The 56,770-nt window shown below is 42.2% G+C and carries 57 protein-coding genes, 11 tRNA genes, 1 riboswitch and 1 other annotated feature (1 of these 70 cut by a window edge); of the genes, 51 read left to right on the top strand and 17 right to left on the bottom strand.

Features of this window, described 5'->3' with window-relative positions; genetic code table 11:
* The 4 genes from ACIFOD_RS04235 to ACIFOD_RS04220 all read left to right on the top strand — a co-directional run.
* Positions 1-1,381, top strand: the 3' portion of a protein-coding gene (locus tag ACIFOD_RS04235; RefSeq protein ID WP_430313556.1) for an ABC transporter permease subunit. Its footprint begins 599 nt before the window's first position; only the last 1,381 of its 1,980 coding nucleotides appear in the window; its start codon lies beyond the left edge, outside the window; its stop codon occupies positions 1,379-1,381.
* A 15-nt stretch (positions 1,382-1,396) separates the two neighbouring features.
* Positions 1,397-1,870, top strand: coding sequence for a helix-hairpin-helix domain-containing protein (locus ACIFOD_RS04230; protein ID WP_430313555.1), 474 nt, complete (start codon positions 1,397-1,399; stop codon positions 1,868-1,870).
* A 120-nt stretch (positions 1,871-1,990) separates the two neighbouring features.
* Positions 1,991-2,776, top strand: coding sequence for a divergent polysaccharide deacetylase family protein (locus ACIFOD_RS04225; protein WP_430313554.1), 786 nt, complete (start codon positions 1,991-1,993; stop codon positions 2,774-2,776).
* A gap of 125 nt (positions 2,777-2,901) precedes the next feature.
* A complete protein-coding gene (locus ACIFOD_RS04220; protein WP_430313553.1) occupies positions 2,902-3,657 on the top strand; it encodes a (S)-benzoin forming benzil reductase in 756 nt (251 codons plus the stop codon).
* A gap of 91 nt (positions 3,658-3,748) precedes the next feature.
* Here ACIFOD_RS04220 and ACIFOD_RS04215 read toward each other — a convergent pair whose 3' ends face one another.
* Positions 3,749-5,065, bottom strand: coding sequence for a Na+/H+ antiporter NhaC family protein (locus tag ACIFOD_RS04215; RefSeq protein WP_430313552.1), 1,317 nt, complete (start codon positions 5,063-5,065; stop codon positions 3,749-3,751).
* Between the two features lie 86 nt (positions 5,066-5,151).
* Positions 5,152-5,256: riboswitch (SAM riboswitch) on the bottom strand.
* Between the two features lie 463 nt (positions 5,257-5,719).
* Between ACIFOD_RS04215 and ACIFOD_RS04210 the strand changes: the two genes are divergently transcribed.
* Both ACIFOD_RS04210 and ACIFOD_RS04205 read left to right on the top strand, forming a co-directional pair.
* Positions 5,720-6,892 (top strand): MFS transporter, encoded by a 1,173-nt coding sequence (locus tag ACIFOD_RS04210; protein WP_430313551.1) that lies wholly within the window; start codon positions 5,720-5,722, stop codon positions 6,890-6,892.
* A gap of 698 nt (positions 6,893-7,590) precedes the next feature.
* A complete protein-coding gene (locus tag ACIFOD_RS04205; protein ID WP_113970213.1) occupies positions 7,591-7,863 on the top strand; it encodes a DUF2187 family protein in 273 nt (90 codons plus the stop codon).
* A gap of 104 nt (positions 7,864-7,967) precedes the next feature.
* On the opposite strand, the gene ACIFOD_RS04200 is transcribed toward ACIFOD_RS04205, so the two are convergent.
* From ACIFOD_RS04200 to safA, 7 genes are all read right to left on the bottom strand, one after another.
* On the bottom strand, positions 7,968-8,240 hold the full coding sequence (locus tag ACIFOD_RS04200) for a YpbS family protein (RefSeq protein WP_430313550.1): 273 nt from the start codon (positions 8,238-8,240) through the stop codon (positions 7,968-7,970).
* Positions 8,241-8,328: 88 nt separating this feature from the next.
* Positions 8,329-9,777 carry a cardiolipin synthase gene (cls, locus tag ACIFOD_RS04195; protein WP_430313549.1) on the bottom strand — a complete coding sequence of 483 codons (1,449 nt, stop codon included), beginning with the start codon at positions 9,775-9,777 and terminating at the stop codon, positions 8,329-8,331.
* A 117-nt stretch (positions 9,778-9,894) separates the two neighbouring features.
* Positions 9,895-11,328 carry an alanine/glycine:cation symporter family protein gene (locus ACIFOD_RS04190; RefSeq protein ID WP_397554415.1) on the bottom strand — a complete coding sequence of 478 codons (1,434 nt, stop codon included), beginning with the start codon at positions 11,326-11,328 and terminating at the stop codon, positions 9,895-9,897.
* A 310-nt stretch (positions 11,329-11,638) separates the two neighbouring features.
* Positions 11,639-12,841: a DUF819 domain-containing protein gene (locus ACIFOD_RS04185; RefSeq protein ID WP_397554414.1), complete on the bottom strand. Its 1,203-nt coding sequence runs from the start codon at positions 12,839-12,841 to the stop codon at positions 11,639-11,641.
* A gap of 263 nt (positions 12,842-13,104) precedes the next feature.
* Positions 13,105-13,272, bottom strand: a complete 168-nt coding sequence (locus tag ACIFOD_RS04180; RefSeq protein ID WP_181778162.1) for a hypothetical protein — start codon at positions 13,270-13,272, stop codon at positions 13,105-13,107.
* Between the two features lie 219 nt (positions 13,273-13,491).
* Positions 13,492-13,905, bottom strand: coding sequence for a CBS domain-containing protein (locus ACIFOD_RS04175; protein ID WP_430313548.1), 414 nt, complete (start codon positions 13,903-13,905; stop codon positions 13,492-13,494).
* 129 nt (positions 13,906-14,034) lie between these two features.
* Positions 14,035-14,655 carry a SafA/ExsA family spore coat assembly protein gene (gene safA, locus ACIFOD_RS04170; protein ID WP_430313547.1) on the bottom strand — a complete coding sequence of 207 codons (621 nt, stop codon included), beginning with the start codon at positions 14,653-14,655 and terminating at the stop codon, positions 14,035-14,037.
* 157 nt (positions 14,656-14,812) lie between these two features.
* Here safA and ACIFOD_RS04165 point away from each other — a divergent pair, with 157 nt between their 5' ends.
* From ACIFOD_RS04165 to ACIFOD_RS04155, 3 genes are all read left to right on the top strand, one after another.
* Positions 14,813-14,971 carry an Lmo0850 family protein gene (locus tag ACIFOD_RS04165; protein ID WP_430313546.1) on the top strand — a complete coding sequence of 53 codons (159 nt, stop codon included), beginning with the start codon at positions 14,813-14,815 and terminating at the stop codon, positions 14,969-14,971.
* A gap of 83 nt (positions 14,972-15,054) precedes the next feature.
* Entirely contained in the window at positions 15,055-15,336 is a 282-nt protein-coding gene (locus tag ACIFOD_RS04160) for a hypothetical protein (protein WP_397554412.1), read from the top strand.
* A gap of 166 nt (positions 15,337-15,502) precedes the next feature.
* Positions 15,503-16,402, top strand: a complete 900-nt coding sequence (locus tag ACIFOD_RS04155; RefSeq protein ID WP_430313545.1) for a diacylglycerol/lipid kinase family protein — start codon at positions 15,503-15,505, stop codon at positions 16,400-16,402.
* Positions 16,403-16,450: 48 nt separating this feature from the next.
* Here the strand turns inward: ACIFOD_RS04155 and ACIFOD_RS04150 are convergent, their stop codons facing one another.
* From ACIFOD_RS04150 to ACIFOD_RS04140, 3 genes are all read right to left on the bottom strand, one after another.
* A complete protein-coding gene (locus ACIFOD_RS04150) occupies positions 16,451-17,032 on the bottom strand; it encodes a YqaA family protein (protein WP_397554410.1) in 582 nt (193 codons plus the stop codon).
* Positions 17,033-17,262: 230 nt separating this feature from the next.
* Entirely contained in the window at positions 17,263-18,945 is a 1,683-nt protein-coding gene (argS, locus tag ACIFOD_RS04145; protein ID WP_430313544.1) for an arginine--tRNA ligase, read from the bottom strand.
* Positions 18,946-18,996: 51 nt separating this feature from the next.
* Positions 18,997-19,200: a binding site (T-box leader), on the bottom strand.
* A 51-nt stretch (positions 19,201-19,251) separates the two neighbouring features.
* Positions 19,252-20,427 (bottom strand): FtsW/RodA/SpoVE family cell cycle protein, encoded by a 1,176-nt coding sequence (locus ACIFOD_RS04140; protein WP_397554408.1) that lies wholly within the window; start codon positions 20,425-20,427, stop codon positions 19,252-19,254.
* 465 nt (positions 20,428-20,892) lie between these two features.
* Here ACIFOD_RS04140 and ACIFOD_RS04135 point away from each other — a divergent pair, with 465 nt between their 5' ends.
* Together ACIFOD_RS04135 and sfsA are read left to right on the top strand one after the other, a co-directional pair.
* A complete protein-coding gene (locus tag ACIFOD_RS04135; protein WP_430313543.1) occupies positions 20,893-21,666 on the top strand; it encodes a hypothetical protein in 774 nt (257 codons plus the stop codon).
* A 24-nt stretch (positions 21,667-21,690) separates the two neighbouring features.
* On the top strand, positions 21,691-22,416 hold the full coding sequence (gene sfsA, locus ACIFOD_RS04130) for a DNA/RNA nuclease SfsA (protein WP_430313542.1): 726 nt from the start codon (positions 21,691-21,693) through the stop codon (positions 22,414-22,416).
* 43 nt (positions 22,417-22,459) lie between these two features.
* On the opposite strand, the gene ACIFOD_RS04125 is transcribed toward sfsA, so the two are convergent.
* Complete coding sequence (locus ACIFOD_RS04125) at positions 22,460-22,951, bottom strand: BsuPI-related putative proteinase inhibitor (RefSeq protein ID WP_397554405.1); 492 nt, start codon at positions 22,949-22,951, stop codon at positions 22,460-22,462.
* 214 nt (positions 22,952-23,165) lie between these two features.
* On the opposite strand from ACIFOD_RS04125, the gene ACIFOD_RS04120 reads away from it, so the two are divergent.
* The 7 genes from ACIFOD_RS04120 (at position 23,166) to ACIFOD_RS04090 (ending at position 29,717) form a co-directional block, all read left to right on the top strand.
* The gene (locus tag ACIFOD_RS04120; protein ID WP_430313541.1) at positions 23,166-24,398 is read left to right on the top strand and encodes an ABC transporter substrate-binding protein; all 1,233 of its coding nucleotides are present in this window, start codon (positions 23,166-23,168) and stop codon (positions 24,396-24,398) included.
* Entirely contained in the window at positions 24,376-25,239 is an 864-nt protein-coding gene (locus tag ACIFOD_RS04115; protein WP_430313540.1) for an ABC transporter permease, read from the top strand. The genes ACIFOD_RS04120 and ACIFOD_RS04115 overlap by 23 nt, the downstream gene beginning before the upstream one ends.
* Positions 25,240-25,411: 172 nt before the next feature.
* Positions 25,412-26,047, top strand: coding sequence for an ABC transporter permease (locus tag ACIFOD_RS04110; RefSeq protein WP_430313539.1), 636 nt, complete (start codon positions 25,412-25,414; stop codon positions 26,045-26,047).
* Positions 26,044-27,012, top strand: a complete 969-nt coding sequence (locus ACIFOD_RS04105; RefSeq protein WP_430313538.1) for an ABC transporter ATP-binding protein — start codon at positions 26,044-26,046, stop codon at positions 27,010-27,012. Before ACIFOD_RS04110 ends, ACIFOD_RS04105 begins: the two co-directional genes overlap by 4 nt.
* A gap of 12 nt (positions 27,013-27,024) precedes the next feature.
* On the top strand, positions 27,025-27,684 hold the full coding sequence (locus tag ACIFOD_RS04100) for a TVP38/TMEM64 family protein (RefSeq protein ID WP_430313537.1): 660 nt from the start codon (positions 27,025-27,027) through the stop codon (positions 27,682-27,684).
* Positions 27,685-27,698: 14 nt separating this feature from the next.
* Positions 27,699-28,280 (top strand): CDP-alcohol phosphatidyltransferase family protein, encoded by a 582-nt coding sequence (locus ACIFOD_RS04095; protein WP_430313536.1) that lies wholly within the window; start codon positions 27,699-27,701, stop codon positions 28,278-28,280.
* 12 nt (positions 28,281-28,292) lie between these two features.
* Positions 28,293-29,717 (top strand): dihydrolipoyl dehydrogenase family protein, encoded by a 1,425-nt coding sequence (locus tag ACIFOD_RS04090; RefSeq protein WP_430313535.1) that lies wholly within the window; start codon positions 28,293-28,295, stop codon positions 29,715-29,717.
* A 102-nt stretch (positions 29,718-29,819) separates the two neighbouring features.
* On the opposite strand, the gene ACIFOD_RS04085 is transcribed toward ACIFOD_RS04090, so the two are convergent.
* The 3 genes from ACIFOD_RS04085 to ACIFOD_RS04075 form a co-directional block, all read right to left on the bottom strand.
* Positions 29,820-30,908: an NAD(P)/FAD-dependent oxidoreductase gene (locus ACIFOD_RS04085; RefSeq protein ID WP_430313534.1), complete on the bottom strand. Its 1,089-nt coding sequence runs from the start codon at positions 30,906-30,908 to the stop codon at positions 29,820-29,822.
* A 12-nt stretch (positions 30,909-30,920) separates the two neighbouring features.
* Positions 30,921-31,472: a GNAT family N-acetyltransferase gene (locus ACIFOD_RS04080; protein ID WP_430313533.1), complete on the bottom strand. Its 552-nt coding sequence runs from the start codon at positions 31,470-31,472 to the stop codon at positions 30,921-30,923.
* A 263-nt stretch (positions 31,473-31,735) separates the two neighbouring features.
* Positions 31,736-32,923, bottom strand: coding sequence for a dicarboxylate/amino acid:cation symporter (locus tag ACIFOD_RS04075; RefSeq protein WP_148971281.1), 1,188 nt, complete (start codon positions 32,921-32,923; stop codon positions 31,736-31,738).
* Positions 32,924-33,222: 299 nt separating this feature from the next.
* On the opposite strand from ACIFOD_RS04075, the gene ACIFOD_RS04070 reads away from it, so the two are divergent.
* From ACIFOD_RS04070 to ACIFOD_RS04040, 7 genes are all read left to right on the top strand, one after another.
* A complete protein-coding gene (locus ACIFOD_RS04070) occupies positions 33,223-34,293 on the top strand; it encodes a D-alanine--D-alanine ligase (protein WP_430313532.1) in 1,071 nt (356 codons plus the stop codon).
* Between the two features lie 89 nt (positions 34,294-34,382).
* Positions 34,383-35,759, top strand: coding sequence for a UDP-N-acetylmuramoyl-tripeptide--D-alanyl-D-alanine ligase (locus ACIFOD_RS04065; protein ID WP_430313531.1), 1,377 nt, complete (start codon positions 34,383-34,385; stop codon positions 35,757-35,759).
* 108 nt (positions 35,760-35,867) lie between these two features.
* Positions 35,868-36,557 (top strand): alpha/beta hydrolase, encoded by a 690-nt coding sequence (locus ACIFOD_RS04060; protein WP_430313530.1) that lies wholly within the window; start codon positions 35,868-35,870, stop codon positions 36,555-36,557.
* A 262-nt stretch (positions 36,558-36,819) separates the two neighbouring features.
* Positions 36,820-38,331 (top strand): DEAD/DEAH box helicase, encoded by a 1,512-nt coding sequence (locus tag ACIFOD_RS04055; protein ID WP_397554391.1) that lies wholly within the window; start codon positions 36,820-36,822, stop codon positions 38,329-38,331.
* A gap of 615 nt (positions 38,332-38,946) precedes the next feature.
* Entirely contained in the window at positions 38,947-39,909 is a 963-nt protein-coding gene (gene uvsE, locus ACIFOD_RS04050) for a UV DNA damage repair endonuclease UvsE (protein ID WP_430313529.1), read from the top strand.
* A gap of 100 nt (positions 39,910-40,009) precedes the next feature.
* Entirely contained in the window at positions 40,010-40,489 is a 480-nt protein-coding gene (locus ACIFOD_RS04045; protein ID WP_430313528.1) for a PH domain-containing protein, read from the top strand.
* On the top strand, positions 40,482-41,939 hold the full coding sequence (locus ACIFOD_RS04040; RefSeq protein WP_430313527.1) for a PH domain-containing protein: 1,458 nt from the start codon (positions 40,482-40,484) through the stop codon (positions 41,937-41,939). The genes ACIFOD_RS04045 and ACIFOD_RS04040 overlap by 8 nt, the downstream gene beginning before the upstream one ends.
* Positions 41,940-41,984: 45 nt before the next feature.
* Here the strand turns inward: ACIFOD_RS04040 and ACIFOD_RS04035 are convergent, their stop codons facing one another.
* Complete coding sequence (locus ACIFOD_RS04035; protein WP_397554387.1) at positions 41,985-42,569, bottom strand: rhomboid family intramembrane serine protease; 585 nt, start codon at positions 42,567-42,569, stop codon at positions 41,985-41,987.
* 160 nt (positions 42,570-42,729) lie between these two features.
* Between ACIFOD_RS04035 and acpS the strand changes: the two genes are divergently transcribed.
* The 14 genes from acpS to ACIFOD_RS03965 all read left to right on the top strand — a co-directional run bounded on the left by acpS (position 42,730) and on the right by ACIFOD_RS03965 (position 54,460).
* Complete coding sequence (gene acpS, locus ACIFOD_RS04030) at positions 42,730-43,080, top strand: holo-ACP synthase (RefSeq protein WP_430313526.1); 351 nt, start codon at positions 42,730-42,732, stop codon at positions 43,078-43,080.
* Positions 43,081-43,304: 224 nt separating this feature from the next.
* Positions 43,305-44,318 (top strand): LolA family protein, encoded by a 1,014-nt coding sequence (locus ACIFOD_RS04025; RefSeq protein ID WP_113970245.1) that lies wholly within the window; start codon positions 43,305-43,307, stop codon positions 44,316-44,318.
* Positions 44,319-44,587: 269 nt separating this feature from the next.
* On the top strand, positions 44,588-45,802 hold the full coding sequence (gene alr, locus ACIFOD_RS04020; RefSeq protein WP_430313525.1) for an alanine racemase: 1,215 nt from the start codon (positions 44,588-44,590) through the stop codon (positions 45,800-45,802).
* Between the two features lie 126 nt (positions 45,803-45,928).
* On the top strand, positions 45,929-46,210 hold the full coding sequence (locus ACIFOD_RS04015; RefSeq protein WP_032085355.1) for a CopG family ribbon-helix-helix protein: 282 nt from the start codon (positions 45,929-45,931) through the stop codon (positions 46,208-46,210).
* Positions 46,211-46,214: 4 nt separating this feature from the next.
* On the top strand, positions 46,215-46,565 hold the full coding sequence (gene ndoA / locus ACIFOD_RS04010; RefSeq protein WP_034763063.1) for a type II toxin-antitoxin system endoribonuclease NdoA: 351 nt from the start codon (positions 46,215-46,217) through the stop codon (positions 46,563-46,565).
* A gap of 404 nt (positions 46,566-46,969) precedes the next feature.
* Complete coding sequence (locus tag ACIFOD_RS04005) at positions 46,970-47,800, top strand: RsbT co-antagonist protein RsbRA (RefSeq protein ID WP_397554385.1); 831 nt, start codon at positions 46,970-46,972, stop codon at positions 47,798-47,800.
* Complete coding sequence (locus ACIFOD_RS04000) at positions 47,797-48,153, top strand: STAS domain-containing protein (protein ID WP_034763058.1); 357 nt, start codon at positions 47,797-47,799, stop codon at positions 48,151-48,153. The genes ACIFOD_RS04005 and ACIFOD_RS04000 overlap by 4 nt, the downstream gene beginning before the upstream one ends.
* A 2-nt stretch (positions 48,154-48,155) precedes the next feature.
* On the top strand, positions 48,156-48,557 hold the full coding sequence (locus ACIFOD_RS03995) for an anti-sigma regulatory factor (protein ID WP_044340428.1): 402 nt from the start codon (positions 48,156-48,158) through the stop codon (positions 48,555-48,557).
* Positions 48,558-48,567: 10 nt separating this feature from the next.
* Positions 48,568-49,578 (top strand): PP2C family protein-serine/threonine phosphatase, encoded by a 1,011-nt coding sequence (locus ACIFOD_RS03990; protein ID WP_430313524.1) that lies wholly within the window; start codon positions 48,568-48,570, stop codon positions 49,576-49,578.
* A 79-nt stretch (positions 49,579-49,657) separates the two neighbouring features.
* Positions 49,658-49,990: an anti-sigma factor antagonist gene (locus ACIFOD_RS03985; protein WP_397554383.1), complete on the top strand. Its 333-nt coding sequence runs from the start codon at positions 49,658-49,660 to the stop codon at positions 49,988-49,990.
* Complete coding sequence (gene rsbW / locus ACIFOD_RS03980) at positions 49,990-50,457, top strand: anti-sigma B factor RsbW (protein WP_430313601.1); 468 nt, start codon at positions 49,990-49,992, stop codon at positions 50,455-50,457. The genes ACIFOD_RS03985 and rsbW overlap by 1 nt, the downstream gene beginning before the upstream one ends.
* Complete coding sequence (gene sigB / locus ACIFOD_RS03975; protein WP_113970251.1) at positions 50,435-51,232, top strand: RNA polymerase sigma factor SigB; 798 nt, start codon at positions 50,435-50,437, stop codon at positions 51,230-51,232. Before rsbW ends, sigB begins: the two co-directional genes overlap by 23 nt.
* Complete coding sequence (locus ACIFOD_RS03970) at positions 51,232-51,828, top strand: PP2C family serine/threonine-protein phosphatase (RefSeq protein WP_430313523.1); 597 nt, start codon at positions 51,232-51,234, stop codon at positions 51,826-51,828. The genes sigB and ACIFOD_RS03970 overlap by 1 nt, the downstream gene beginning before the upstream one ends.
* A 448-nt stretch (positions 51,829-52,276) precedes the next feature.
* Positions 52,277-54,460, top strand: coding sequence for a Tex family protein (locus ACIFOD_RS03965; protein WP_430313522.1), 2,184 nt, complete (start codon positions 52,277-52,279; stop codon positions 54,458-54,460).
* An 88-nt stretch (positions 54,461-54,548) separates the two neighbouring features.
* Here ACIFOD_RS03965 and cmpA read toward each other — a convergent pair whose 3' ends face one another.
* Positions 54,549-54,662 (bottom strand): cortex morphogenetic protein CmpA, encoded by a 114-nt coding sequence (gene cmpA, locus ACIFOD_RS03960; RefSeq protein ID WP_113970254.1) that lies wholly within the window; start codon positions 54,660-54,662, stop codon positions 54,549-54,551.
* Positions 54,663-54,811: 149 nt separating this feature from the next.
* On the opposite strand from cmpA, the gene ACIFOD_RS03955 reads away from it, so the two are divergent.
* The 12 genes from ACIFOD_RS03955 (at position 54,812) to ACIFOD_RS03900 (ending at position 56,737) form a co-directional block, all read left to right on the top strand.
* Positions 54,812-55,288: a SprT family protein gene (locus ACIFOD_RS03955; RefSeq protein WP_397554380.1), complete on the top strand. Its 477-nt coding sequence runs from the start codon at positions 54,812-54,814 to the stop codon at positions 55,286-55,288.
* 129 nt (positions 55,289-55,417) lie between these two features.
* A tRNA-Asn gene (locus ACIFOD_RS03950) sits at positions 55,418-55,492 on the top strand.
* Positions 55,493-55,499: 7 nt separating this feature from the next.
* A tRNA-Ser gene (locus tag ACIFOD_RS03945) sits at positions 55,500-55,590 on the top strand.
* Between the two features lie 15 nt (positions 55,591-55,605).
* Positions 55,606-55,677: transfer RNA gene (locus ACIFOD_RS03940), tRNA-Glu, on the top strand.
* A 142-nt stretch (positions 55,678-55,819) separates the two neighbouring features.
* Positions 55,820-55,896: transfer RNA gene (locus ACIFOD_RS03935), tRNA-Asp, on the top strand.
* Between the two features lie 80 nt (positions 55,897-55,976).
* A tRNA-Gln gene (locus ACIFOD_RS03930) sits at positions 55,977-56,051 on the top strand.
* Between the two features lie 5 nt (positions 56,052-56,056).
* Positions 56,057-56,132: transfer RNA gene (locus ACIFOD_RS03925), tRNA-Lys, on the top strand.
* A gap of 37 nt (positions 56,133-56,169) precedes the next feature.
* Positions 56,170-56,251, top strand: a tRNA-Leu gene (locus ACIFOD_RS03920).
* Positions 56,252-56,335: 84 nt separating this feature from the next.
* Positions 56,336-56,421 (top strand) — tRNA-Leu (locus tag ACIFOD_RS03915).
* A gap of 19 nt (positions 56,422-56,440) precedes the next feature.
* A tRNA-Arg gene (locus ACIFOD_RS03910) sits at positions 56,441-56,517 on the top strand.
* Between the two features lie 55 nt (positions 56,518-56,572).
* Positions 56,573-56,649, top strand: a tRNA-Pro gene (locus ACIFOD_RS03905).
* A gap of 14 nt (positions 56,650-56,663) precedes the next feature.
* Positions 56,664-56,737: transfer RNA gene (locus ACIFOD_RS03900), tRNA-Gly, on the top strand.
* The last annotated feature ends 33 nt before the right edge of the window (positions 56,738-56,770 follow it).

Here is a 56,770-nt window from a genome sequence, read left to right as displayed (position 1 = left end):
GTCGAAAGGCAGAATCCTATTTGCCCACATATTGAAAAATATTTCTCCCAGTCTGTTTTATCATGGAAAGCTGATCATATGGGGGATGCTTTCGAGCTTATTCATCATTGAAACGATTTTCAATATGAGGGGAATCACGTATTATATCGTCCAAGACTTCAGACCAATGGTCATAGCCATCTCACTGATTATGATATACACGCCTTTTTTTGTCGTGTATCAAGGGGTATATCTATGGATTAATCGGGAGGGAAGCGTCGATCACACCAAATATAATAAGGATAAAACGAAGTGGAAAGAATGGAAGATATGGAGCTGGCTTTCTACTATTAGACGGCTTTGGTGGCAGCATATGCATAATGGGAAGTTTGCCGCAGGGTTTAGTGTCATCTTTCTCTTGATTGCTGTCAGTTTCTTTTATCCAATGATGAAAGAAGATCCGATTAAACAAATTCAGTTTATGAAAAATGATGAGGGACGTATCATCAGTGCACCTCCACATAAGCCATTTGGAGAGATGATACTGGGGTCTGATTTCTTCGGTTATAGCATCCTCGACCAACTGATTGTTGGGGCAAAGTATACCCTACTCTTTGCACTGGTTGTCGCTTCTCTAAGGGTGATAGGTGGATTCTATCTTGGAATAGTCTATCATTTTCATTTAAAAGAAAACAGAAAAAAGTGGCTTGATCGCATGGTGGATTCCATTCATTTCCTTCCTTTAAGTCTCATTGCGTATCTTCTATTAAGACCAGTACTTTGGGGATTGCCCGTGTTAGGATGGGATCACTCCATCTTTGAAAGACTCGTTTTCGAAGCTGTCGTGTTAACGATACTTGTGCTCCCGTTAACGACGGTTTTAATAGGAAATGAACTGAAGATATTAGGAAAACAGGATTTTGTTCTGTCGGCGAAGCTCTTAGGGGGAAGTAATCGTCATTTGCTATGGACGCATCTATTCCCTCACTTGGCACCAAGATTATTCATTATATGGGGGCAGCAGTTTATCCAAACGCTTCTCATTCTTGTGCATCTGGGATTGTTTCATCTGTTTTTGGGAGGAACGATCATCACAGGAGGACTGGTACCCGATCCTCCGAAATCAGGAACATTTGAATGGTCAGGTCTGATCAGTTCCACTAAAGATTCCCTTATGACAGGAAAGTACTGGATTGTCATTGCTCCGTTAGCGGCCTTTATGATTGCCATCATCGCCATGCAGTTGATTGTGCAAGGTGTGAAGGAACTCCAGCAAACAAAGGTAGGGGTACTGGCGAACAACACTCCAATTAAGAACAAACATAAGCTGGTGAAGAAGAAAACCTACCATCCAGTAGTGGAAGACTTTCATTTAGTTCGACAACAATCCTTTAAGGGATAGAGGAGGGAACAAAGATTGAATAGAAAAAGTCCTAAATTGCCACTGACTGATGAAGAGAGAGCATCGCTTCGTAAAGAGAAAATCAGATTGGGAGACATCTTCGAATGGTCTCCCGATGCATTAAGTGAAAAACTTAATATCTCCCTGGATAGAGCCCGATACTTAGTCGGCATGTCCATATTTCAACGAATTCCGTCAATCGGACCGAATATGGCGCATAACGTCGTTGAAGATCTTGGTTTCTATTCTTATGAGGCCATTAAGAACGAAAAGGGAGAAGACCTGATTATAGAATTGGAAAAGAAATACGGCGTCTGGATGGACCCCTGCGTAGAAGACTCCCTCAGGTGTGTCGTCCATCACGCCAACCACCCATCCTCCACCAAAAACTGGTGGGACTTTACCACCCAAAGAAAAACGTACCGCCAAACCCACGGCTACCCCAGCGACCGCCCCACCAAAGGCTGGGATGAGGGACGGACCTCATAAACTAAGAAGGCAGGAAGCGAGAATAAGCTTCCTGCCTTTATTTACGCTCTCATCAGGGACGGACCTCTTTCGTATATACTCCTCAAAATGGACATGATAAAGAAAAAGGAGTGATGAAAGATGAGAATCCTGTTCTTCTGTTTACTATTGACGTTCTTTTTTCATGCTTCATCTTCTGCAAGAAACATCCTGCCCCTTCCAGCCCATCATAATGAACTCGCGATCGTTATTGATGATTTAGGAAACGACATGAAGGGAACAGAAGAAATTCTGAACTTACCGGTTACCTTGACAATTGCAGTTATGCCCTTTCTGCCAACAACACTGGAAGATGCGGAAAAGGCACATGGTCGGGGCCATGAGGTCATCGTACACCTTCCAATGGAACCGATGTCCGGGAAAGCAAGCTGGCTTGGACCCGGGGCAATTACCACTTCGCTTTCAAATGACGAAATCCGTAAAAGAGTAGAAAAGGCGATCAAAGAGGTTCCCTATGCAGTAGGAGTCAATCACCATATGGGCTCAAGGGCCACTGCCAATGAGAGGGTCATGAGAATCGTTTTAGAGGTATGCAAGGAAAAGGGGTTATTTTATCTTGATAGTAAAACAACAGGAAAGAGTGTCATTCCGAAGCTTGCGAAGGAATTGGATGTGCCCTATCTTGAGAACGAATTATTCTTTGATGATGTCTATACCATCCAGCATATCGGAAAGCAAGCCAAGCTCCTTTCTAAAGAATTAGATAGTGACACTTCAACCATTGCCATAGGTCATGTCGGGGTCACAGGAATCAAGGTTGCCACCATGCTTGAAGAGTTTCTTCCTCTTTATGAGAAAAAAGCTTCCATTGTCCCACTGTCAGATTTAATCCCTGAATATCATTTGATTGATGAGAGTATGCCTTGATGGTGTGCCTTTTCACTTAGCTGGGCAACCGCCACTTTGTAAATCTTCCGTTAATTCAATGCTTATTTATTTGTTATAAGAAGACTCTCCCTTATAATCAGAAGGTAAGAAGGAGATGATTCCATATGGATTATGCAATTGTGACGGGAGCAACAAGAGGATTAGGTGAATCGATTGCCAAGCTATTTATTGAAAAAGGCATAGGTTTGATCAATGTTTCCAGGTCAGATAATGAAAGACTGCAAAAGCTTGCCGGGGAAAAAGAGGTATCTTATGACTTCCTATCGTGTGATCTTGCACAATCAGGAGAAACAGAAGCGGTCTTTCGTGAAGTGGGAGCAAAAGTATTTGGATATAAACCTACCAGAGTCTATGTTGTCCAAAACGCCGGTGTGGTGACACCAATCAATCCGTCGGGTGAAGTAGAAAATCAAGCTCTTGAAACGAGTGTGCATGTGAATTTACTATCTCCCATGATCGCTACCAATGAGATGATAAAAGCAGCCCGGGGTTCTGACTCGAAGATGATCATGATCAATATCAGCTCAGGAGCTGGAAGTCGCCCTGTATATGGCTGGAGTACTTACTGCGCAACCAAAGCCGGAGTGAATATGCTGACAGAAACCGTAAGCTTAGAGCTTTCTAAAAAGCATAGCCGACATCAAGTGATTGCCTTCAGCCCTGGTGTCATGGATACAGATATGCAAGGTGAAATCCGTTCCTCCTCTAAAGAAGCCTTTGCCGATGTCGAATCCTTCCAGCGCTATAAAGAGGAAGGAATGCTTCGTGAAACCGATACGGTCGCAAGTGCACTGGTTAAACTTGTAACAGAAAGCGAAATTGAAAGTGGTAAGCTGTATCATGTAAATGATTTGTTATAAAAAGAAAGCAGGTTACCGGAAACGGAATCTGCTTTTTTCTTATCAAAAAAAGAGACAAACCCCAAAGGATTTGTCTCTCTAAATTCATCTATTAAGATCGAACCGGGTTTGCTTCCGGTGCAGATTTGCGTGTGAATTTCGGTAGTGCAAATCGAATGGCAATCAGACCGCAAACAGCAATCAAGATCGGGTAGAAGGCATATGGGATGATGCTGATTGGTGAAATGCCTGCGACTTCAGCCACTAACAGGGCCTGTGCTCCGTAAGGGATTAATCCTTGAATCGAACAAGAGAAAATATCAAGGATACTGGCTGATTTACGGGCATCCACCCCATAGTTTTCACTAATCGATTTAGCAAGCGGGCCGGCAATAATGATTGAAATTGTGTTGTTTGCTGTGCACAGGTTAGTAGAACTCACTAATCCTGCAGTAGCAAGCTGTGCTCCCTGAGGAGACTTGATTTTGCGAGTGGCGTGATAAAGTAAAGCCTGAATCCCGCCGTTATGACGGATAAGTTCGACAACCCCGCCGATCAGCACGGAAAGGATCACAATCTCTGCCATTCCTGTCATTCCATCGGCCACGCTACCGAAATAACTGGCTGGAGTAAAGCTTCCATCGATGAATCCAATGATTCCAGCTAAAACAATTCCGCCTAACAAAACGACAAACACATTTAATCCTGCAAGAGCACCGATGATAACTCCAAGGTAAGGCAGAATTTTAATCCAATTAAAGCTTTCCGCTCCGACAGTAGATTGATTCCCCATAGTAAGAACAAGGAGAATCACCATTGTCACAATTGCGGCAGGTAATACAATGAAGAAGTTGACTTTAAATTTATCTTTCATTTCCGTTTTCTGTGTACGAACAGCTGCAATGGTCGTATCTGAAATGAACGATAAGTTATCTCCGAACATCGCTCCTCCAATGACGGTCGCCATGGCAAGGGGCATAGAAATATCTGTACCTGAACTAATCCCGACACCGATTGGCGCGAGTGCTGCGATCGTTCCCATGGATGTACCCATTGATAACGAAATGAAAGCAGCGATAATAAATAATCCCACAATGATCAAGTTACCAGGCAGCACGGATAGGGCGAAGTTTACAGTTGAATCAACGGCTCCCATCTTTTCAGCTACTCCGGAAAACGCTCCCGCTAACAGGAAGATAAAGACCATGATCATGATATCAGGGTGACCGGATCCTTTAGCAAAACGCTCAATCTTAGCCGTTAACGTCTCTTTTCGGTTCATCAACAGACCTACAACGGATGCGATGACAATTGATACTAGTACAGGAAAGGCATAAAAGTCTCCTGAAATGATGCCTGCTCCAAGGAACAGAGAAACAAATATGATCAAAGGCAGTAACGCCAATAGATTTCCTTTTTCTTGATTCATTCCTAACACTCCTTTGTCGTCCAATTTACTAAAATACAAAAAACCTCTTCCGGAATAAGAAGAGGTTTCAAAAGAACGAAACACTCCTCTTATCTTTCAAGCATTTCGCTTGCTGGATGTGGCACAGCACTCAATATGAGTCCGCTGCCGAGACATCGCAGGGCCAGTCCCTCCGTCTCTCTGGATAAGAAGAATATCGTATTTAGTTGATTTAAAATATACTTCCATACTTTAAAGGGTTTACTCGAAAAAGTCAAACGGGAAATTTTTCTGAAACAAAAGCGGAGGCGGCTCGTTCAGTCCCGACAAGCATAAGACAAGAACGGCGGAAAGGCGCTTTTTGCCTTTTTGTCGTTATTGGCTTATGACCTCGAGGGACTAGCCGCCGTAGCTGGATGAAACAAAAGCGGAGGCGGCTCGTTCAGTCCCGACAAGCATAAGACAAGAACGGCGGAAAGGCGCTTTTTGCCTTTTTGTCGTTATTGGCTTATGACCTCGAGGGACTAGCCGCCGTAGCTGGACGATACATTCCTTCCCGGCACCAGAAAATCTAAAAAAGCATGACTTTATCCATAATAAGGCATAAACTCATAGACAATTGAACGTTCAAGGTCTACTATAAGGAAGACAAAAAACATCTTGGGGGATACGGTAGTGGAAAGAACAGTACGAAATCAAATTTTTACTTTACAAGGATTTTACTTATTAACGTTCTTCGGTGTTGGTAGTTTATATCCCTTACTCAGTGTGTATTTGAGCGAAAGCGTGGGGTTAAATGGCTATCAGATTGGAACGATCATGTCTGTAGGTCCCATCATGATGATTTTCTTCCAGCCAATTTGGGGAATGGTGAGTGACACGACCAATCGTCCCACCGTGGTTCTTGGTTTAACCTCTTTAGTGGCGGGAATCTTTGCACTCGGTTACTTGTTTATGGACTTTTACTATGGACTCCTTATCGTGGCCATTCTAGTTGCCATTTTCCAAAGTGCGATCATTCCCGTTTCCGATAGTATCAGCTTGAAGTATACAAGTAAGGTCCGGTATAACTACGGAAATATCCGTTTGTTCGGTTCTTTGGGCTTTGGTATAGCAGTCTTTATAATGGGAAGACTTTCAGAAGGATTTATCGGGCCTACCATCATTTTTTACTCTTTCTTTATCTGTTTAGTTCTCTCCGGATTCCTTTCCTTCCGGTTTCCGAAAGAGAGAGCGGCAGCAAAGCTTGATTTAAAGGCAGGAATGAAGGAATTATTCACGATGAAAAAGTTCCTCATCTTTTTATCGGTCACTTTCTTAGTGTTCGGTCCGAATCTAGCAAATAATGTGTATTTCGGATTATTTGTAGAAGATTCAGGAGGAACATATGCGGGAATTGGTCTCGCGTTCCTGATTGCAGTGTTATCGGAGGTTCCCTTTATGAGGGTCGCCGGTGGATGGATAGATAAATTCGGTTTGTTAACAGTCGCTGCCTTGGCAGGTGCTGCATCTATGCTCCGCTGGCTCTTTTACTTTACAGAACCTAGCCTGTGGCTTGTCTATTCATCGGCTGTCATGCAAGGTCTTGCCATTGGCTTGTTCATCCCAGCCGGCCTGCGCTACATCAAAGAAATCACGCCTTCCCACATTACAGCAACAGCCGTTACGGTATATTCAGCAATCGGAAACGGACTGGGGAATTGGTTCAGTACCTTTGTTGGCGGCTTTATCTATGAAACGTACTCCATTTACACGGTGTACTTATTCTTCGCAGTCCTATCCCTATTAGGTATTTTCCTTTGCTTTGTCCTCATGAAAGAAGAAAAGAAAAATGCACTCGCTTATTAATACATCAAAGCGAGGTTGGGACAAAAGTGTTTTAGTCTAAGTAAAACCCGAACTATTCTGCTTTTTAGTAGGCAGATTTGTTCGGGTTTTTTATTTATTTACGGTACATATGATTTTAGCTCTTTCCAGCGGTTGATTGGAGTGCAAGACGAAGACTCCTGCGGGAAAAGTAGCTAATGTGAGACCCGTCCAGCTCCGGGGCTTAGAGGCACATGTCATAAGTCAAACCGTCCAAGAAGGCAAAGAACGCCTTCGTGGCCGCTTCGCCTTATGCCACCCGCCTCTGAACAAAGCCCCTCCGCTTTTCTTCCCGCAGGCTTGCCGAGGAGGCTCACGCGCTACCCGCGGAAAGCGTAGTCTTGCACGGAAATCAATAGCGGTATTAAGAACCTACACTACTAATTTTCGTCTTTATATCGTGGTTTTTTAGTTTTGTCCCAGTCTCGTTTTTTGTAAAAAAATATTAAAAGGAAGGATTTTCCTATAATGGTAGCCAATTGATATAATGAGGGAGAAAGAATAAGCAAACAAAAAAGTTTTCTTAAAAGGTTTTGAAAAACATGAATTGTGGTAGAAGAAGGATAAGTATTCATTGAAAATTATATAAATACCAGTTAGAATAATATTATTAGAAAATTCTCTCAATTATATAAACTAGAAAAGAAACATATTACATTATTTGAAAAGGGGATATTAAATTGGAAAATACATTCGTGTACTCAAAAGATAATGCAAACCTTGGAGATACCGTTCAATTCAAAAGAAAGAAACATGTAATCAATGGTGTGGTTACTACCCTTAGAGAAAACACGGTCATTGTTAAAATGGACCAGGATGTTGCGAAGAAGCTGGATTTACCGGATGATCAAACTGTCGTGTCACATAAAAACTATGTTGTCATAGAACGTGCTGAAATTGGTACACAACCTGTATTTGTTTATGATGGGTGGAATAGCGCATTAAAAGCTTAAATTCCAGCATTCAAAGTAAAAGACCCTGACACGCCTACCATTAATTTGGGTTAGCCGTTTCAAGGTCTTTTTATGTGGAGTCTGACACTCGCTAATGAAATGAATCAACTAAAACCTGGTTCATTTATTTTAGCTGCATATTCCTTCACCATTTCAATTGTGACAAGCTTTCTCTGTGGAACGACACCTTGACGGGCAAGGACGTTGATTTCATTCGTCACTTGATTAATGGCATCCGTTGTAAACGGCTGCTCATTCAAACAAAGCTGAACGGCTTCATCGATCGCTCTTTCTCTATGCTCATCCAATATCATAAATTGTTGTACCAGCTGATTTTGCTTACTTGAATGCTTCGTAATGTCTTTATGTACACTCATGATTTCATCCCTCTCTATCAATTACGCATTATACCCTCTATTATGCCTTCTTCCAGGCCCTCATGGCAATGTCTTAGAATATCACTATCTATAAGATAGGGGACAGGAGCCTTGAAATTGATTCTTTCAATTTGATCTTCAGAGGTCTTTCATCATACTCTTCCATGGTTAATTCTCTGCTCTTCTCCATATCTTTCCTGAACACAGCGCTCAGACTTTCAGAAATAGTTTGATCATATAAAAAGGCATTTACCTCGAAGTTGAGGCGAAAGCTTCGCACATCAATATTTGCCGTTCCAACAGAAGAAATGGTTTCATCCACTACAATGGTTTTGGCATGAATAAAGCCGTTATCATATATATAAATCTTCACTCCTGCCTTCAGTAACTCACCAATGTATGAATAGGTCGCCCAATACACAAATAAATGGTCCGGTTTGTTTGGAATCATAATCCGGACATCGACTCCTGTAAGAGCAGCAATTCTCAGCGAATCCAGCAGGCTGACGTCCGGTATGAAATAAGGAGTTTGAATATAGATGGATCGTTTGGCAGATGAAATCATTTTAATATATCCGTTTTTAATTTGCTCCCATTCAGAGTCGGGGCCGCATGTCACAATCTGTACTCCGGCATGACCAGTAAAGGAAGGCTGTGGGAAGTATCGTAAATCGTAGGCGATCTTCTTCGAGCGGCTGGCTTGATTCCAATCCAGAATAAACCGGGTTTGCATGGCAAGGGTTGAACTCCCTATGATCCGCAGGTGAGTATCACGCCAATAACCGAACTTAGGATTCAAGCCCAGGTATTCATCTCCGATATTAAATCCGCCCACATAGCCTACTTTCCCGTCAATAATCACGAGCTTTCGGTGGTTACGATAATTTAGGCGGAGATTGATGAAGGGGATTTTTGAAGGGAAAAACACGGCCACTTCCCCGCCGGCTGCAAGGAGTTCTTTAAAGAAGCGTCTTCTTGTCCTCCGGGAGCCCATTTCATCATATAAAACCCTGATCTTTACGCCTTGCTTTGCTTTCTCAGTAAGCTTCTCCAGGATCCGCTTGCCTAAGTGGTCTTTCTTAAAAATATAATACTGAATATGAATATGATCCTGTGCTGCGTCCATGTCCTTCAATAAGGACTCGAATTTGTCCTCCCCGTGGGTGAACAATTGTACTTCGTTATCCTGGGTCAAAAGTGCTTCATTATTTATGAGGTGCATATAAATAAGGTCCTGATAGCGGGAGGATGTTTCATTTTTAAAAGGGAATCGGTGTTCTTTCAGGGAGTGTATCTGCTTTTGAATCAAATCTTCAATGCCGATTTTCTTCATATCTTCCCAGTCGAATAATCGCTTTCTGGTTAAGTTCTGACCGAAGATTAAATAAAGAATAAAGCCCAGCAGGGGAATGAAAAACAGAACCATAAGCCATGCCCAGGTCGCACCGGCATCTTTTCGCTCCAGGAAAATGATGGCCCCAGCAAGGACTAAGTTAAGAACAAATAAAACCCCTAAAAGAGAAGATAGGATACTCATAGTATGTAAGGCTCCTTTAACTAGCTTTCTATAAGTAGTATACCTGAGAATGGAATAGAAAAAAATGACAAAGAAAAACAGAGCAGACTGTCAGCCTGCTCTGTTCGGTAGGATTCTTTATTCATTCACAGCTTTTTTAGTCATTTCCCGTCCACGTGTTGGCCAGCTTTCGACACCCTTTAAACCAGGAATATCATCTGCATAGAAAATCGGGTCCAAACCTTGTCGACGCTGAGACATATAATTGTCTAAGGCTTTAAAAGCAATTGGTGCTAAAATACCGATGGCAATTAAGTTGGTAAGAGCCATTAATGCCATGGAGAAGTCTGCTAAGCTCCAAACAATATCAAGGCTTGCAACTGAACCGAAGATCACCATTCCTAAAGCAATGAAGCGATAAATCAGAAGTCCAGTCTTACTTTTATTAATGAATGGAAGGTTGGCTTCCCCGTAGTAATAGCTTCCAATGATGGAGCTAAAGGCAAAGGTGAAAATGGCAATCGCTAAGAAAATACCAGCCCATGAGTTAAAGTGCTCTGACATGGCTGCCTGAGATAGCTCGATACCCGTCAGCCCGGAACCGTACGCATCTGAAGTTAAGATGATAAACGCGGTTGCAGAACATACAAGCAGCGTATCAAAGAATACACCAAGTGCCTGAATGAAGCCTTGTTTGACAGGGTGAGAAACAGATGCTGTAGCGGCAGCATTCGGCGCACTACCCATACCGGCTTCATTGGAGAATAGTCCGCGTTTTACACCGTTCATAATCGCGGCACCAATTCCGCCCCCGACCACTTGCTCAAATCCAAAGGCACTTTTGAAAATAAGTGCAATGACTCCCGGCATTTCTGTAATATTCGTAATGACTACAAATAAAGCTAATACAATATAGAAGACCGCCATGATTGGAACAATGATGGAAGAAAAGGTCGCTATACGTTTAACGCCCCCGAAGATGATGAGTGCAGTCAAACCAGCTAACACAATTCCGATAACAAACGTGTTAATTCCGAATGAATTACTGAAAGCTGTTGCGATGGTGTTACTTTGAACCGCATTAAAGGTTGTCCCAAAGGAAAGGATGATGGTGACAGCGAAGATTGAACTCATCCATGGCTTGCCCAGTTGTTTCTTCATATAGTAGCCGGGGCCGCCTTTGAATCCAACTTTATCCTTTTCTTTGTAAATTTGGGCCAGTGTACTTTCGACAAACGCGCTGGCTCCTCCCAGGATGGCGACAAGCCACATCCAGAAGACTGCTCCAGGTCCCCCAATTGCTAAGGCAATGGCTACTCCTGCTAAATTACCTGTACCAATTCGAGTACCTGCTCCAATAAAGAATGCCTGCAGGGATGATATTTGCTTTTCCCCTTCCGCCTCGACCACATCTTTATCTCCTAATAATCGAAGCATTTCACCAAAGTGGCGAATTTGAACGAATTTAGATCCGATTGTGAAGTATAATCCTAAAATGAGGAGTACGCCTATTAAAATATATCCCCATAATATTGAATTTGCTTCCGTGACTAAATTGTTTAAAATATCCATGATAACCCCCTCAGAAATTTGTGTCGGTTACGTTTAATATTATCTGAAAATTTGAAATAAAAGTCAAGTTATTATCTGAATATTAAAATATTACCAATAGTTATTTAGAAGGTCGAACTATTTTGTCATAGTAATAAAGGTTTCTTTAGTAATTATGAGACCAAAGTAGTGGTTGATAAAATTATGCTGAAATAATATATTTCTCACTATCCGAATAATTATTTTTTATTACGGGAGACACGTAACCGGAATTCAGGGTTCACAAAAAAACGGATCACTGACTGATGGTCAGTGATCCGTTTTAAATTGGTTATAGTGTCCTGCTTACCCATTCGGCAATCCAGGCGCATGCAACGGCGGCATAAGTTCCCACCACGTTACCTAGAATCCCCATTAATAAACCTACAGGGGCAAGAGAAGGCTGGAATACAGAGGCTACAACAGGAGCCGAGCTTGTTCCGCCGATATTTCCTTGAGATCCTACAGCTACGAAGAATAGAGGAGCCCGTAGTAAGCGTGCGACTAAGAAAATGATGATTACATGAATGGCTAACCATACAATCCCCATTGCGACGTATTGAGGGGAATCCCATACATAAGCAAGATCGGCTTTTGCTCCGATCGTTGCAAGCAGGAGATAAATTCCTGCGTACCCGATTTTACTTGCACCGTAGTTCTCAAGGGTGCGAATTTTGGTAAAGGAGAAGATGATACCGACTGCGGAAATGATCATAATCGTCCACGTTCCAGCAGAGAGTACATTGGTGACCGGTAACGTTTCTGAGAACTTTCGTACAACGTAAGCTACACCGAATCCTAAACCAATAATGGCAGCAAGGTAAGGAACCTCGATAGGCTTGGAATTTTTACGTTGAAGTTCTCCCATATCCTCATTCACCTTCCGGATGATCGAGTTATCCGCTTTGTTCCATTTATCGAATTTATGTTGGAATCCTGCAAGGGCAATCATGATTCCCATCCAGCTATAACCGACAACGGTATCGACGACAATAATAGGAGAAAGGATTTCTTTCGGTGTACCAGTAGCTTCAATCATGGCTGCCATGTTTGCGCTCCCGCCAATCCAGCTTCCGGCAAGTGCCGCTACGCCAGTCCATGCGTCCTCTGGAAGAAACGGCTGGAATATGGCTAAAGCGATGGGACCTCCGATCACGACACCAAGAGTCCCGGCAAGGAACATCGTAATCGCTTTGGGACCCAGCTTTAATGTTGCTGGAACATTCGCAGAAAGAAGCAGCAATAATAATCCGACTGGTAATATGTAAGCCGATGTAAAGTCATATAAAGATGACTGATCCGGGATGATTCCAAACGTTGTAGATAACATCGGAAGGAAATAAGTCCAGATTAATGGTGGAGCATAGTGAAAGAACTTCTGTAAGAAAGGGTTCTTCGACTCCCCAAGAATGAACACAAGACCTACTAAGGCAGCTAAATATGAAAAGATTGCCATAGGTTCTTGAATTAAGATAGTGTCAAAACGCCACCACATAGTAAAACCTCCTTAAAAATAGATAACAAAGTTTACTATAACATTGAAAACGGTTACTATTTAGAATTTTAATAAGTGCTAATCTTTGATCAATACTGAATATAAGAAGGGGCATACAACAAGAACCAGGGAGGAGTTAAAGCTCATTTTTCTCAACAAAAAAAGCCACAGGAATCCATGGCTACATCTTGATTGTTCATATGAAGCAGGGATGTATGAATGCTTGTCATGAGGATTTTTAATATAGAAGGATGGGATAAGGTTTAATAATAATTCCAGAATCCTAAAGCAAATAGTAAAATACCCGTAATCATTGAAATTCCAAATAACATAAATAAGAAATCAAAAATGCTGTCGGCGAAGACTCTCCTGCGGTTCTCACGTTTAAAATGACGTACTTCCTTGCGATACGATCGTGCAGCACGACTCATAAAAAACCTCCTCCTCCATAAACATCATTTGTATTTACACATATTCGTCACAATACAAGAAAATCCTTCCTGAAAGTGAAAAATATGCCGACTTACCTATAACCAAGTCGAACGGAGGGACGGACCTTCTTTACATCTTCAACACAAAATAAGAGGCTATGCAAAGATAGCCTCTTATTTGGATAAAGAAAGCTTAGAAGTGAGCACCTGTAGCCTCAGTTAGCGGAGGTGATTTTGTGAAATTCCACTAAGGGCGCTTCCGGCACTTTGATCAGATTGCTGTTGTACTGCCAAATCTCCCAGAGCCAGTATTCCGACCAGCTGTCCATTTTCCACGACAGGCAAACGACGGACCTGGTGTTGAGACATCAAAGCTGATGCTTCTTCAACCGAGGCATCCGGAGAGATTGTCACAACCTGTTGTGACATTACTTGAGAGACATTTCCCTGTGCACCTTGAGTCAGTCCACGAGTAGCAATATCACGGTCTGTTACCATACCGACAACTTGTCCGTTTTCAACAACGGGAACGGAACCGACATTCTTGGAGCTCATTTTAGAAGCGACGCTCTGAAGTGAGTCCTGATTTGAAGCAGCTTCCACATTTGTCGACATAATATCACGTACTTGCATGTAAATTCCCCCTTAATAAAATTGACAGTACACGATTATTATTCAACAAATCCCCTCAACTATTCTTAATGCGTTCAGCCATTATTTTCAAATGAGAGGGACGGACCTTCATAGAGTGTTTCCTGGTTATCATTTAGTAATGAACATTTGAGTCCAATACGTCCCATAAGATCCTCCCTTGGCATATCCCACCCCGATATGAGTATAGGATCCAGTGAGAATGTTCTTTCGATGTCCCGGACTATCCATCCACTCACGGACAACTTGCTCAGCACTTGTTTGACCAGCTGCAATATTCTCAGCGGCCTGACTATATTCGATGTTGAAGCTTTTCATCATATCAAATGGGGATCCGTACGTCGGACTTCTGTGCGAAAAATATCCAACGTCCCTCATGTTACGTGATTTATAACGGGCAACCCCGGCTAGCTGCCAATCAAGCTGAAGAGGAGAAAGGCCGTTCCTTTGCCTCTCCTGATTGGTTAAATCAATGACTTGACCTTCAATCGATTTAGCTTTTTGAAGCGTCGGGATGTTGAGTTTTTGATTGGGATAAATTAAATCCGGATTCGACAATTGAGGGTTGGCTTCAATTATTTCAGACAGTTCGATCCGCAACTTCTTTGAAATTTTCCAAAGAGTATCTCCTTTCCTGACAGTATAAGCGCTTGCAGCAGACGTTTCATTTAGACCCATTAGACTAATGACAATGGATAGTACAACAATGATGAGAGTCAGTTTTGTTTTCATGATATTAAAATGTGTAATCAGGGACAAAATATTCTAAGAAAAAGTGTGGAAATAGGATTATAGTTTCATTTTTAGGGAAAAGGAAAACCATTAACCAAAAAGTGAAACTTTTCTTTAGAATAAACGTACAAATAGGTAACGACATTTTATAAAAGAGGTGATTAACGTGGTAAAGGAGAACGATCGCTTAAAAAAAGTGATAACGAAATTGTCGAACGTTGGTGTTAATATTTCAAAGACGAAATCAAGACGTGAAATTCTTCATTCACTGAAGCAGTATCAGCCATTACCTAAGACGTTAACCCAAGACTATTAAACTTACTCCTCGATAAACGTTGGACAGACATATTCCACCTTTCTTCACGATATACTAAGTAGTAGTGAAGAGGAGGGGTAGGTATGGAGAGAATGATGTTTGATTTACAGGCATTAAAGGAAATCAGAAAGAAGGCAGATGAAATTTCATACTACTGTATGAGCCGGGAACAGCCAGATCCTCATCGTGCAAGCATGGCGTTAGATCAGGTGTGTCGTGCACTTGCTATGTTTGCAGAAACGGAAATTCATCGAATGGAAAATCACCATATTCCTTATGACCCCGAAAGTTATATTAAAGGTCGTCTTGGGATTGCCTATCGATCTGTTCTCCAAGTCCCTCAAGAAGATTCCAATACAGCATAGTAAAAGAGGTTGACCCAAGAATTCAAGGGCTTCTAAGTCAGGAACATTATAGATATAAATCAGAAACTCTGAAAGTATTAGGACTGGTCCTTTAAGGATGACATCACTCATCGTTTTGGGTCAGCCTCTTTTTATTTACTACTCTAAAAGTTAGGTGACGATATTCATGACGAGGTTTTCGGATATATTGTTGATTTGTAACGGGAAGGCAGGTCAAGGAACGTTAGAAGTTCTGTTAAAAGATGCCGTGCCCCCTTTATTAGATATCTGCACGAACTTAATTATTCATAAAACGAAAGAGAAAGGCGATGCCGAAAGAATCTGTAAGGAAACGGGAAGTCAATATGAACTGGTGGTCATTATGGGTGGTGACGGAACGATTCATGAGGCCATCAACGGATTGGCAGTCTTAGAAAAACGGCCATTGGTAGGACTCCTCCCTGGAGGGACGTGTAATGACTTTGCACGCTCGTTACATATTCCCATGAATATTGGACAAGCTGTCCGACTCATTACCGAGCGTCCTTTCGAAAAGGATATCGATATCGTCAAAGCGGACCATCGGTATTTCAGTAATTTCTGGGGAACGGGGCTGGTCTCTCAGACGAGTGATAATATCGACGTGGGATCAAAGAGTGTCCTGGGAAAACTGAGTTATTATATTAGTGCGTTTCAATCCATTCAGGATTCCCCACTCTTAAATGTAAAGATAACAACGGAAACTGAAGTGATCGAAGAGGAAGTGGTGATGCTATTGGCCGCTAACGGACGATCGATAGGCTCTAATCCACTGCCCGACTGCATTGATATGGAGGATGGGTTAATGGATATTTACGTTGTCAAGAAAAGTGGATTTCCGTTATTAAAGGAGTTTCTCGTTATCAAAAGTACAGGCAATATCAGTGAACAATATGACGATATTATGCACATTCAAGCAAGGGAAGCCCATATCGAACTTGGACAGAATGAAAAGCTTGATATGGATGGGGAATTATATGAAGGAACCAGGCAATCTCTCCAAGTGTTAAATAAGCATCTGCGATTTTTGGTTGGAATGTCAGAATAAAAAGAGAGCAAGGGGGCTTATTTGTCCCCTTGCTCTCTTTTCCTGTGATTATACAGTTTGTTTTCTCTTCTTTATGACCAAGTATACAAGATAAACGGTGATTAAGACGCCACCAGCCCCAAGCGTAAGAAGTGTAAAGTTCTCTTCAATGAAAGGTTTTGCTTTAGCTCCAAGTGCTAAGATGATTGCACCTTCAAGGAAGAAACGAATTCCTCTTCCGATAATCGACCAGATCACCAGTACTCTGATCTTAACACCGGAAACCCCTGCGAAAATCGTGAAAATCTTATAAGGCACAGGTGTCAGTCCAGCAATTAAAAGAGCCATTGCTCCATATTTAGTAAAGTATTCCTCTACTTTTTGAATCCTTTTTTCAGAGAAGAAATGCACAAGGATCGGTCTTCCAAGTTTTTTTCCGATCAACCAGCCAAAAAGGGCACCGATAACGGAAGCGATCGTTGTATAAAGTGCATAAAGCAATGCGCTCTCTGGATTGGCAATTGCTAATGGAATCAGTAATACATCAGGTGGAATGGGGAAAAATGATGAATCGGCGAATGAAACAAGAATCAGACCCCATACACCATAATCCAATAACCAAGCTTCGAAAGCGTGAAGTAGTTCAGACATAAGTTCAGTAATCTCCTTTATTGATCAAGCGTAATTTTCGATTTTAATGGAACATAAGAAAGTATATCACTTTTCACAAAAGGAGTCATGAATTATCCTGTATGGATGAAACCACTTCACGGAAGTTTCGTAACATATAATACGATTGATGTAACTAATAACAAAGGTTGAAAAAGCTTGAAGCGAAATAATCTATTTCTCGGGAAATAGTGACAGAAATCTTATTTATTCTACATTTCTGAAGGAGACTTCATTCCTAATAATCGTAATCCTTCCGCGAGGACAGTCGAAACAGCGTGAACCAAGGCTAAACGGGAGGCCTGCTGGGAGTCTTCTGAGATGATTTTAGTTTTTCCGTAGTAACGGTTAAAGCTTTGTGCGGTATCGACTAAATATTTGGCAATGGTTGAAGGCGCATAGTGTTTCCACGCCTTCTCGACCATCTCCGGAAATAAGCGTAACTGTTTAATCACGTCCCAGCTTTCAGCATCGTCAAGCCCTTCAAACGTCAATGGAAGGGATCCACCCGCTTTTCTCAGAATGGATTGAGCTCTGGCGTACGTGTATTGAATGTATGGACCTGTTTCACCTTCGAAGGTCAGCATATGTTCCAGGGAGAATTCAATGTCGTTCACCCGATCATTTTTTAAATCATGAAAGATTATGGCGCCGACCCCAACATCTTTCGACACCTCTGAAGCATTAATTAAATCAGGGTTCTTCTGCTTAATATTTTCTTCTGCCATATGAATCGCTTCTTGAAGAACCTCTTGGAGTAAAATGACTCTGCCCTTTCTGGTGGACATCTTCTTTCCATCTTTCAGATAAAGTCCGAAGGGGATATGTTTCATATCATCCGCCCAGTTAAACCCGAGTTTCTTCAGTACTTCCATCACTTGTTTGAAGTGAGTGGTCTGTTCCTGGCCGACCACATACAGAGCTTCATCAAAGTCATGTTGACGATGGCGATACAGTGCTGCAGCGAGATCTCTCGTAGCATAAAGGGTGGCTCCATCAGACTTCTTGATGAGACAGGGCGGGAGATTCCCCTCTAAACGAACGACCTTCGCACCTTCGGAGGTTTCGAGAAGGTCATGATTCAGAAGCAATGTCACGACTTCATCCATTTTGTCATTGAAGAACGCTTCGCCATTATAGGAATCAAATTCCACTCCGAGCAACGAGTAAATCGTTTTAAAGGCATGAAGTGATTCATCTTTAAACCATTTCCAAAGCTCCGTTACTTCCTGGTCTCCATCTTCTAATAGCTTAAAGGCTTTTCTTCCCTCTTCCTCAAGTGAGGGATCCTTTTCTGCTTCCTCATGAAATTTTTTATATAAAATAAACAATTCAGCGATCGGGTTATCCTTCACTTTTTGTTGATCTCCCCACTTTTTGAATGCGACGATCAATTTCCCGAATTGTGTACCCCAATCACCGATATAATTGATTTTCTCTGTTGTATAGCCGCATTTTTCGGCAATGGTGGCGATGGAATTTCCGATGACTGTAGAGCGTAAATGTCCCATGGAAAAAGGTTTCGCAATATTAGGGGAGGACATATCCAATACGATGGTCTTTTGATTTCCAAATTCATGACTTCCGTAATCCGTGCCTTTCGCCAAGATGGCTGAAACAATTTCTTTCCCTGCTTTCAATCCATCAAATCGGATATTAACATAAGGGCCCGCTGCTTCTACTTTGCTGAAAAAAGGAGAGGAGAGGGCATCGGCAATCTCTCCGGCAATGATGTGGGGTGCTTTCTTCCATGATCTTGCCAGCTGAAAGCACGGAAAGGCAAGGTCCCCCAAATGAGAATGTTTGGGCGTTTCAATCAACTCATAAAGATTATTCTGGTTCCAATCAGACAGCACATGCGTGAGCCTATCGGCTACTATTGATTTCAAATCCATCATCTACACCTCCTGATAAAATCAAACACAAAAAAACCCGTCTCTATCCAACATAGAGACGAGTTTAGCTCGCGGTACCACTCTTATTCCCCAAAAGGGCGCTCATTGTATAACGGGAGATCCCGGTTTTTCTCTACTATCTTCAAGAAAAACTTCTCAGAAGTGCGGTTCATCCCAGGCTTCACACCAGGCTTACACCATCCCCGGTTCGCTTTTGATCCACGTCGGAATTACTCTCTTCATCATAGAATATTCGTATATAATTACTATCATTTTACACATTCTGGAGATGAATGCAACCTGTAATTAAGAATCTTCTGATGAAAACATATACGTTTTATGGTGGAACCTCATACTGAATACAAGTCCGAGGGCCAGCATATTCCCCATAAGAGAGCTTCCCCCATAGCTGATAAAAGGAAGGGGGATCCCGGTGATCGGAAGTAATTGAATCGTCATTCCGATGTTCTGGAACACATGGAAAGTAATCATACTGATAATCCCTGCGCATACATAGGCATTGAATGGTTCTTTCGTGTCCAATGCCGTTTTCGTCAGATGGTAAATTAACAGGAAGTACAAGCTGATCACGACGCTTGCGCCAATAAATCCGTATTCCTCCCCGATCACACTGAAAATAAAGTCGGTATGATTTTCCGGGATATATACTTCTCCATCACTGTAGCCTTTCCCGAAGATCTGCCCGGAGCCAATGGCGTTAAGGGAGTTAATTAAGTGAAATCCTTCTAATTTTGCGTAGTTATAAGGATCTAACCAAGCATAAATGCGTCCAAATTGATAAGGCTTTACATTTAAATATTTTTCAAGCAGCTCAGGGGCCCAAATCACAAGTGAAAGGATGATTCCCCCAAGCACTCCGATAGAAGCATATATCGGAACGATCAGCTTCCACGTAATACCTGAAACTAAGATGATTCCGGTCATGATGGCTAAAATAACAAGGGAAGTCCCTAAATCCGGCTGCTGCATAATAAAAGCAAGGGGAAGGAGAGTCGTGACCCCGATTTTCACTAACAACTGAAAATCTGTTTGCAATGTTTTACTTGGGTATAGCTCATGATGATTCGTAATGATTCGTGCCAGAGCAAGAATTAAGAACGTCTTCATAAATTCTGAAGGCTGAATCGAACCAAGCGGTCCAAGCATGAACCAGCTTTTGGCTCCGTTTCTGTAAGGGGCGATGCTTTCCGGTGAGATGAGTAATACTAGTAGCAGGAAAATCCCTGCACCGTATATGTACCAGGCAAGTCGCTTATACTGATCGGAATCAAGGAATAAGGCTCCACCAATAATAATTCCACCTACGACATACCAAAAAGCCTGTCTTATCACAAAGTTTGTCCCATATTGACCTGAGGTCTGGGCACTGCTTATTCCCATAGCACTGACGATAAAAAACAACATTAATAAAAAGAGAAGACCCCAATCGATCTTGTCAGCAAATCGCTGGCGAGTTTCCATAATCAATTCACCTGAATTTCTAAAGATTTCACATTCCTAGTCTAATAGAAATGAAGGGAAATTTCTACTCATGACCTGATAAAATACGGAAGTTCTGACGGGATGTGACAGGCATCAAACGTCATTTGTCGAAATGAAATCAATGATAAAGCCTATAGGAGTGGGATCAGACAGAGGAAGAGGGAAGAGGAATACCATTTTTTACATAATTGTGATCATAATATGTCTTCAGAATATGAGAAGAAAGTGCCGTGGCCTAAAAACGTGACCGCGATTCCTTCCCTTCCGGTAAACCTAATTAGAAATAATGAAAGCCAACAGTCCTGCAATATGACTATTTTCGACAATTACCTGCGACTTTTGTCATCATTTTGAAATGAAATAGAAAAGAACAAGTACCATACATATTTGCTAAAATAGAAACTACGAGTTGTGCATCGTGTCAATCAGATGGAGGGAATGTTCTTGAAGGCAAATAATCAGGTTAAAGATATCATCTATGTTCACAAGAATACGGAACGTCAGTATGTCGTTTCCTACGGGATCAATTTCAACGAGTTTGCTTCAAATGCCCGAGAACCATTGAAGAATCTACTTCTCATTAAGCATCAGTACGAGCATGGCGCTTTTAATATACATACGCATATGGAGTATGTGGAACAGGATGAAATGAAGAAGATCATGAATGATGGGGTACAGAGCTATGGTGATTTCTGTTGGATTGACTTTGATGAAGAAGTGGGAGTCAACGAATTGAACGGTCAGGAAATCGCTGAGCTTCTTTATATGGGACACGTCAAGCAACCCCTGAACCCTCCTTTTTATTCAAAGTTGAACAATCGTTACGCGTACCTTTCCCATGATGATGGGTGGTTTAATAAGATTTATTATCGGGAAATTGAAGACTTCTATCATATGTTAGGAGCGACGGTTTCTTCGAAATTGAGTACAGTCAAAGGCGGAAAAGGCTTATTTGGTATGAAGAAAGAGAAAGACTATCCTATCATCGGTCAGGAAGTGATTCATTCCTTTAGAGACAAATTAAAAGAAGGTATGGTCATTTCGTTGGAAAAAGCCATACTAACGAGAGGCAAGATAGAAATCCCTATATGGGTAATCGGTGATTATTACGATATGGACGAGATGGCGGAAGATTATAAGCAAATCCGGAAATCACCAGCAAACGGATTATTATCCTATGATCGTAAAACGAAAAGCTGGAGTGCTTTACTTCGGTAATGAGGAAAGAAGGAGCGTGAAAGCTTGGTTGAAATTCAGTTTCATGACAACTTGGTTCGAGGAGTGTTTCTCGAGCGCCTCAATCGATTTGTGCTCGAGTGTCAGCTCCCTTCAGGTTCAATAGAGAAAGTCCATTTACCTGATCCAGGCAGATTAAAAGAATTATTGGTGCGTGGAAACCCGATCTGGCTTCAGGCATCAACCGATCCTAAAAGAAAAACAAAATGGTCAGCCGTCATGACGTATGATGCTTCTAACGATATGTATGTGTCTTTGAATACCCAATATCCGAATCGGTTAGTGCTCGAAGCCTTACAGTTGGAAGTGCTGGAAGAGCTAAAGGACTGGCGGTTAGAAAAAGCCGAATATACAGTAGGAAACTCACGCTTTGACTTCTTACTCACCCACAAACAAAATGAACAAAAATTACTGCTTGAAGTAAAAAGTGTCACCATGGTAGAAGAAGGAGTAGGGAAATTTCCTGATGCCGTCACGTCAAGAGGTGCAAGGCATGTAGAGGAGCTTACACATCTTCAGGCGAAAGGAAGCTATCAAACAGCCGTCCTGTTTATTGCTCAGCGAACGGATTTGCGGGGGATCACTTCCGCTCCTGAAATCGACCCCCATTTTTCCCGGGTCATGGAAGAAGCCCAAGATCAGGGTGTCCGATTTTTTGGGAGAAGCTGTATTGTGACGCCAGAGCGAATTTCCTTAAATGGCCCTTTACCTGTTTATGCAAAAAAGGATTAATCTCACTGTCTTCTGAGCATGTGAAATTAATCCTTTTTATGTTCTACTGATCCACCTGTACCTCTGTTTTAGCTTGATAGTTCTGGTCTCCTTTAGCCGTTAACCAAACGGTCAATGTATAGGTACCGCTCCCGACATTGGGAACAACAACCTTCTGGGAAAATTCTTCACCCTGTTTCACGGTGATCTCCTGGATTGCCTGGGTATACATCTTATTTTTTGAGTCCTTATACACTACTTCACCTTTATCGTTTCTAAGTTCAAAGTCAATGGTTTGTCCTGATGAAAAAACGAAGGTTTTCTCTTGCTCTGTTTGGTTTTTAATTGAATATACATAGACAACCTGACCGCTTCCATCTTGTTTTGTTAATGAAGGTTCCATTTCGCCTGCAACAATCCCTTTCTGTACAGAAATATCTTCACCAGCTCCTGAGTTTTGATCCTCTTTGGATTGACTGCTGTTCTCCTCGTCAGCCGTACCGCAGCCAGCTATTCCTGCCACAAGTATAATAAATAACATGATCAATCGCTTCATGCCAAATCCACCTCCTTACTGTATTAGACAAGGTTTATCCCAAAAGGTTACAAGTCTTCCCGAATATGAGCACGATGACACATGAGGATGTGCTGAACTTGTTTCTTTCTTCCTTTACAAGGGCATAGATTTACATATGTAAGGCAGATTACTTTTTTCTATCAGGAGGTTCAGTACAATAGAATTATAGAAAAAGAGCAGAGGAGCAAGGTGTATGAAAAAATGGTTGGCTATTATTGGTTTTATTTCCTTACTATTAGTATCTGCTTGTGGTCCTTCAAATGCAACCGATAGGGGGGGACTTCCCGATGAAGATTGGGAAACCATCACGTCGGTAGCAGAAGGAACGAAAGTGAATCTCTTCATGTGGGGCGGTGACGATGGGATTAACCGTTATATTGATGACGTAGTTGCTCCTATGCTGAAAGAAAAAAATAATATCGAGTTAAATCGAGTACCTTTGGATACACCGGAAATTCTGCAAAAGCTACAAACGGAGAAGCGGGCGGGCAAAGAGAAAGGAACGATCGATATCGTATGGATTAATGGAGAAAACTTTAAAAATGCAAAAGAAAATGACTTACTTGCAGGTCCGTTTACAGATAAGTTACCAAACTTCACGAAATATTATGATACAGAAAGTCAAGCGTTTCATTATGACTTCGGGACGGAAACAGAAGGGTATGAGGCACCGTGGGGAAAGGTTCAATTTGTCTTCTTTTATAACAGCGAAAAAGTGAAAAATCCCCCCTCCAGCTTCGATGAATTAAAAGCATTCATGAAAGAGCATCCGGGGAAATTCACCTATCCTAATCCGGCCGATTTTACCGGGAATGCCTTTCTTCGACATGTTCTTTATGCGAAATCGGACCGGGATTTAGCTCAGTCTTCATTCGACGAAGGAACAGCAGAGAAGATGGGGGAAGAGGTATGGAAAGAGCTGAATGACATGAAGCCGTTCTTATGGCGAGAAGGAGAAACGTACCCCGCCACATTAACAGACCTTGATAAGCTATATAGCCAGGAAGAGGTTTGGATGACAATGGGATACAACGAAGCGAGAGCAGAACATTTGATCAAAGATGGGGTGTTCCCGGAAAGCACAAAGTCATTCGTATTAAACGATGTGGGATCAATCGGGAACACTCATTTCCTGGCTATTCCATTCAATAGCCCAAACAAAGAAGGAGCGCTGGTGGCCATCAATGAACTACTCTCTCCTGAAGCTCAGTTTGAGAAAATAAAGCCTGACTACTGGGGGGAAAGTTCACCTATTTCCTATGAAAAGCTGAATGAGGAATGGAGAAATAAATTTATGAGCGTGGATCGGGGAGGAAGTGTACTGAAGGCATCTATACTCGAAGAGACCTATAGGGGAGAACTGGATGCGGCGTACGTGGAATGGTTAAAGGAGAACTGGATCCGTGAAGTGGCAGAGAGTCAATAACACGTTTCTCCTCATTCCCGCCCTACTCTTTTTTATCTTCATTCCGGGACTTGGTATCGTGCTTGCTTTACTGGAAAGCGTTAGAAGTGAAGGAACTATCACATTCGGGCACTACGCTGATTTATTCAAAGAGAAGCGTTTTGTGACATCCTTTCTCTTCAGTTTGACTGTGACTTCCATCTCGACCATTCTATCTCTTTGCATTGGATTGGGGATTGTGAAGGCATTCTCACCTTTACTAAAGGAAAATAAACATAAACTTCTTGTATGGATTCCCATGCTGGTTCCCCATTTTGTATGGGCTTATCTCGTCTATTTGCTCTTTAATCACAGTGGTTTTTTCTCCAATGTGTTCGGAATGGCCGGTTGGATCGACGACCGAAGTCAATTCCCGACCCTGGTCCAGGATCGGAATGGGATCGGAATCATTCTGACGTATGTCTGGAAGGAGGTACCCTTTGTTACCCTGATGCTGTTACCTGTTTACGCGACGCTTTCTAAAAACTATAAAGAGATCGCTTCTTTACTGGGGGCGGGTCCCTATAAAGCATTTTGGGTGGCAGAATGGCCATTTATCCTTCCCGTTCTCGTTGAAACCGGAGCGATTCTGTTCGCATTCATTTTTACAGCATTTGAAGTGCCCCGGCTTCTGGGAGTGACGTCACCGCAAATGCTGGCCATCCTTGTTTACGACTGGTTTTACAGTGGCAGCTGGAGTGACCGTCCCTTGGCTTTCGCCTCACTCGTATTAGTCGGGCTTGGCATTGGGTTCGTGATGTGGCTCCTTATTTACTTCACAAACAAGAAACGAATGCACATTACAAAAGGGATTGGAAATTAGAGGTGTTCACATGAGAAAATCGTTATTTTATATCATATCCTTCCTTCTTTTTGTGTTTCCTTTCTTATTTTTAATTTATAAAAGTTTTTTCGGTGTTTGGAGATGGGGGAGTCCGGTTCCTGTTGAACCTGGTTTAAGGGCGTGGCAGGTGCTAATAAATGAGGGGGAATTCGTGGATTCGATTGGTGCCTCCATCTGGATTGCCATTGTGGTACTGGCGATCAATCTTCTGATTGGCGTTACTTCAGGAAGAGTGTTTTCATTATCGTCGTTCAGAGGGAAGTCCATCGTGGAAGCACTTCTTATGTTGCCGCTATTCCTACCCGTATTAGTGGTGGCAATCGGACTTCATATTACGTTCATACGATATGGACTGGCTGATCACTGGACCGGCGTGGCTCTCGTTCACTTAGTACCCACCATTCCGTATAGTATCAAAATGTTTAAAACAGGCTATGAGAGGATCGGTACGAAATTAATCGAGCAATCAGCTATGCTTGGAGGCAGAGCTTTTCAACGTTTTTACCATATTGAAATGCCCTTGCTTCTTCCAAGCATTCGGAGTGTTTTATTCCTGACGATTGTCATCAGCCTGAGCCAATATGTGCTTACAGCGATTATAGGGGGAGGGAATGTCGTGACGCTCTCGATGGTCTATTATCCTTTTACCGATACGGCAGATGAAGCGGTGATGGCAGCCTTCTCCATCGTGTTCGCCCTCATTCCCATCTTGCTTTACATCATTTTGGAAGGGTGTTTGAAATTCTTACTCCCTTATCAACATCCAAGAGGGAGGAAGAACCTTTGAGTTCATTCATAGAAATTAATCAATTAACCAAATCATTTAAAGATAAAGAGATCTTAACCAACGTAACGTTCTCATTAAAAAAAGGGGAGATACTTACATTGGTTGGAGCATCCGGGTCCGGTAAATCAACATTCCTTCGCATTCTCTCCGGGTTAGAGTCTGCGACAGAAGGGAATACGTATATTGATGGGAACGATATCACCTCTTTAAAGCCTCAAAAACGCCCCATTGGGATGGTCTTTCAACAGCCATTATTATTCCCTCATATGAATGTCCTTGAAAATGTCATGTATGGGTTAGAAATGAAGGTAAGAAATAAAGGGGAAAACAGGATAAAAGCCATGAACTATATTGAAAGAGTCGGCCTTGGAGAAGTGATGCATCATTATCCCTCTGAGCTTTCCGGTGGTCAGCAGCAGCGGGTATCCCTGATTCGTTCTCTGATTTTGAAACCGAAGCTTTTGCTTTTGGACGAACCTTTCAGCAGTCTGGATTTGCAGCTAAGGAAGGAACTGAGGCAATGGGTCCGGCAGATTTTTAAAGAAGAAGAAACAACCGTCATATTCGTCACCCATGATCGTGATGAAGCATATGAACTTGGAGATCGAGTGGCTGTTTTACAGAGCGGCAGATTCTTGCAGATAGGAACACCGGAGGATATCTATTATCGGCCACACACTCCATTTGTGGCATCTTTCATGAGTGACGGTCTCACCCTGAATCAGAAGCAATTCATTCACGCTTCCCACATAAAGGTAAGCTGCGACGTAGCTGACGGTGCCTTGCCACGATGGAAAGGAACTGTGATACAAAAGTTATTTGTAGCAGGGACCAATCTCTATGAAGTATGGGTGGATGAACTAAAGCAGAAGCTAAATCTACCAATTGAACTAGAGGTTTCTACTGAAGACATCTGGCTTTATGCAGAGGAAGAGAGCATCCAAACGTTTCAGAAAGAGGAATAGGAGGGAAGAAGAATGAAGAAGAAGGAAATCGGTAAGATCCTGTTGTTCATTGCCATATTACTGCTCCTCATGTGGCTGAGCCGGAATTTTTTTTACGTAAAGCCTCAAGACATCAGAGATTGGATCGTGTCTTATGGTATTTGGGCTCCCATTGTTTTTATTATCGTCTATACGATTCGTCCGCTGATTCTTTTTCCAGCTTCCATCCTCTCATTGGCTGCAGGTCTTGCTTTCGGTGCATTTGAGGGCTTTATCTACATTCTGATCGGGGCCTTAGGTGGAGCAACGGTAGCCTATTATACTGCAAGCTTCCTTGGGGCAAAACTATTAAAAAGACCATCTCCTCGCATGATTAAGATCCGCGAGAAGATGGAGGAGAGCGGTTTTGTTTATGTATTACTATTACGGCTCGTGCCGTTTTTAAACTTCGATCTCATCAGTTACCTTGCCGGCATGGGGAAGGTGAGATACACCCCTTTCATCATCGCTACAGCCATCGGGATTCTACCTGGTACGTTTGGGTATGTATTTCTCGGGTCAAGCTTGGTAGGGGAAGATCGAACGAATTTATATATTGCCATCGGCTTTTTCTTGATGATGATCATCGTCCCGTTAATCTTTAAGAAAAAAATGAAAGCATGGCTGGGATTATCGAGTAAAGAGGACAAGTAAAGGGTGGGAAACACATGTTAGATACGCATGCCCGTAAGTGGGTGCAGCCAAGTATAGAGGGAACAGCACGTTTATTTTTGAAAAGGGGATTTTCAGCCAATCAGGTGACGTTGATTGCTTTTATAGTAGGTTCAGCTACAGGTCTGGTCTATTATTTTGGATTCCCGATCTTAGCCGTCCTCTTATTATGGTTATCCGGCTTTTTGGACGCGGTGGATGGTACCATGGCCCGATTAACCAAACCATCTCCCTTTGGAACAGTCATGGATGTCACTTTTGATCGCATCGTCGAGATCAGTGTCATTCTGGGCGTTGCTTTCTTACACCCGGAGATCATGTGGGCGCTCCTTTTACTAAGCGTATCCATCATTATTTCCATGACCATTTTCCTGACAGTCGGAGCCGTATCAGAGAAACAGGGGATGAAATCCTTTTATTATCAAGCAGGACTTGCTGAAAGGACGGAAGGATTCATTCTGTTCAGCGTCATGATGCTATTTCCGTCCATCGTCCTGTGGACCACCTTGCTTTTTTTTGCAGTGGAATTGTACACGGGCTTACAGCGATTTTCAGAAGCGAAACGATTACTTTCATAAGGAGAGATCAAGATGGATCAATACGATTTAATTGTAATAGGAGGAGGGGCAGGTGGACTGACCGTCGCATCGGGGGCCGCGTCTCTTGGAGCAAAAGTGGCCCTCATCGAAAAAAGCGGACTTCTGGGTGGAGACTGCCTGCACTTTGGATGCGTTCCATCCAAGGCATTCATCCAATCGGCGAGAGAAGTGGCTATGATCCGGGCAAGCAATGATTACGGTTTCGATACAAAGGGTTCCGTCGATATGAAAATGATAAGGGAGAGAGTCAAAGTAGCCATTGCCCACATTCAACAGCATGACGATCCCAACCGATTCCTGCAACTAGGGGTCGATATTTATTTCGGAGGAGCAGAGTTTCTCGATCCTCACACGATTTTAGTGGAAAAAGAGGACCGGATCTCGGGGAAAAGAATAGTCGTTGCAACAGGATCAAGTCCGCTCATTCCTGGAATTGAAGGCTTGGAAGACGTGGAATATCACACGAATGAAACGGTATTTGAAGTGGATGAACTGCCCCGTCGAGTCGTGTTTATCGGGGGAGGTCCGATTGGTTTAGAGCTGGCACAAGCATTCTCTCATTTGGGATCAGAAGCCGTTGTCCTGGAGAAGCACGATGAGATACTGGTGAAGGAAGATAAGGAAATCCGTGAAGCAGCAACAGGTATATTGGAAAGGGATATTCAGTTTGTGTATGGAGCGGACATTAAATGTGTTTCTGAGAAGAACGGTGAGAAAGTGGTCCACTATGTGAGGGACGGTGTAGAACACACGGTGGAAGGCGATTTATTGTTCCTCTCTACCGGTAGAAAGCCTGGTACGGAATCTTTAAATCTATCTGCTGCCGGAGTCCAAGTTGACAGTCGGGGCTTCATCAAAGTGAATGATGAACTAAGAACGAACCATTCTCACATATTCGCCATTGGGGATGTCAACGGTCAATATCCATTCACCCATGGGGCAGGAATGGAAGGGAAGCTTGTCGTCCAAAATGCCGTATTCGGTTTGAAACGTAAAATTTCCTACAACAAACTGCCATGGACAACCTATACCACACCTGAGATCTTTCATATCGGGATAACCGAGGAAGAGGCTGTGGAAAAAGGATTAGAGTACAAAGTCTATAAAAAAACATTAGACGAAGTCGATCGGTTCGTAGCAGACCACAACACAGAGGGCCTTGTCAAAATCATCACAGACGGAAGCGGGAAGATCCTCGGTGCCCACGCAGTCGGTTCCGGCGCAGGAGATTGGATGCAACCCGTCGTGTTCGCCATGGAAAAAGGAAGCAAAATCGGCGCACTGTCCAATATGGTCTATCCCTACCCGAATCACGCTGCAGCTGTACAGCAGGTAGCGGATCTGTATTGGAGAGAGAAGTTGTTTGATGGTGTCCTGCCTGTGATTAGTAAGAAGTTTGTTGAAATTTTTAGATGATAGATGTAGGAGGCGCGACTGCTGGGAGGCGGTTGCGTTTTTTTTGGTGGAAATGTGTACACACCTTGGCTCAACAAATGTCGAACAACAAAACCTATCATTTCACCCACCATACCGCCTCACAAACCGCACATCAATCCAATTCTTCAACCGCCAGGCCCAGCCGCTGACCAATGAAAACGATCCGTACGTCAAAAAGCCTCGCTTATCTCCTACAGACATAATCGCAAGGTAGCGTTCCTGAGGCTCAAAAGGAATGATTTTTCCGTTTGCCGCAGCTCCGTTCAGGTTTTTCCACAGGACAGGTCCTTGGCGTACAGCTGTCACCCCATTTTTCGGAATATCCGGGAAGTCCTTTAAAGTCGCGCAATCCCCGGTTCCAAATACGTTGGGATATTCCACTGATTGAAGATAGCTGTTCACCAGCAGAAAACCTTTTTCATCTGTCGGTAAAATACTGCTCCCGAATAGGGGAGGTGCTTTAGGTCCTCCTAGAAAAATCACTTCATCGTAGTCGATGCTCGTGCCGTCATCTGCATATACGCGAGTCTCATCTACTTTTTCAACTCGCCCCTGATGTAGCTCAACCCCTTTTGAAAGAGTAAGCCCTGTTATTTTTTTCGAAGAATGGGAACCGGCTTTTTCTAAGAGGGGGGAGGCATGAACAACCGTTACCAAATGATTCTTAAAGCCGTTGTCCACCTTCCATGCCTTCAATGACAATGCCATTTCAATACTTGCCGCCCCGCCTCCGATAAAGACGGTTTTCCTGCTGTTATGCAACTTCTCTATTTGCTCAGGGAAACGATAGTTTGGTTTGATCGGGAGATTGTGTTCGTGTAAGCCCTCGATTTTCAATGAGTCATTGCGGGATCCAATGTCGAAGGAAACAAAGTCGTAAGTGAAGATATCCCCTTTGTCCGTTAGAAGATGCTGCTGATCAGGGTCGATCGATAGAACGGTCCTTTCGACGAATTCACACTCAGCGTTCTCACACAATCCCTCTAAATCGATTCGCGTTTCTTCTAAAGAATAGATCCCTTCCGTATATCCGGAGAACATTCCTGAATAATATTGAAAACGTGAAGGGGAAATGAGGACCCACTTCACGTTATCATCCTGGTTTTTTATCCGTTTTTTTAAGCAATGCAGGTGACTGTGTCCGCCACCGACTAAGATGATTGTTTTCATACTGAATCTCCTTTATAGAGGACGCTGTTCTTCCCATTCATCTCGAATCATGCCCATACGGATGGAGTCGTAGTATACTCCATTGTAATAACGGCATTTGCGCATTCTCCCCTCGAGTTTCATCCCGATTTTTTCTGCTGCCTTCATCATCCGTTCATTTCCTGACCAGGTGGTGATGCCAACACGGCCAATTTCCTTTGTTTGAAATAAGTGGTCCACCCAGAGGGATAACGCTTCTGTTCCGTAGCCTCCGTTCCAATAGGAAGGGTCATAAATGACGATGCCGGCTTCAAGCCATCTGGTAGGTTCGTACTTCCAATAATATCCGATGGTTCCAATGATGGTTCCGTCTACTTCAATGATGCGCTGGAATTCATCGCTGCGGCTTTTATTTTTTATGGATGATTCTATGTACTCTTCACGTGTTAAGCGTTTATGTTCAAAATAAGGGGCGTCCCATTTTTTCCATTCGGGAGAAGGATCCCCATAAATATAGTCCCAAAGAGTAGAAAGATCTCCTTCTTCTACTTTTCTAAGTGTTACACGCTGACCGGTTAAATTCAATTCATGAGCACTCCTTTAATATATTAATATTTCCATTATACAGAAAATAGCGCTCTCATGAGGAAAGCTCGTTTAATCGAATAAAAAGAAAGGGTGCCAGATATGAACGAATCACTGTTGTAGGATGCATCTCGATGGATTTGGTGGTCGCCTCGTCAAAACGGCCACTTGCGGGGGATGGTCTTAGGGGAATAAGGAAAAGAAGGCCTTCAACAAGAAAATAGAGGTCCGTCCCTACTAGTAGGGACGGACCTCCGTATATATCAGCTTGCTTTTATTTTAGAAAGAGGTACTTTTTTTTTCTGTGTCAGTTTGTCCACAATCGACGTGATCGCGCCATCACCTGTTACGTTACACGCTGTACCGAAGCTGTCTTGTGCAAGGTAAAGGGCAATCATGAGTGATGTCATTGTTGGTCCGAAGCCCAACATCGTTTCAAGTAATCCAAGGGCAGCCATGACAGCTCCACCCGGAACACCAGGTGCCGCAATCATCGTGATTCCAAGCATCAGAATGAATGGGAATAGCTGAGTGAACTGTAACGCTTCTCCTTGAATGAACATGACCGCCATGGCACAGCTAACAAGAGTAATCGTGCTACCTGATAGATGGATCGTTGCCAAAAGAGGTACAGAGAAATCTGCAATTCGTTCCCTGGAACCGATTTTCTTTGAGCGCTCAAGCGTTACGGGAATCGTAGACGCCGAAGATTGAGTCCCCAGTGCCGTAAAGTAAGCTGGCAGCATGCTTTTCATCATAGAAAGCGGGTTTTGTTTTCTTAACGTTCCAGCCGTTGTATATTGTAAAATTAAAAAGACTACATGTAAAAGAATGATCATAACAAATACTTTAGCGAAAACAGACATGATGGCACTGACTTGTCCACCTTGAGTCATGTTCGCGAAAATTCCAAGAATATGAACCGGTAAGAGCGGAATAATGATTTTTTCAATCACAAGTTCAATGATGTTTCTGAATTCATTCATGCCCTTTTGAAGAGCGTCTCCCTTAATGGCAGCCATTCCAAGACCAATGGTGAAGGCAATGAGTAAAGCCGTCATAACGCCCATGATAGGTGGCATCTCCACTGTGAAGAAACCTTTTAGGAGAGCTTCTTCGGGATTTTCAAATGATTGGGACGTTTGATTTGCTAACAAAGTTGGGTAAATAGACTTCGCAACCGTAAAGGCGAGTAAGCCGGCCAACACCGTGGAACCATAGGCGAGAGCTGTGGTTAAACCGAGAAGCTTACCAGCTCCTTTACCCATGGATCCGATTCCTGGAGCAATAAATCCAATAATGATTAATGGAATGGCGAATCCTAGGAAATTACCGAATAATCCATTAAATGTAGCGAAGATTTTAACGAACCACTCTGGTGCAAACGCTCCAATGACAATACCTAAAGCAATACCTAAGAGGATCTTAGGCAGTAAACCTAGCTTTCTCATCTTGGTGTCCTCCTCGAAAATACAAATGTTTTTAATAGAAAGATTGTACACCTTATAGGGGGATATTTTAATAGCTTTTCAAATAGGCGAAATTTTAAATGTATTCAGAATAATGTTGTTCGCTCCCTGTCGCAGGACTAGTTTTCCTTTGCATACATATATAATGGGCTTTGACTTAAATGTCTTTCGAATCAAGACAAATGTGGTAATTTTTATTTTCCATAGGAATCATTCTTTCCCTTTCCGATGAAAGTGATAAAATAGAAACATCTATTGTGAATATTGGAGGTAACTCATATATGAAAACGAAGTTATGCTTACTGTACGGCGGTAAATCTGCTGAACATAATGTATCCCTGCAAACAGCCAAGGCCGTGATCGGAGCCCTGGACTTAAATAAATATGAAATTCACCCTATTTTCATCTCGGCGGAAGGCAGGTGGATCAAAGGTCCACAACTGAATGCTCCCGTTGAAGATGTGAAAGCATTACAGTTTAAGGATGGGGAAGAAATTGCCCCTAATGCCTTAAGTACATCCATCTCTCCTTCTGGGTCTGAAGGGTACGACATGATCTTCCCGTTGCTTCACGGACCAAATGGGGAAGACGGAACGGTTCAAGGAATGCTTGAACTGTTAAACCTTCCGTATGTAGGAAATGGCGTCCTTGCCTCATCTGCTGGAATGGATAAAGTCATCATGAAGAATTTATTTGCACAAGCAGGCATTCCGCAAGTCCATTACACATGGTTCATCCGCAGCACATGGAAAGGAAATCCTGAGTCCGCTTACAAACAAGTGGAAGAAGAGATTGGCTACCCTTGTTTTGTGAAACCGGCTAACTTAGGTTCATCAGTTGGAATCAGCAAATGTACGTCGCGTGAAGAATTGCAGACGGCTTTCGAAGAAGCGTTCCAGTTCGACCGTAAGATCATCATCGAAGAAGGTGTGAAAGCACGTGAAATTGAGCTTGGCGTATTAGGGAATGACCAGCCGGAATGCTCAGTTGCAGGTGAAATCGTACCTAAAAAAGACTTCTATGATTACAAAGCGAAATATGAAGACGGAGAAACTGCCCTCATCATTCCTGTAGAAGTAGAGGGAAGCATTTACAATGAAATGAAGAATATCGCGATTCAATCGTATAAAGCCCTGGATTGTTCAGGACTTGTGCGTGCGGACTTCTTCTTAACCGAAGATGGTCAGATTTATATGAATGAAGTCAACACGATGCCCGGCTTCACACCATTCAGTATGTTCCCGCTTCTATGGAAGCACACAGGAGTAGACTATCCTACCCTGATCGGAAAATTAGTGGAGCTTGGCTTAGAGCGTTATCAAGATAAACAAACAATTAAACATACGATGTAACACGCGATACTTGGGACTGACCAGAGGATTCACCGTCTAAAGGCAGTCCCTGCTCTGTTTTTATTAAAAAGAGTAAAAGGAGAAAGCGAATGTTTGAGAAAAAAATAAAAGAAATATGCAACATGCTTGATGTAAAAAACGATCTTTCCAAGTTTGAGTCGGTGGTGGTAAAAGGCGTTTCCATCGATACGCGAAAGATTGAAGATGCTAATCTGTTCGTTCCTTTTAAAGGGGAAAACGTTGACGGTCATCGATTCGTTCGAAATGCCATTGAAAATGGTGCGTCTGCCGCTCTGTGGGATGTCAATGTACCTAATCCACCTGAAGATATTCCCGTAATAGTGGTGGAAGACCCGCTGCTTGCCCTTCAGTCATTGGCCAATCAATATCGCCATGAGCTGGATTTAAAGGTGGTTGGAATTACAGGAAGTAATGGAAAAACAACAACGAAAGATATTGTGGCAAACCTTTTGTCAGTGAAGTATCGAGTTCATAAAACTCAAGGGAACTATAACAACCACATTGGTCTTCCTTTAACGATCCTTTCCCTGCCCCAGGATTCAGAAGTGGCTGTACTTGAAATGGGAATGAGCGGATTCGGAGAAATTGAACTTCTATCAGAGATTTCTCAGCCAGACGTTGCCATCATCACCAACATTGGAGAATCACATCTTCAGGATCTGGGATCACGGGAAGGTATCGCCAAAGCCAAATTGGAGATTGTGAAGGGCCTGAAGTCTGATGGGCTATTTGCATACTACGGAGATGAACCGCTGTTACAGGGTGGTGTTCAAACACTCAACCTGAAGCATGTGGAGACTTTCGGAAGAAGCGAATCCAACACGATTTATCCAACAAAAATCAATATGGATAATAAAGGGAGTCATTTTGAGACTTCTCTCGCTGAAGGAGAAACATTCTTTCTTCCCGTATTAGGGGTTCATAATATCCACAACGCTCTAGCAGGGATTCTCATTGCCCGTAAATTTGGTCTCAGTGTCGATGACATGAAAGAAGGTTTACAGTCGTTAAAGCTTACCCAAATGAGAATGGAAATGGTGGAAGGAAAGAAAGGCGAAAGCATCATTAACGATGCCTATAATGCCAGCCCTACCTCCATGAAAGCTGCGATTCAGCTTGTATCAGAGCTTGAGGGATTCCATACCAAAATCCTGGTGCTTGGTGATATGCTGGAGCTTGGCGACCAGGAAGAAGAATTTCATCAGGAAATTGGACAATTGATCAATCCGGAAAAAGTTCAGCATGTGTTTACATTTGGTCCTTTAGGAGGCTTTATTGGTAAGGGTGCACTTGAGAATTTCTCTCCTGATCGTGTTCACTCTTTTACAGATAAAGACAGCCTGACAAAAGAGCTGTCCTCCTTCATTACAGGGGAAGAGCTGGTTTTATTCAAGGCATCAAGGGGAATGAAGCTTGAAGAAGTCATCGATGGATTAAAGGCATAAATTTCTACCGGCGTCCAAGTTTAAACCTTAACAGAAATGAACAAAATGAGCTTGAAGACGATGGGAGGTTGGCTCGCTCCCTACCTTTTAAAAGTAAGAGGGGATAACATGATCGGTTGTTTACTAATCCATGGATTCACTGGGAGCCCTTTTGAAGTAGAGCCTTTGGCAGATTTCCTTCAAGAGAGAACCGACTGGGAAATCGTTGTACCGACTCTGCCTGGTCATGGTGAAACCCTTGAACTAAAAGGGGTTAAACATATTGAATGGATCGAGCATGCTGAGGATGAGCTTCAGGCTCTTATTGAGAAATGCGATGAAGTTTACGTAATCGGCTTCTCCATGGGTGGTTTGATCGCTTCGTATCTTTCGGTGAAATATGAAGTCAATAAGCTCGTGCTTTTAAGCGCAGCAGCTTATTATGTAAATGTGAAACAACTACTGAAAGATATTGGAAATTTGATTAAAGAAGGAATTCAAGGAAATCTGATTGAAAACGAGCTCTACAACCGGTACAAATGGAAGGTGACAAAAACCCCAGTTCTGTCCACATACGAATTTAGAAAAGTCGTTCGTATTGCTCGTCCGCTCCTGAAAAAGGTTAACGTTCCAACCTTTATTGCCCAAGGAGAGATTGATGGAATAGTCCCCCCTAAAGCTGCAAAATATATATACGAGACTATTTCTTCCCAAGAAAAAAACCTTTTTTATTCCCCTAAAGCAAAACATTTGATCTGTCATAGTGAAGATAAGCACGAACTTTTCGAAGGGATCTACCAATTCCTGCTAAATGAATAGATTGACTATTTGACATTAGATTGAAATTCATTTCTAGAAGTGGTAACATAGCTACAACATAGTTCTTAATTTGTTGGACGTGCTAGCTCTTCTATTTTGAAGAGTGTATTTTTTTGTACCAAACATAAAAACTAAACATCTCATATAGACGGTTTTAGATTAGATACCGAAGTCTTTCGGTGGGTAAGATTTCGTTCCGACCTAAAAATATAATCAGATAATGATTAGTTATAAAAGATGTAAATTAAAGGAGAATGTAACATTGACAAAGTTTGCAGATTTAAACTTAAGCGCATCTACGTTGAAATCAATTAAACGTATGGGCTTTGAAGAAGCTACACCAATTCAGGCGAGTACAATTCCAGTCGGTTTAGAAGGTAAGGATATTATCGGTCAAGCACAAACTGGAACAGGTAAAACAACAGCATTTGGAATTCCGATGATCGAGAAGATCGATGTGAAAAATCCAAACGTTCAAGCTCTTATCATTGCACCAACTCGTGAACTTGCCATCCAAGTTTCTGAAGAGTTATATCGTATCGGAGCTGACAAGCGTGCACGTGTGTTATCTGTCTACGGAGGACAGGACATCCAACGTCAAATTCGCGCGATGAAAAAGAACCCTCATATCATCGTTGGTACACCAGGTCGTCTTCTTGACCATATCAAACGTAAAACACTCAACCTTGAAAATGTTGAAACATTAGTACTTGACGAAGCAGACGAAATGCTGAACATGGGCTTCATCGAAGACATCGAAAGCATTCTTGAGACGGTTCCAAGCACAAGACAAACACTTTTATTCTCTGCAACAATGCCGGATCCGATCCGACGCATTGCAAATCGCTTTATGACAGAGCCGGAAGTAATCAAAGTGAAGTCAAAAGAAGTAACGGTTTCGAACATCGAACAATTCTTCACTAAAGTAAGCGAAAAAGAAAAATTCGATACTCTTTCCCGTTTAATCGACGTTCAATCACCTGAACTTGCGATTGTATTCGGTCGTACAAAACGCAGAGTAGACGAATTAGCGCGAGCTCTTAGCATTCGCGGCTACCTGGCAGAAGGTATTCACGGAGATCTTTCTCAAGCTCGTCGTATGACGGTTCTTAAGAAGTTCAAAGAAGGACGCATCGATATCTTGATCGCAACAGACGTTGCCGCTCGTGGATTAGATATCTCCGGCGTAACGCATGTTTACAACTTTGATATTCCTCAAGATCCTGAAAGCTACGTTCACCGTATCGGACGTACAGGTCGTGCAGGTAAGAAAGGGATGTCCATTACTTTTGTAACACCAAGAGAAATGGGTTACCTGAAGATCGTTGAACAAACAACGAAGAAAAAAATGACGGCTCTTAAGCCACCTAGCTTAAACGAAGCCCTTGAAGGTCAACAACGCTTAGCTCTTGAAAAATTAGCTGAAGCGGCGAAAGAAAGTGATCTTAAGGATTACTATCAATTAGCAGAAGAATTCCTTGGAGGACACGATTCTGTTCAAGCAGTTGCAGCAGCAATCCGTGTCCTGACGAAAGAGCCGGATACAACACCAGTTGATATCACTGAAGAGCGTCCATTACCATCAAGAGGTGGTGGAAATCGCGGCGGTGGATACAAAGGTGGAGCACGCAGCGGTAAAGGCGGAAGCCGTGGTGGATCACCACGCAGCGGCGGTGGAAATCGCGGAGGCGGAAGCCGTGGCGGAGATCGCAACCGTACTGGCGGCGGCAGACCACAATCTTCTAGCAAACGTAAATCTTATAACAATTCTTGATTTTGATTGAGAATGGGAACACGATGACCTTTGGGTTGTCGTGTTTTTTTGTTTATGTTGGTTTGATTAGGAGGTATGGGAAAGGGGCAAGGAGATTACGATTGGTTTCCAATTTTTTGCAAAAAGACGCAATTAAACCATTATAGACAATATCAAGGATTTAAATGAGATATACGTAAAAGAAGCCATGACTGATAAAGAAATAACCAAAATGAAGAAAACCATTTTAAAAAATCATGAAGAATCTGAGATAGACTTTATGGAGACATATTCTCTTACCCAAAGCGATATTGTGACTGGAGTCCGATGTGAAAAGTGCAATCACTTACCAATGATTAGAGTAAGTGGTGCGTGGTCCTGCGTTAAATGTGGTAGTTCATCTAAATATGCTCACATAGAAGCGCTTCGGAATTATTTCTTACTAATAAGTGATCACATAACCAATTGCCAACTGAGGAGGTTTTTGCATCTGAAATCACGAAACACCTCCTATAAAATATTGAAATCCCTTCAATTAGAAACACAAGGGGGGACAAAGTCTGTCATTTATTCCATACCAACGAGATAAATCCCCCCATTCCGCACATACTAACCCCAAAAAGGAGTCCACCCCACATGACACTCGTAAAGTTAGGCTATGTTGCCATGAGCATGAACCTCCAGAATGCATCACCTTCCCAAACCATGACCTATAAGCAGTTTTCGGGGATCAAGGATCGTGAGGCCGCTATTCATAAACTCGAACGGATCGCAAAATCGAATCTTGAAAACTGCCTGCGACTTTTAAAGCATAATGTACTTAATGAGATTCATTTTTTTCGGTTCAGTTCAAAGTTGATCCCTCTTGCGAATCATCCTGAATTGAAAGGATGGGATTTCATATCTCCGTTAAAGGAGGAGCTTAGAGCGATTGAAGAGTACCTGAAGCTTCATCCCATGAGGGTGGATTTTCATCCTGATCATTTTGTCTTGCTCAATTCCAGTGATGTGGATGTGTTGAAAAATACGCTGAAGACGTTAAAGATGCATGAGGCATTATTAAAAGGGATGGGAATCGATCCAACTCACCGCTGTGTTCTCCATGTAGGTGGAGCATATGAAGACAAAGAAAAGGCACTTGAGCAATTTATACACAATTGGGGTCTGACCCCCGTTTCTCTTCAACAGATGATCATTCTCGAAAATGATGATACGGTATTCAGTGCGGCTGATGCCCTTTATCTATGTGAAAAGCTCGGGATCCCCCTTGTATTTGATTACCATCATCATCTTGCTTATAACGAAAGGGATTGGTTGTTGGATTGGGAGAGGATCGTTGGAACGTGGAGCCAGTCACCACTACCTGTAAAGATGCATATTTCAAGCCCTCGTTCTCAGGAGGATTACAAAGCCCATGCCGATTTCATCGATCCTAAGATGTTTCTTGATTTTCTTCAAGGGATAAAGGGAACGGTGGATGAAATTGATTGTATGATTGAAGCGAAGAAAAAGGATGACGCATTGTTCCGATTAGTGGAGGACCTGCAGGGGATTGTTGGGATCGAGTGGGTGGATAAAAGTTCGTTTAAGATAAAATAGGCGAATCTCCCAAAGCTTTCTCCTTAATCTGAAACCATCTCTGTTCCAAATCGTAAATATACTGTAAGATTTAGTAAAAGAGAGAAATGAGGGGATGGGTATGATCGGAGAGCCGCAAAAACGGATTTCACCAAAGGCTTTAAAGGTGTGGAAGATATATGGTGTGTTTGAAACGTTGATCGTTGCAGCTGTAGCCGCAGGAGCGATTACTCTAACTGTTATGTTTGAGTGGCCACAATGGATCATTGCAGCAGCAGTTGCCGTGTGGATTCTATTTACATATTTGTTTGTTTTCTTTATTCCAACCATCAAATGGAAGAGATGGCGGTATGAAGTGAGGGAGCAGGAGATTGAGCTTCAAAGAGGAATTTTTATCGTGAAGCGTACGCTGGTACCGATGGTGAGGGTTCAACATGTTGATACGGTTCAGGGGCCCATTTTAAAAAAGTATCGGTTGGCAACCATTACGATTTCGACGGCGGCCACGGTTCATGAGATACCGGCATTGAATGTGGAGGAGGCAGATGAATTGAGAAACTCCATTTCACAACTTGCGAGGGTGGCGGAAGATGATGTCTGAGCACAAGAGACTGCATCCTATTTCAGCCGTAGCGAATTTTGTTAAACAGTTAAAGGACTTGATTGTTCCCTTTGTCTTTTTATTTGTATTGAATAACCGGGGAGAGAAGACAGGATTTTGGGATTATATGCCTATTATATCCATGGCGGCAGTTCTTGTGTTCGTTCTGGTCACAGGGATTGTGAAGTGGCTTCGGTTTACATATCGAGTGGAAGATGGGGAGCTGCGGATCGAGTACGGACTATTCGTTAAAAAGAAGAGGTATATCCCCATTGACCGGATTCAGAGTTTGAATTTCTCTGAGGGCATTCTGCATCGTCCTTTTGGATTGGTTAAGGTCAAGGTCGAAACGGCAGGGTCTTCGAATCCCCGGGAATCAGAAGCGGAATTGACGGCTATTTTAAAAGAAGAAGCGATAGAGTTGGAGGAAATGATATATCGGGAGAAAAAGGGTACTAGCATAACCGAAGATCTCTCAGGCGAAAATACAGGGACTTTAAAAGATGAAGCCCCCTTTTTCAACCTCACCTCGAAAGACATTTGGGTTCTTGCTACGACTTCAGGAGGGATCGGGGTCATTATTTCCGGGGTGTTTGTTTTCTTGTCCCAATTTAATGAGTTCATTCCGTACGAAGCTGTGTACGATGAGCTGGCTGTTTTTGTGAAAAGCGGAGTGTTTGTCGTTTCGGTGATGGCCTTTTTGGGCTTGCTTGTTGCCTGGCTGTTATCGATAGCCTGGACATTTATTATCTATGGTGATTTCAGAATAAAAATTGTGGATGATCACATTGTCATGACAAGAGGGCTCCTGGAGAAGAAGCAGGTGACGGTTCCCTTAAATCGTGTTCAAGGAATCCGGGTAGTGGAAAACCCAATCAGGCAGCTATTGGGGTATTGCACCGTCCACATTGAAAATGCAGGTGGATCTGTTTTAGAGAAAGACAGTACAAGTATAAAATTATTCCCGATAGTGAAAAAGAAGAGAATTCAGGGATTATTAAACGACTTATTTCCGGATTATGTCATTCACGATGACTTTAAGAGGCTTCCGGGACGTTCCTTAAGAAGATATGTGTTCAGACAGGCAGTCTGGGTGGTGGTCCCGACGGCGACTGTTTGTTTTATGTACTGGCCATATGGTCTTTGGGTCGGCTTGTTGATGATTCCTTTCGGGATTCTCGGATACTACCAATATCGTGCCGGGGGCTGGAAGATTGTTGATGGACAATTATCTTTACAGTATAGGGGCGTACTGAAAAATACGATGCATATAAAGAAAAGTCGTATTCAATCTTTGGACACCCATGAAAGCTGGTTTCAAACGAGAAAAGACTTGGGCAGTCTCAGAACCACGATAAAATCTGGAGAGACCGGTTATGCCAGTCCGATCCGGGATCTTGAAAAGAAGGACCTCCGAACCATTGCTTCTTGGTTTTCTCATAGTGTGTAAACGATAAAAGTGACCCGCGATTCGTTAGCGGGTCACTTTTGTTTCTTATTTTTTACCTGAAATCCACCCGATCACAAAGCCGCCGATTAGTCCGAAGATATGGGCCGTTATGTTGATTCCTGATTGCATGAAGGTCATGACTACACCAATGACGACGATCGGTAGGATGATTTGCCGGCTTTCTCTCGTGATGAAATGATTTTTTAAGATAATCATGGCGATGTAAAAGCCGAATAAACCGAAAATCGCTCCTGATGCTCCCACATGACTATACGTAAGGGGCTTGGTAACATACGTAATGATATTGGCAAACACGCCGCTTGCTAAATATAGACCGATAAACTTCGCTTTTCCCAGATGCTTTTCCAGTGGTGGGCCAAACAGGACAAGGGAAAACGAATTGAACAGCAGATGAGCGAATCCCAAATGTACAAAGATAGGGGTGACGAGTCTCCACCATTCTCCCTCGCTTATAAATAAATTCACACCGGCCAGCTGCTCGTACACCCACAGTTGTGGAAAAATAGGAAGTGCACTGACTAGGTATAAGGCGATATGAATAAATACAATCAGGGAAATAATGGGGTATAACCGTAAAAATTGTGAAAAACTTTCAGTCCGGACAAACATATTGTATCCTCCTAAGTAGGTTGTTTCTTTTTATATCATTACTAAATCATTTATTTAAAAAACGCAGTCAATACTATAGTATAAGAAAACATCGGAAATCACGAGTATAGTTCATTATACAATTATGCAAGACAGGACAAGAGTAGAAGGGGAATCGCATATGATAAAAGGAATAGGATTGGACATCGTTGAAACAGTGCGCATCCAGAGGATGATTGAACGGCAGCCGAAGTTCGTTAAGAGAATTTTAACAGCTAAGGAGGAGGATGCTTTCTATACATTAAGCGAGCAGCGTAAGATTGAGTTCGCAGCGGGACGATTTGCAGCCAAAGAAGCTTTTTCCAAGGCGAATGGAACGGGCATCGGAACAGCGCTCTCCTTTCAGGATATTGAAATCAGTAAGGATCCGAACGGAAAGCCTTATTTTTCAAAGCCGGAGGGGGCGAATGCTCATCTATCCATCACTCACAGCCGGGAATTTGCGGCTGCACAGGTGATCATCGAAGAGTAAAATTATTTCAAGCTTGTCATCTTAACTAGCATAATCCTTCAGGTTGTCTCATATATTCAGTAGTGCAATAAGAGAGACAAGGCCAGGTGTTTAACAATCGCGGTTCTTTGGCGAATGGCAATTGGACTAAGGAACGGGGCATTCTATAAGGATCGTCCATTCTTAGACGGCTGGCTTTCCCCTCTCTCAATTACGTTTATCCTGGGACAAAAGGGGTTGAAAAAATGAAGAAAAAGCTAGTGATACTAGTGATGGCCATGTTAGCGGTGCTTATGCTGGCTGCTTGTGGAGAGCAATCGAAAGAAGATGTAACCAAGGATCTTAAGGCTAAAGTAGAGGATATGAAGGGGTACAAAGCAGATGCAAAAATGACCCTGCAGGTGGGCGACGAGCCTCAAACCTATGATGTGGAAGTGTGGCATAATGACCCTAATTATTATCGAGTGGCATTAAAGAACGCTGCGAAAGATCAGAGTCAAATGATCTTACGTAATGATGAGGGAGTATTTGTCCTTACTCCGGCACTGAACAAAAGCTTCCGATTCCAAAGCAACTGGCCTGAAAATAGCAGTCAGGCGTACTTGTATGAATCGCTTGTTCAAGATGTGTTAGAGGATAAAGAGGCTACTTTCAAGGAAACAAAGGATCACTACATCTTTAACACGAAGACTCGCTATCAAAACAGTCAGATGCTACCGACTCAAGAGATTGCCTTTAACAAGAAAGACCTGACGCCGGCATCGGTCAATGTATTGGATTCTGATAAAAATCCACTTGTAAAAGTAGAGTTCTCCAAGATGGATATGAAAGCTGGATTCGATAAAAAAGACTTCGACATGAAGAAAAACATGACAGGTGCCCAGCTCGAAGTACCGGTTACGGCAAATGTAGAGGACACAGAATTCACTGTTCTTTACCCAATGTCTGAAATCACCGGCACCGAATTAATTGAAGAAAAAGAAGTCGCCACCGATACGGGTAAACGCGTAATCTTAACGTACGATGGTGAAAAATCCTTCACAATTGTACAAGAAAAAACAACGGTCGTTCCAACGATGACGGTCTCTACTTCTCTTAAAGGTGAATTAGTGGACTTAGGATTCACAGTAGCGGCCATGACAGAGCAATCAATCAGATGGACCAATAACGGAGTGGACTATATGCTTGCCTCCAATGACCTGACTCCTTCTGAGATGGTGATGGTAGCTCAATCCGTACAAGGTTCAATGGTAAAATAAAATAACTGAACGGGGCGGGCCTATCAGGTTCGCCTCTTTTCTTGGTGTGCGTGAAGGAGAGGTGATAGAAGAGAAATAAAAGCATCATCTACCCAGCGCCAGGATAAGAAATTAATATCGCTCTGAAACCCAAAGGTCTTTCCTCGAACGGCCTCATAAACACTTATCCCCCCCTTCCAAAAATTCTATTTAACACAATGAATGATAATATGAATAATCAATGGTATTCTTGAATAGAATGACAATGTTTTGTGTAAAGATATGAGGAAGTGAACAGAGTGGAAACCCAGACCCAATTTTTTCGTGATACATGGGCAGAAATCAACCTAGATCATTTATATGAAAACGTAAAGAATATTAGAGACCATATCCCTGGAGATGTGAAAGTGTTTGCGGTTGTGAAAGCGAATGCTTATGGGCATGGGGATGTGCAAACCGCTTTTACAGCTCTTTCTGCCGGGGCACACGGCTTAGCTGTTGCATTTTTAGACGAAGCGATTTCGTTAAGAAGAGCAGGCGTAACCGCTCCCATTCTTGTATTAGGTGCTACGAGACCGAAAGATGTCAAGATTGCGGCCGATTTGGATATTTCGTTAACCACATTCCACCAAGAGTGGCTGGTGGAAGCCGAAAATCAGCTGTCAGAAGGAGATCGATTAAACCTTCATATCAAGTGCGATACCGGGATGGGTCGGATAGGCGTTCGTTCCACTGAGGAATTAATGGCTATCGAACAGTATGTTCAAGCTCATTCCCAATTTAAGCTTGAGGGGATCTTTACCCATTTTGCCACAGCTGATGAGTTGAACGATGACTATCTTGACCGGCAGTTAGCTCGATTTGAATACATGCTGAATCAATTGGAGTCATTACCAGCTTATATCCATTCTTCAAATAGTGCCGCTACTTTAAGGAAAACCAACACCCTCTTTAATGCTGTGCGGGTGGGAATTGCCATGTATGGACTGACCCCCTCTCAAGAGATGAAGCCCGAGCTGCCTTTTCCTTTAAAAGAAGTGTTTTCTCTTCATTCCAGACTTATTCATACAAAAGAACTTTCAGCTGGAGAGAAAGTGAGCTATGGGGCTACTTATGAAACGGGTGAGGCAGAGTGGATCGGGACGATCCCGATTGGATACGCTGATGGCTGGCTGCGTAAATTACAAGGTCAGGACGTCATTGTGAACGGCGAGAGAGTTCCAATTGTTGGAAGGGTATGTATGGATCAATGTATGATTCGGCTGCCTGGATTTCTTGATATGGGTACCCGTGTAACGTTAATAGGCCATCATGGTGAAGAAGCGATTACAATGGATGAAATCGCTGATAAGCTTGATACCATTAACTATGAGATCCCTTGTATGATCACAACGAGAGTGCCGCGTATCTATATGCGAAACGGGGAGCCGACGGAAGTATCGAATAAACTATTAGCGACAGGTATTCACAGTCAACAGGAAAATAACCGCCAACTTGATGAATAATTAGTATTTTATATGGTGGATAATAGAAGAGATTGATAAATTAACTTTTCATTCCCCTTAATTGATGGTATGATAAATATGTTAATGAACAGAAACGGTATGTAGTGATTGGTGGAGGTGTAGTTTGTGTCTGAATCCAGCGCAACAACAGAAATCTTAATTCGTCTACCGCAACAGCTCGTTACAGAATTAGACGGCTTTGCAGATCAAGAAAATGTGAATCGCAATGAGTTTATTTATCGTGCAACCAAAATGTATTTAAGAGAGCGTAAGAAGAGACAATTACGTGAATCTATGAGACGCGGCTATATGGAAATGGCTAAGATTAATCTCGCAATCGCTTCAGAGGCGATTCAAGCAGAATATGAGGCAGAACATACAGTCGAACGCTTAGTAAGCGGGGGTTAATCCTTTGATTGTAAAGCGTGGTGACGTATATTTTGCAGACCTTTCTCCTGTTGTAGGATCAGAACAAGGCGGAGTTCGGCCGGTACTTGTTATTCAAAATGATATAGGGAACAGGTTTAGTCCCACAATTATTGTAGCTGCCATTACCGCTCAAATTCAAAAAGCGAAACTGCCTACTCATGTTGAAATTGATGCAAAACGTTATGGCTTTGAACGTGATTCCGTTATCTTGCTTGAACAGATTCGAACGATTGATAAACAACGTCTTACCGATAAGATTACGCACTTGGATGATGAGATGATGGAAAAAGTGGATGACGCCCTGCAAATCAGCGTGGGTCTAATCCAGTTCTAACCATGGGCTTTTCATCGTGCAGATACTTTATCATGCTATACAATAGGAACAATATAACTTCAAACCAGAAGGCTTGCTGATCAACAACATTCTTGATCATTAAGCCTTTTTGTTTTGACTTTTTAGAAGAGAAGTCTAGTTCCAATTAACCCCAAAAGAAGAATATGGATAATGGAAATATAGTCAATTTTATGACAAAACACCGTAAACAATTTATAATGGGAAAAGTAAGTACTAAAAATACCCGAAAAGGCATAGGTTTTTTCTTTTTTGTATTTATTTGTTACTATTAAAGTAATTACGTCATTTTTTAGTTCACTGTTGTAAACTACTTTAAAATTAAGTTACATCATTCGGCATAAATACGAAGTACAAATTTCATATGATAGAATGGAGAGAACTAAATGTTTAGTGAAGTCACGGATTATATTCATAATAATAAATCAGATATCACTAGTATTTGGATGGAACGAATGAGGAACGAAGCGGATGAGAAGTTTCTTCAAGTTGTTTCAGATCAAGTTTTTACTAAGACAAGCCATGAGTTTGTAGAAATGATTGCTTCTAACTTAAGGGATTCCAAGGAGTTCAATAGCCGGTTGGAAGATTTCGCTGAAAAAGTTGTCAGGTTGGGATGGCCTCTGACATTTGTGACAACAGCTTTAGGTACATTTGGTAAAGTGGTTTACGAAGGTATGACTAAGGATCAGCTCATCACAGATGAAAATCACGCTTCACAGGTTGAGAAGTTTGACCAATGGCTGACACCGATGTATAACAAAGTGGTTAAAGCTTATACAGAATCATGGGAAAGAACGGTTTCTCTTCAAAAGATAGCATTGCAGGAATTATCTGCACCACTTATACCGGTATTTGAAAAAATTTCCATAATGCCTCTTGTCGGCACCATCGATACTGAACGTGCCCGCTTGATCATGGAAAACCTGTTAAATGGTGTGGTGAAGCATAGAGCGGAAGTTGTGCTGATTGATATTACAGGTGTACCGGTTGTAGATACCATGGTCGCCCACCATATCATTCAGGCAGCAGAAGCCGTGCGTTTAGTCGGGGCAAAGTGTATGCTGGTGGGAATCAGACCTGAGATTGCCCAGACGATCGTTAATTTAGGAATTGATCTTAATCAGTTCAGTACAAATAGTACGTTAAGAAAAGGAATAGAAAAGGCTCTGGAAATGACAAATCGAAAAATAGTTTCTGCGGAGGGATTAGAGTGAGAATACCAATTTTAAAGCTGCATGATTGTTTGTTGATTTCCATTCAGTGGGAGCTTGATGATCAAACAGCCCTTCAATTTCAAGAAGATCTTCTGCAGAAGATTCACGAAACCAGCGCCAGAGGGGTAGTAATCGATATTACTTCCATAGATTTTATAGATTCATTCATTGCTAAAGTACTTGGGGATGTTATAAACATGTCAAGATTAATGGGTGCTAAAGTAGTCATCACAGGCATCCAGCCTGCTGTAGCGATAACGTTGATCGAGCTTGGTATCAGGTTAGAGGACGTCCTGACCGCTCTGGATCTGGAAAAAGGTCTGGAGAAATTACAATTGGAACTGGGGGACTAGGTATGGATAGCCAATCCTGCGTGAAGATCACGAATGAATGGGACATCGTTGCTGCCCGCCAGTTAGGGAGGAATGTAGCGAAAGAGCTCGGATTCGGGACCGTTGACCAAGCTCGTATCACTACGGCTATCAGCGAATTAGCAAGGAACATATATTTATATGCTGGCTATGGTCAGATTTGTATTGAAAAGTTATTCGATTCCGGGAAAAAAGGTGTGCGAATTATCGCATTGGATGAAGGTCCTGGTATTGCAGATATTAGAAAAGTAATGGAAGATGGATATTCCACATCAGGCGGCTTAGGAGCAGGTTTGCCTGGAGTAAAGCGTTTAATGGACGAGTTTAACGTCGAGTCTGTGCCTGGAGAAGGGACGGATATCAGAGCGACTAAGTGGCTCCGCTAGGGGGAGTTAAATGAATTTCAGAGATCTAATGGATTCTAAATATAGAGAAATTATAGAGCACTATCTAAACGAACAAGATGAAAAAGCTCTTTATTTAGGACAGAAATTTAGTCGTAAATCAATTGAGCATCATGTTTCGCCAGAGGAAATCATTAGTCTTCATAAGAGTGTGATATTAGAAATGGAGCCTAATATACCACATCAAGTACTGCACTCTTTCGATATTTTACTTGAAGTCATGATTGGCTATGGTTTTGCTTATCGAGAGCATCAGAGTCTACGAACAAAACAACAAGAATTAAATAACGAAATAGATGTAGCATCCAATATGCAACAAACCCTGTTAGGGACGGTCATCCCTTCAGTGGAAGTCTTGGACATTGGAGCTGTAAGTGTACCTGCCAAAAAGATGAATGGAGATTATTATCACTTTGTTCAGGATGAGAATGATAGCGTCAGCGTTGCCATTGCCGATGTAATTGGTAAGGGTATACCTGCGGCTCTTTGCATGTCCATGATCAAGTATGCGATGGATAGTTTACCTGAGTACCGGAATGAACCTAATGCTGTTTTGGAAAGCTTAAACAGAGTAGTGGAACAAAATGTGGATGCAAGTATGTTCATAACCATGTTTTACGGTGTATACAATTCGAAGGAACATCTATTTTCATACTCATCAGCTGGGCATGAACCCGGCTTTTTTTATAGAGCGTCAACCAATGAATTTGAAGATCTTGATGCAAAGGGTCTTCTATTAGGTGTAGATAAAAAAGCGAAGTACCGACAATACGAAAGACAGGTTGAGACTGGTGATATGATCATCCTTCTCTCCGATGGAGTAACAGAGTGCCGTTCCGAAGATGGCTTCATCGAAAGGGAAGATTTGGTTCAATTAATAAGCAAGTACCATCACCTTCCCCCTCAAGAGATTGTCAATAATGTATACAAACAACTCGAGAAGATGCAGCACTTTGAGCTTAGAGACGATTTCACTCTAATCATCATAAAAAGAAATTCATAAATAAAGTTTATTCTTGTCATAAATAGGGTAAATGTATAGAGACTTATTATAAATGTAGCCAAAAAAAGGTGGTCTTTTTATGAACTTATCAATAGATATGAAAGAAAAAGAGAACGAGCTACTCGTCAAAGTAGCCGGTGAAATTGATGCATATACAGCTCCGAAGCTTAAAGAAACGCTTCTACCCTCTGCTGAGGCTGATAATAAAGATATAACGGTGGATCTTTCAGACGTATCATATATGGATAGTACTGGATTAGGTGTATTTGTTGGTCTTTTCAAAACGGTTAAAGCTCGCGGTGGGCAATTAAATCTAATCGGTTTATCCGATCGTCTGCAGAGACTGTTTGATATTACAGGTTTAGGGGATATTATGAATATTAATTCCAAGGTAGAAGGTGGCGTGGAATGATGAAAGCTTTTGATTACATCGAGATGAAGATTCCCGCAAAGCCGGAGTATGTCGGGGTCATTCGTTTGACGCTTTCAGGAATTGCAAGTCGTATGGGATTTGACTACGATGCAATTGAGGATTTGAAGATTGCTACTAGTGAAGCTATCACAAATGCGGTTCAGCATGCGTATAAAGACAACGACGGAGAAGTGGTTGTTGGATTCGCGCTATATGGGGATCGTCTTGAGGTTATGGTAGCGGATCACGGTGAAAGTTTTGATTTTAAAGAAATTCGCAGTGCTGTTGGTCCTTATCATGCCGATCATTCAGTGGAGTTCTTAAGAGAAGGTGGGTTAGGTCTTTACCTTATTGAGAGCTTGATGGATGATGTAAAAGTGCATCACAAGGAGGGAGTGACAGTCTTTATGACTAAATTCCTATCAGGGGAGCAGGTGGAGAGGGATGAAAAAACTATCTCAACCTAACCAGCAGGCTCAAAAAGAAAAAGTACTTCAATGGATCAAAGACTATCAGGAAAGACAAGATGACGATGCACAAAGTCAACTGATCTTACATTACCAGAATCTTGTTGAGTCCATTGCGAGGAAATATTCAAAGGGAAGGTCTTTCCACGAAGACATTATCCAAGTAGGGATGATTGGATTGCTTGGTGCAATCAGAAGGTACGATGAATCTTTCGGTAGATCATTCGAGGCCTTTGCGATTCCGACAATCATTGGAGAGATAAAAAGGTTCCTGCGAGATAAAACGTGGAGCGTACATGTTCCACGAAGAATAAAAGAGCTTGGTCCGAAAATAAAATCTACGGTTGAAGAGTTAACAAACCAATTAGAACGTTCTCCTCAAGTCCATGAAATTGCTGAATATCTGGAAGTTAGTGAAGAGGAAGTTCTGGAAGCAATGGAAATGGGCAGAAGTTATCAAGCGTTATCAGTGGATCACTCGATTGAAGCGGATTCAGAGGGAAGTACTGTTACAATATTGGATATTGTGGGAGACCAGGATGAGGGCTACGAGAAAGTCAATCAGCGACTCGTTCTTGAGAAAGTGCTTCATGTTCTTTCCGACAGAGAAAAGGCTATTATACAACACACCTATTTAGAAAATTTAAGCCAAAAAGAAGCTGGAGAGAAGCTCGGCATTTCCCAAATGCATGTTTCCCGTTTGCAAAGAAGAGCGATTAAAAAGCTTAGGGAAGCCATTCAGGAAGAGATGAACGATTCGGAGAGTCATTATTAATGGCTTATCTTCAACAAAATGAAATAGAGCTTTATGCAGAGCAAGTATCGAAAAATGGAAATCCTTATTGTGGAGACAGTTATTTCTATACCTCTACAAGCGAATACTTTATCTGTGTTTTGGCCGATGGTTTAGGAAGTGGTAAGTTTGCTTATGAATCGTCTCATGTGGTCGTCGATATAGTGGAAGAGCATCACCATGAGGATGTTGAAACCCTCATGAGTCTTTGTAACGAAGCTCTTCAGAAAAAACGAGGCGCTGCAGTAGCGATCATTAAAGCGTATTACCATTCCAAAGAGTTTGTGTATAGCTGTGTTGGAAATATACGTTTTTATATGTATGCACCTGAAGGAAAGATGACTTATCCATTACCGGTTACAGGGTATTTATCCGGAAGGCCGCAAACATATAAGACCCAACGTTTTCATTACGATGCCAACTCAAGATTTCTCATTCACTCAGATGGACTGAGTATATCGGGAGTAAAGAATATCCTTCAAAGATATCCAACGCTTCATGGCGCTTTAGGTGATATTCAATCTCTAGTCGACGGTACATCAGATGATACAACATACATTATAGGAAACTTACTCTAACGATTTTAGGGTAAGTTTTTTTATTTAGGCTCTTTTCACAAAAACAGTTGGATTTTAACTCACCCCAGTAATCCAGTGCGTGATGGATGGGGGGGATCGGTTCAACATAACTTATAACTGATTTTTGAAAATCATAATTTTGTTAATTTTCTTCTTCCTTGAAATTAGTTTGGATATTTATTCTGATGTAGTAGCGAAGAGTGGATTGTAGCGGAAGGCACTTAACTCCTGCGGGAAATAGAGGAAAGGTCGAGACCCCACAGACGGAACGTCGAGGAGGCTCGACTTCCTCCCCGCGGAAAGGAAGTGCCTGGAGCGGAAAGGAACGGTCACAGTGTGGATTGCGGAGACAAAGTTTTCATTTCAATTCATCAGATATATGCTTTATGTTAAGCCGCCTTTTCAATCCTCAAAGGCAGTTATGGTAAAATAAATAAGAATCCTTTTAATGGAGGTAATACAATTGGCAGCAACATTAACAAATCAAGAACCATTACTTATCAGAGTATCTAAAGAATTGAACCTATCAATAAAAAATGTAAAAAACGTCATCTCACTACTGGAGGAAGGAAATACAGTTCCTTTCATCGCACGGTACCGGAAAGAACAGACCGGAGCACTAGACGAAGTTCAAATCCGTAATATTATGGATAAATGGAATTACCTGCAAAATTTAGAGCAGAGAAAAGAAGAAGTTCTTCGATTGATCGAAGAACAGGGGAAGTTGACTGAAGAGTTAACCCAGGCCATTAAAAAGGCGGATAAGCTGCAAACGGTAGAAGATTTGTACCGTCCGTATAAGCAAAAAAGAAGAACAAAAGCGACCATAGCGAAAGAAAAAGGACTGGAACCCCTGGCGGAATGGATCCTTACATTCCCGGCATCAGGAGAGCTTGAAGAAAAGGCTTCTCTCTATGTGTCTGAAGAAAAGGAAGTAATGACAACCGAGGAAGCTTTAAATGGAGCAAAAGACATTATTGCTGAGTACATTTCCGATGAAGCTTCATACCGAGAATACATAAGAAGTTATACGTTCCGTAAAGGGTTAATTGAATCAAAGGTAAAAAAGGAAGAGGAAGACGAAAAAAAGGTCTTCGAAATGTACTACTCTTATCAAGAACCCATTCATAAAGTAGTTCCTCACCGCATTTTAGCAATGAACAGAGGGGAAAAGGAAGATATATTAAAGGTGAATATCCAGCCTGATGCAGAAGGTATCCTTAACTATTTGCAAAGACAGGTCATTAAAAATGTTCATTCCATCTCCGTCCCTCTTGTGAAAGAAGCGGTGGAAGATAGCTATAAAAGATTGATCCAACCATCGGTAGAAAGAGAAATTCGTAATGAATTAACAGAGAAAGCAGAGGATCAAGCCATTCATATCTTCTCAGAAAACTTGAGAAAATTATTGCTTCAGCCACCGATGAAAGGAAAAATGGTCTTGGGTGTCGATCCCGCTTTCCGAACAGGCTGCAAATTAGCGGTCATTGATGAAACAGGAAAAACTCTTGATATAAATGTGATTTATCCACATTCATCCCAGTCTCAACTCGCAAAAGCGGAAGAAGCAATCAAAGCGATAATGACAAAATATTCGATTGAGGTTGTGGCTATTGGGAATGGGACGGCATCCAGGGAAACCGAGCAATTTGTTGTGAATGTGTTAAAAGATATGGATCAATCGATCTTCTATTTAATAGTCAACGAAGCGGGAGCGAGTGTTTATTCAGCATCTGATGTGGCAAGGGAAGAGTTTCCGGACCTTCAGGTTGAAGAAAGAAGTGCCGTCTCCATCGCAAGAAGATTACAGGATCCGTTAGCTGAATTAGTGAAAATCGACCCTAAATCAGTTGGAGTTGGGCAATATCAACATGATGTTTCACAAAAGAAGCTAAATGAATCATTAACCTTCGTAGTGGAAACGGCTGTAAACCAAGTGGGCGTAAATGTGAATACTGCCTCCTCATCACTATTGCAATATGTTGCGGGACTCTCCAAGACGGTGGCTACTAATATTGTGAAAAAGAGAGAAGAAGAAGGCAAGTTTGTTTCCAGATCCCAATTAAAGAAAATTCCAAGACTGGGTGCAAAAACGTACGAGCAATGTATAGGATTCCTGAGAATAATGGATGGGAAAGAGATACTTGATCGAACATCTATTCATCCAGACAATTATAACGATGTGAAGAAGCTTCTTGTGAAAGTTGGTTTGAGTGTAGCTGACATCGGGTCAGAAGAATTGAAACAGTCTTTGAATCAATTGAATTTAGAAGAGGTTTCTGAGGAGTTGGAAATAGGGAGATTAACGCTGAAAGATATTGTAGATTCGTTAATTCGACCAGGGCGTGATCCGCGGGATGAATTTCCTAAACCTCTTCTCAAGAAGGATGTCTTGAAACTAGAAGATTTAACACAAGGTATGGAGTTACAAGGGACAGTAAGAAATGTAGTGGATTTCGGTGCGTTTATCGATGTTGGCGTGAAACAAGATGGACTTGTCCATATTTCAAAACTGAAAAATGGTTTCGTTAAGCATCCATTAGATGTGGTGTCTGTTGGGGATGTTGTAACCGTTTGGGTTGATAGCGTGGATGTTCAAAAAGGCAGAGTCGCATTGACGATGATTCAATAATCAGGTAAGAGCTGACTGCGGGGTAGTGAATGCTATCTCAGGTCAGCTCTTTTTGCCATTTAGGATGGGGTATGATTAATGTCCATACTTAAGAGCTGTTCTTCTTACGGTAAAAATACCAGCATTGATTAAGGAGTTTGATTTGATATCGATCCTTCTCAAAATAGGCTCTCCTCAATTGATTCACAAGCCAGTTAGGCATGGGGTAACCTCCTTATCTCTAAGAAAGTGCCAGCTGAATCCGTGTGATGACATTCCTTGGAGTATTTTGTCATGCTGAAACAGTAAGGGTGATATCTAGTTTATGCTATAATAGGTTGTCATGTTCTAATTAAGAAAGAAGGATTTCATATGACGGACGCTGAGCTTCAATTTCTTGTTGAAAAAATATCTATTCAATCTTTTCGTAAGCCTTTCCTTCATAAAGCATATTTCAACCCAAGACTAAGAACCACTGGGGGAAGGTATATGTTAGGTAGTCATAATATCGATATTAATCGTAAATATTTGGACGAGCATGGTATGGATGAATTAATAGGAATCATTAAACATGAGTTGTGTCATTATCATTTGCATATTGAAGGTAAAGGATATAAGCATGGAGATGAAGATTTTAAGAGGCTTCTAAATGAAGTTGGGGGTCCAAGACATTGTTCGATATTAACGAGTGTGAATAATAGAAAAAGGTATTTGATTTATGTGTGCCAGAAGTGCGGGTTGGAGTTTAAAAGAAGAAGGAAGATCAATATAAGAAAATACGTGTGTGGACGTTGTAAAGGCAAGCTTAAATTAGTGAAGGAAGTTATTATGAAGGAAGGAAAATCCTGAGTGGTTAATCCCCTGATGATGAGCATTTTTTTCTGGTGAAAAGTGTTTGAAAGTAGTTGACAATAAATAGCGGAGTCATTATAATCTAAAGAGTCGATAAGACGAGTTAAGCGAAAGAATACTTTACGTTCCGCAGTAGCTCAGTGGTAGAGCTATCGGCTGTTAACCGATCGGTCGCAAGTTCGAATCTTGCCTGCGGAGCCATTTTTATGGGGAAGTACTCAAGTGGCTGAAGAGGCGCCCCTGCTAAGGGTGTAGGTCGGGCAACTGGCGCGAGGGTTCAAATCCCTCCTTCTCCGCCATTACTTTCAGAACATGGCCCATTGGTCAAGCGGTTAAGACACCGCCCTTTCACGGCGGTAACACGGGTTCGAATCCCGTATGGGTCATTTTTATTTTTGTTATTGCAACTTAATGAAAATTCATTTTGCTAGCGCAAATAATGAAAGTTATTTTGACTATCGTCAAGGTAATGAAAGTTATTTTCGCTGTCGCGAGTAATGAAAGTTATTTTGCTAAAGCAAAAACTCTGGTCCGGTAGTTCAGTTGGTTAGAATGCCTGCCTGTCACGCAGGAGGTCGCGGGTTCGAGTCCCGTCCGGACCGCCAGATTATTTCTTTAAAAAGTTATTGACTTTAATCTTTTGGACATGTTAATATATAAACCTCGTCACTTTTTGACGAAACATTGGGCTATAGCCAAGCGGTAAGGCATCGCACTTTGACTGCGACATGCGTTGGTTCGAATCCAGCTAGCCCAGCCATTTAAGAGCCATTAGCTCAGTTGGTAGAGCATCTGACTTTTAATCAGAGGGTCGAAGGTTCGAATCCTTCATGGCTCACCAAAGATTTTTTGCGATAGTAAAATATCTAACCATTTATGCGGGTGTGGCGGAATTGGCAGACGCACCAGACTTAGGATCTGGCGCCGCAAGGCGTGGGGGTTCAAGTCCCTTCACCCGCACTTTGAAAGTTGTTGAAATGACTTTTTGAAAAGCTATTGACACAACAGAGTATCCTCGTTATAATAGTGTTTGTCGCTTCAAACGCGGTCGTGGCGGAATGGCAGACGCGCTAGGTTGAGGGCCTAGTGGGGGCGACCCCGTGGAGGTTCAAGTCCTCTCGGCCGCACCAAAAGGATTTAAAACATATTGCGCCCGTAGCTCAATTGGATAGAGCGTTTGACTACGGATCAAAAGGTTAGGGGTTCGACTCCTCTCGGGCGCGCCATCTTATTTCTACAAGCGAGTGTTTCATACTCATAGTAATACATATGCTTTTCTAGCGGGAAGTAGCTCAGCTTGGTAGAGCACTTGGTTTGGGACCAAGGGGTCGCAGGTTCGAATCCTGTCTTCCCGACCATCACAATATTATATGCGGGTGTAGTTTAGTGGTAAAACCTCAGCCTTCCAAGCTGATGATGAGGGTTCGATTCCCTTCACCCGCTCCAATTTATTGCTTTTATTGAACCTTGAAAACTGAA

It is taken from the genome of Rossellomorea sp. NRS-1567 (assembly GCF_050467885.1).
GTDB classification, from domain to species: Bacteria; Bacillota; Bacilli; order Bacillales; family Bacillaceae_B; genus Rossellomorea; species Rossellomorea aquimaris_C.
This window is presented reverse-complemented; position numbering and strand designations above follow the sequence as displayed.

What these genes read in the sequence shown, in the direction of transcription:
- ACIFOD_RS03970 (WP_430313523.1), top strand. Translation starts at nt 51,232, where the DNA reads ATGGCTTATCTTCAACAAAATGAAATAGAGCTTTATGCAGAGCAAGTA.
- ACIFOD_RS04180 (WP_181778162.1), bottom strand. Translation starts at nt 13,272, where the DNA reads ATGAGTCGTGCTGCACGATCGTATCGCAAGGAAGTACGTCATTTTAAA.
- ACIFOD_RS04215 (WP_430313552.1), bottom strand. Translation starts at nt 5,065, where the DNA reads ATGAATCAAGAAAAAGGAAATCTATTGGCGTTACTGCCTTTGATCATA.
- ACIFOD_RS03995 (WP_044340428.1), top strand. Translation starts at nt 48,156, where the DNA reads ATGGATAGCCAATCCTGCGTGAAGATCACGAATGAATGGGACATCGTT.
- ACIFOD_RS03965 (WP_430313522.1), top strand. Translation starts at nt 52,277, where the DNA reads ATGGAGGTAATACAATTGGCAGCAACATTAACAAATCAAGAACCATTA.
- sigB (WP_113970251.1), top strand. Translation starts at nt 50,435, where the DNA reads ATGAAAAAACTATCTCAACCTAACCAGCAGGCTCAAAAAGAAAAAGTA.
- ACIFOD_RS04070 (WP_430313532.1), top strand. Translation starts at nt 33,223, where the DNA reads ATGAAAACGAAGTTATGCTTACTGTACGGCGGTAAATCTGCTGAACAT.
- ACIFOD_RS04220 (WP_430313553.1), top strand. Translation starts at nt 2,902, where the DNA reads ATGGATTATGCAATTGTGACGGGAGCAACAAGAGGATTAGGTGAATCG.
- ACIFOD_RS04085 (WP_430313534.1), bottom strand. Translation starts at nt 30,908, where the DNA reads ATGAAAACAATCATCTTAGTCGGTGGCGGACACAGTCACCTGCATTGC.
- ACIFOD_RS04160 (WP_397554412.1), top strand. Translation starts at nt 15,055, where the DNA reads ATGGAGAGAATGATGTTTGATTTACAGGCATTAAAGGAAATCAGAAAG.
- ACIFOD_RS04040 (WP_430313527.1), top strand. Translation starts at nt 40,482, where the DNA reads ATGTCTGAGCACAAGAGACTGCATCCTATTTCAGCCGTAGCGAATTTT.
- ACIFOD_RS04095 (WP_430313536.1), top strand. Translation starts at nt 27,699, where the DNA reads ATGTTAGATACGCATGCCCGTAAGTGGGTGCAGCCAAGTATAGAGGGA.
- ACIFOD_RS04120 (WP_430313541.1), top strand. Translation starts at nt 23,166, where the DNA reads ATGAAAAAATGGTTGGCTATTATTGGTTTTATTTCCTTACTATTAGTA.
- ACIFOD_RS04090 (WP_430313535.1), top strand. Translation starts at nt 28,293, where the DNA reads ATGGATCAATACGATTTAATTGTAATAGGAGGAGGGGCAGGTGGACTG.
- ACIFOD_RS04075 (WP_148971281.1), bottom strand. Translation starts at nt 32,923, where the DNA reads ATGAGAAAGCTAGGTTTACTGCCTAAGATCCTCTTAGGTATTGCTTTA.
- ACIFOD_RS04045 (WP_430313528.1), top strand. Translation starts at nt 40,010, where the DNA reads ATGATCGGAGAGCCGCAAAAACGGATTTCACCAAAGGCTTTAAAGGTG.
- ACIFOD_RS03985 (WP_397554383.1), top strand. Translation starts at nt 49,658, where the DNA reads ATGAACTTATCAATAGATATGAAAGAAAAAGAGAACGAGCTACTCGTC.
- acpS (WP_430313526.1), top strand. Translation starts at nt 42,730, where the DNA reads ATGATAAAAGGAATAGGATTGGACATCGTTGAAACAGTGCGCATCCAG.
- ACIFOD_RS04100 (WP_430313537.1), top strand. Translation starts at nt 27,025, where the DNA reads ATGAAGAAGAAGGAAATCGGTAAGATCCTGTTGTTCATTGCCATATTA.
- ACIFOD_RS04005 (WP_397554385.1), top strand. Translation starts at nt 46,970, where the DNA reads ATGTTTAGTGAAGTCACGGATTATATTCATAATAATAAATCAGATATC.
- cmpA (WP_113970254.1), bottom strand. Translation starts at nt 54,662, where the DNA reads ATGCCTAACTGGCTTGTGAATCAATTGAGGAGAGCCTATTTTGAGAAG.
- cls (WP_430313549.1), bottom strand. Translation starts at nt 9,777, where the DNA reads ATGAGTATCCTATCTTCTCTTTTAGGGGTTTTATTTGTTCTTAACTTA.
- uvsE (WP_430313529.1), top strand. Translation starts at nt 38,947, where the DNA reads ATGACACTCGTAAAGTTAGGCTATGTTGCCATGAGCATGAACCTCCAG.
- ACIFOD_RS04125 (WP_397554405.1), bottom strand. Translation starts at nt 22,951, where the DNA reads ATGAAGCGATTGATCATGTTATTTATTATACTTGTGGCAGGAATAGCT.
- ACIFOD_RS04200 (WP_430313550.1), bottom strand. Translation starts at nt 8,240, where the DNA reads ATGAGTGTACATAAAGACATTACGAAGCATTCAAGTAAGCAAAATCAG.
- ACIFOD_RS03990 (WP_430313524.1), top strand. Translation starts at nt 48,568, where the DNA reads ATGAATTTCAGAGATCTAATGGATTCTAAATATAGAGAAATTATAGAG.
- ACIFOD_RS04025 (WP_113970245.1), top strand. Translation starts at nt 43,305, where the DNA reads ATGAAGAAAAAGCTAGTGATACTAGTGATGGCCATGTTAGCGGTGCTT.
- ACIFOD_RS04175 (WP_430313548.1), bottom strand. Translation starts at nt 13,905, where the DNA reads ATGCAAGTACGTGATATTATGTCGACAAATGTGGAAGCTGCTTCAAAT.
- ACIFOD_RS04185 (WP_397554414.1), bottom strand. Translation starts at nt 12,841, where the DNA reads ATGTGGTGGCGTTTTGACACTATCTTAATTCAAGAACCTATGGCAATC.
- ACIFOD_RS04155 (WP_430313545.1), top strand. Translation starts at nt 15,503, where the DNA reads ATGACGAGGTTTTCGGATATATTGTTGATTTGTAACGGGAAGGCAGGT.
- ACIFOD_RS04190 (WP_397554415.1), bottom strand. Translation starts at nt 11,328, where the DNA reads ATGGATATTTTAAACAATTTAGTCACGGAAGCAAATTCAATATTATGG.
- ACIFOD_RS04150 (WP_397554410.1), bottom strand. Translation starts at nt 17,032, where the DNA reads ATGTCTGAACTACTTCACGCTTTCGAAGCTTGGTTATTGGATTATGGT.
- rsbW (WP_430313601.1), top strand. Translation starts at nt 49,990, where the DNA reads ATGAAAGCTTTTGATTACATCGAGATGAAGATTCCCGCAAAGCCGGAG.
- ACIFOD_RS04060 (WP_430313530.1), top strand. Translation starts at nt 35,868, where the DNA reads ATGATCGGTTGTTTACTAATCCATGGATTCACTGGGAGCCCTTTTGAA.
- ACIFOD_RS04035 (WP_397554387.1), bottom strand. Translation starts at nt 42,569, where the DNA reads ATGTTTGTCCGGACTGAAAGTTTTTCACAATTTTTACGGTTATACCCC.
- argS (WP_430313544.1), bottom strand. Translation starts at nt 18,945, where the DNA reads ATGGATTTGAAATCAATAGTAGCCGATAGGCTCACGCATGTGCTGTCT.
- ACIFOD_RS04225 (WP_430313554.1), top strand. Translation starts at nt 1,991, where the DNA reads ATGAGAATCCTGTTCTTCTGTTTACTATTGACGTTCTTTTTTCATGCT.
- ACIFOD_RS03955 (WP_397554380.1), top strand. Translation starts at nt 54,812, where the DNA reads ATGACGGACGCTGAGCTTCAATTTCTTGTTGAAAAAATATCTATTCAA.
- ACIFOD_RS04065 (WP_430313531.1), top strand. Translation starts at nt 34,383, where the DNA reads ATGTTTGAGAAAAAAATAAAAGAAATATGCAACATGCTTGATGTAAAA.
- ACIFOD_RS04140 (WP_397554408.1), bottom strand. Translation starts at nt 20,427, where the DNA reads ATGGAAACTCGCCAGCGATTTGCTGACAAGATCGATTGGGGTCTTCTC.
- safA (WP_430313547.1), bottom strand. Translation starts at nt 14,655, where the DNA reads ATGAAAACAAAACTGACTCTCATCATTGTTGTACTATCCATTGTCATT.